This window comes from Chryseobacterium scophthalmum, assembly GCF_900143185.1.
GTDB classification, from domain to species: domain Bacteria; phylum Bacteroidota; class Bacteroidia; order Flavobacteriales; family Weeksellaceae; genus Chryseobacterium; species Chryseobacterium scophthalmum.
On the sequence record NZ_FSRQ01000005.1, the window covers coordinates 173015 to 230685 of the forward strand.

Annotated in this window: 60 protein-coding genes and 1 tRNA gene (1 of these 61 cut by a window edge); 32 read left to right on the forward strand and 29 right to left on the reverse strand. The window is 32.9% G+C overall.

Going from position 1 to position 57671, the window contains the following annotated elements:
- Positions 1 to 76: 76 nt before the first annotated feature.
- The 3 genes from yajC to nusB are packed head-to-tail and all read right to left on the reverse strand — an operon-like array spanning position 77 to position 1889.
- Positions 77 to 433: a preprotein translocase subunit YajC gene (gene yajC, locus BUR17_RS18955; RefSeq protein WP_074232056.1), complete on the reverse strand. Its 357-nt coding sequence runs from the start codon at positions 431 to 433 to the stop codon at positions 77 to 79.
- 4 nt (positions 434 to 437) lie between these two features.
- The gene (locus BUR17_RS18960) at positions 438 to 965 is read right to left on the reverse strand and encodes a DUF1573 domain-containing protein (protein WP_074232057.1); all 528 of its coding nucleotides are present in this window, start codon (positions 963 to 965) and stop codon (positions 438 to 440) included.
- Positions 966 to 983: 18 nt separating this feature from the next.
- The gene (nusB, locus tag BUR17_RS18965) at positions 984 to 1889 is read right to left on the reverse strand and encodes a transcription antitermination factor NusB (RefSeq protein ID WP_074232058.1); all 906 of its coding nucleotides are present in this window, start codon (positions 1887 to 1889) and stop codon (positions 984 to 986) included.
- Between the two features lie 90 nt (positions 1890 to 1979).
- Between nusB and BUR17_RS18970 the strand changes: the two genes are divergently transcribed.
- Both BUR17_RS18970 and BUR17_RS18975 read left to right on the forward strand, forming a co-directional pair.
- Complete coding sequence (locus BUR17_RS18970) at positions 1980 to 3641, forward strand: ABC transporter ATP-binding protein (RefSeq protein ID WP_074232059.1); 1662 nt, start codon at positions 1980 to 1982, stop codon at positions 3639 to 3641.
- A 100-nt stretch (positions 3642 to 3741) separates the two neighbouring features.
- Positions 3742 to 4077 carry a DUF3276 family protein gene (locus tag BUR17_RS18975; RefSeq protein WP_029295477.1) on the forward strand — a complete coding sequence of 112 codons (336 nt, stop codon included), beginning with the start codon at positions 3742 to 3744 and terminating at the stop codon, positions 4075 to 4077.
- A 139-nt stretch (positions 4078 to 4216) separates the two neighbouring features.
- Here BUR17_RS18975 and BUR17_RS18980 read toward each other — a convergent pair.
- From BUR17_RS18980 to BUR17_RS19030, 11 genes are all read right to left on the reverse strand, one after another.
- Positions 4217 to 4292 (reverse strand) — tRNA-His (locus BUR17_RS18980).
- Positions 4293 to 4328: 36 nt separating this feature from the next.
- Positions 4329 to 5048 (reverse strand): bacillithiol biosynthesis deacetylase BshB1, encoded by a 720-nt coding sequence (bshB1, locus tag BUR17_RS18985; protein ID WP_074232060.1) that lies wholly within the window; start codon positions 5046 to 5048, stop codon positions 4329 to 4331.
- 132 nt (positions 5049 to 5180) lie between these two features.
- The gene (locus BUR17_RS18990) at positions 5181 to 6830 is read right to left on the reverse strand and encodes a tetratricopeptide repeat protein (RefSeq protein WP_074232061.1); all 1650 of its coding nucleotides are present in this window, start codon (positions 6828 to 6830) and stop codon (positions 5181 to 5183) included.
- A 102-nt stretch (positions 6831 to 6932) separates the two neighbouring features.
- Entirely contained in the window at positions 6933 to 7805 is an 873-nt protein-coding gene (locus BUR17_RS18995) for a PstS family phosphate ABC transporter substrate-binding protein (RefSeq protein WP_074232062.1), read from the reverse strand.
- Complete coding sequence (locus tag BUR17_RS21105) at positions 7795 to 7983, reverse strand: C4-dicarboxylate ABC transporter (RefSeq protein WP_228418855.1); 189 nt, start codon at positions 7981 to 7983, stop codon at positions 7795 to 7797. Before BUR17_RS21105 ends, BUR17_RS18995 begins: the two co-directional genes overlap by 11 nt.
- 72 nt (positions 7984 to 8055) lie before the next feature.
- Entirely contained in the window at positions 8056 to 8892 is an 837-nt protein-coding gene (locus tag BUR17_RS19005) for an energy transducer TonB (RefSeq protein WP_074232063.1), read from the reverse strand.
- 41 nt (positions 8893 to 8933) lie between these two features.
- Positions 8934 to 9473 carry an ExbD/TolR family protein gene (locus tag BUR17_RS19010; protein ID WP_074232064.1) on the reverse strand — a complete coding sequence of 180 codons (540 nt, stop codon included), beginning with the start codon at positions 9471 to 9473 and terminating at the stop codon, positions 8934 to 8936.
- A 13-nt stretch (positions 9474 to 9486) separates the two neighbouring features.
- Positions 9487 to 10095, reverse strand: coding sequence for an ExbD/TolR family protein (locus tag BUR17_RS19015; protein WP_074232065.1), 609 nt, complete (start codon positions 10093 to 10095; stop codon positions 9487 to 9489).
- A 59-nt stretch (positions 10096 to 10154) separates the two neighbouring features.
- Positions 10155 to 11018 (reverse strand): MotA/TolQ/ExbB proton channel family protein, encoded by an 864-nt coding sequence (locus tag BUR17_RS19020; RefSeq protein ID WP_074232066.1) that lies wholly within the window; start codon positions 11016 to 11018, stop codon positions 10155 to 10157.
- 238 nt (positions 11019 to 11256) lie between these two features.
- Positions 11257 to 14070, reverse strand: coding sequence for a leucine--tRNA ligase (gene leuS, locus BUR17_RS19025; protein WP_074232067.1), 2814 nt, complete (start codon positions 14068 to 14070; stop codon positions 11257 to 11259).
- Between the two features lie 193 nt (positions 14071 to 14263).
- Positions 14264 to 14734 carry a lipocalin-like domain-containing protein gene (locus BUR17_RS19030; protein ID WP_074232068.1) on the reverse strand — a complete coding sequence of 157 codons (471 nt, stop codon included), beginning with the start codon at positions 14732 to 14734 and terminating at the stop codon, positions 14264 to 14266.
- Between the two features lie 143 nt (positions 14735 to 14877).
- Between BUR17_RS19030 and BUR17_RS19035 the strand changes: the two genes are divergently transcribed.
- On the forward strand, positions 14878 to 15630 hold the full coding sequence (locus BUR17_RS19035) for a glycosyltransferase family 2 protein (protein ID WP_074232069.1): 753 nt from the start codon (positions 14878 to 14880) through the stop codon (positions 15628 to 15630).
- On the forward strand, positions 15630 to 16256 hold the full coding sequence (locus BUR17_RS19040; RefSeq protein ID WP_074232070.1) for a deoxyuridine 5'-triphosphate nucleotidohydrolase: 627 nt from the start codon (positions 15630 to 15632) through the stop codon (positions 16254 to 16256). Before BUR17_RS19035 ends, BUR17_RS19040 begins: the two co-directional genes overlap by 1 nt.
- Here the strand turns inward: BUR17_RS19040 and BUR17_RS19045 are convergent.
- The 5 genes from BUR17_RS19045 to BUR17_RS19065 form a co-directional block, all read right to left on the reverse strand.
- Positions 16248 to 17486: a 3-deoxy-D-manno-octulosonic acid transferase gene (locus BUR17_RS19045; RefSeq protein WP_074232071.1), complete on the reverse strand. Its 1239-nt coding sequence runs from the start codon at positions 17484 to 17486 to the stop codon at positions 16248 to 16250. The genes BUR17_RS19040 and BUR17_RS19045 overlap by 9 nt on opposite strands.
- 3 nt (positions 17487 to 17489) lie before the next feature.
- Positions 17490 to 17957, reverse strand: coding sequence for a DUF1648 domain-containing protein (locus tag BUR17_RS19050; RefSeq protein WP_074232072.1), 468 nt, complete (start codon positions 17955 to 17957; stop codon positions 17490 to 17492).
- A 6-nt stretch (positions 17958 to 17963) separates the two neighbouring features.
- Positions 17964 to 18680 (reverse strand): C40 family peptidase, encoded by a 717-nt coding sequence (locus BUR17_RS19055; RefSeq protein ID WP_074232073.1) that lies wholly within the window; start codon positions 18678 to 18680, stop codon positions 17964 to 17966.
- A gap of 94 nt (positions 18681 to 18774) precedes the next feature.
- Positions 18775 to 19422, reverse strand: coding sequence for an O-methyltransferase (locus BUR17_RS19060; protein WP_074232074.1), 648 nt, complete (start codon positions 19420 to 19422; stop codon positions 18775 to 18777).
- 370 nt (positions 19423 to 19792) lie between these two features.
- Positions 19793 to 20626: an OmpA family protein gene (locus BUR17_RS19065; RefSeq protein ID WP_074232075.1), complete on the reverse strand. Its 834-nt coding sequence runs from the start codon at positions 20624 to 20626 to the stop codon at positions 19793 to 19795.
- 86 nt (positions 20627 to 20712) lie between these two features.
- On the opposite strand from BUR17_RS19065, the gene tilS reads away from it, so the two are divergent.
- The 9 genes from tilS to BUR17_RS19115 all read left to right on the forward strand — a co-directional run bounded on the left by tilS (position 20713) and on the right by BUR17_RS19115 (position 29693).
- Positions 20713 to 22041 (forward strand): tRNA lysidine(34) synthetase TilS, encoded by a 1329-nt coding sequence (gene tilS / locus BUR17_RS19070; RefSeq protein WP_074232076.1) that lies wholly within the window; start codon positions 20713 to 20715, stop codon positions 22039 to 22041.
- Positions 22014 to 22565 (forward strand): RNA polymerase sigma factor, encoded by a 552-nt coding sequence (locus tag BUR17_RS19075; RefSeq protein WP_074232077.1) that lies wholly within the window; start codon positions 22014 to 22016, stop codon positions 22563 to 22565. The genes tilS and BUR17_RS19075 overlap by 28 nt, the downstream gene beginning before the upstream one ends.
- 84 nt (positions 22566 to 22649) lie before the next feature.
- Positions 22650 to 23618 (forward strand): redoxin domain-containing protein, encoded by a 969-nt coding sequence (locus tag BUR17_RS20605; protein WP_084550794.1) that lies wholly within the window; start codon positions 22650 to 22652, stop codon positions 23616 to 23618.
- 34 nt (positions 23619 to 23652) lie between these two features.
- Positions 23653 to 24567 (forward strand): hypothetical protein, encoded by a 915-nt coding sequence (locus BUR17_RS19090; protein WP_074232078.1) that lies wholly within the window; start codon positions 23653 to 23655, stop codon positions 24565 to 24567.
- A 61-nt stretch (positions 24568 to 24628) separates the two neighbouring features.
- Positions 24629 to 26707 (forward strand): protein-disulfide reductase DsbD family protein, encoded by a 2079-nt coding sequence (locus BUR17_RS19095; RefSeq protein ID WP_074232079.1) that lies wholly within the window; start codon positions 24629 to 24631, stop codon positions 26705 to 26707.
- Positions 26708 to 26927: 220 nt separating this feature from the next.
- Positions 26928 to 27446 (forward strand): ExbD/TolR family protein, encoded by a 519-nt coding sequence (locus BUR17_RS19100; RefSeq protein WP_074232080.1) that lies wholly within the window; start codon positions 26928 to 26930, stop codon positions 27444 to 27446.
- A 64-nt stretch (positions 27447 to 27510) separates the two neighbouring features.
- Positions 27511 to 28038, forward strand: a complete 528-nt coding sequence (locus BUR17_RS19105) for a hypothetical protein (protein ID WP_159437616.1) — start codon at positions 27511 to 27513, stop codon at positions 28036 to 28038.
- A 12-nt stretch (positions 28039 to 28050) separates the two neighbouring features.
- Positions 28051 to 28833 (forward strand): alpha/beta fold hydrolase, encoded by a 783-nt coding sequence (locus tag BUR17_RS19110; RefSeq protein WP_074232082.1) that lies wholly within the window; start codon positions 28051 to 28053, stop codon positions 28831 to 28833.
- Between the two features lie 68 nt (positions 28834 to 28901).
- Positions 28902 to 29693: a patatin-like phospholipase family protein gene (locus BUR17_RS19115; RefSeq protein ID WP_074232083.1), complete on the forward strand. Its 792-nt coding sequence runs from the start codon at positions 28902 to 28904 to the stop codon at positions 29691 to 29693.
- A gap of 139 nt (positions 29694 to 29832) precedes the next feature.
- On the opposite strand, the gene BUR17_RS19120 is transcribed toward BUR17_RS19115, so the two are convergent.
- Positions 29833 to 30837: a DHH family phosphoesterase gene (locus BUR17_RS19120; protein WP_074232084.1), complete on the reverse strand. Its 1005-nt coding sequence runs from the start codon at positions 30835 to 30837 to the stop codon at positions 29833 to 29835.
- A gap of 209 nt (positions 30838 to 31046) precedes the next feature.
- Here BUR17_RS19120 and rpmH point away from each other — a divergent pair, with 209 nt between their 5' ends.
- Both rpmH and BUR17_RS19130 read left to right on the forward strand, forming a co-directional pair.
- Complete coding sequence (gene rpmH, locus BUR17_RS19125; protein WP_034679005.1) at positions 31047 to 31205, forward strand: 50S ribosomal protein L34; 159 nt, start codon at positions 31047 to 31049, stop codon at positions 31203 to 31205.
- Positions 31206 to 31362: 157 nt separating this feature from the next.
- Positions 31363 to 32073: a cell division ATP-binding protein FtsE gene (locus tag BUR17_RS19130; protein WP_074232085.1), complete on the forward strand. Its 711-nt coding sequence runs from the start codon at positions 31363 to 31365 to the stop codon at positions 32071 to 32073.
- A gap of 50 nt (positions 32074 to 32123) precedes the next feature.
- Here BUR17_RS19130 and BUR17_RS19135 read toward each other — a convergent pair whose 3' ends face one another.
- From BUR17_RS19135 to BUR17_RS19145, 3 genes are read right to left on the reverse strand one after another with little or no spacing between them, the layout of a single operon-like run.
- The gene (locus BUR17_RS19135) at positions 32124 to 32828 is read right to left on the reverse strand and encodes a tRNA1(Val) (adenine(37)-N6)-methyltransferase (protein ID WP_074232086.1); all 705 of its coding nucleotides are present in this window, start codon (positions 32826 to 32828) and stop codon (positions 32124 to 32126) included.
- Positions 32828 to 34282, reverse strand: coding sequence for a sensor histidine kinase (locus BUR17_RS19140; RefSeq protein ID WP_074232087.1), 1455 nt, complete (start codon positions 34280 to 34282; stop codon positions 32828 to 32830). The genes BUR17_RS19135 and BUR17_RS19140 overlap by 1 nt, the downstream gene beginning before the upstream one ends.
- Positions 34272 to 34868 carry a riboflavin synthase gene (locus BUR17_RS19145; protein WP_074232167.1) on the reverse strand — a complete coding sequence of 199 codons (597 nt, stop codon included), beginning with the start codon at positions 34866 to 34868 and terminating at the stop codon, positions 34272 to 34274. The genes BUR17_RS19140 and BUR17_RS19145 overlap by 11 nt, the downstream gene beginning before the upstream one ends.
- 49 nt (positions 34869 to 34917) lie before the next feature.
- Here BUR17_RS19145 and pdxA point away from each other — a divergent pair, with 49 nt between their 5' ends.
- The 9 genes from pdxA (at position 34918) to BUR17_RS19190 (ending at position 42861) form a co-directional block, all read left to right on the forward strand.
- Positions 34918 to 36009, forward strand: coding sequence for a 4-hydroxythreonine-4-phosphate dehydrogenase PdxA (gene pdxA / locus BUR17_RS19150; RefSeq protein ID WP_074232088.1), 1092 nt, complete (start codon positions 34918 to 34920; stop codon positions 36007 to 36009).
- 83 nt (positions 36010 to 36092) lie between these two features.
- Complete coding sequence (locus BUR17_RS19155) at positions 36093 to 36611, forward strand: YceD family protein (RefSeq protein ID WP_074232089.1); 519 nt, start codon at positions 36093 to 36095, stop codon at positions 36609 to 36611.
- Between the two features lie 59 nt (positions 36612 to 36670).
- Positions 36671 to 36874 carry a 50S ribosomal protein L32 gene (gene rpmF / locus BUR17_RS19160; protein WP_066674711.1) on the forward strand — a complete coding sequence of 68 codons (204 nt, stop codon included), beginning with the start codon at positions 36671 to 36673 and terminating at the stop codon, positions 36872 to 36874.
- A 127-nt stretch (positions 36875 to 37001) separates the two neighbouring features.
- Entirely contained in the window at positions 37002 to 37484 is a 483-nt protein-coding gene (accB, locus tag BUR17_RS19165) for an acetyl-CoA carboxylase biotin carboxyl carrier protein (RefSeq protein WP_074232090.1), read from the forward strand.
- Positions 37485 to 37581: 97 nt separating this feature from the next.
- Complete coding sequence (accC, locus tag BUR17_RS19170; protein ID WP_074232091.1) at positions 37582 to 38937, forward strand: acetyl-CoA carboxylase biotin carboxylase subunit; 1356 nt, start codon at positions 37582 to 37584, stop codon at positions 38935 to 38937.
- A gap of 232 nt (positions 38938 to 39169) precedes the next feature.
- Complete coding sequence (gene rocD / locus BUR17_RS19175; RefSeq protein WP_074232092.1) at positions 39170 to 40420, forward strand: ornithine--oxo-acid transaminase; 1251 nt, start codon at positions 39170 to 39172, stop codon at positions 40418 to 40420.
- A 125-nt stretch (positions 40421 to 40545) separates the two neighbouring features.
- Positions 40546 to 41304 carry a glycosyltransferase family 2 protein gene (locus BUR17_RS19180; RefSeq protein ID WP_074232093.1) on the forward strand — a complete coding sequence of 253 codons (759 nt, stop codon included), beginning with the start codon at positions 40546 to 40548 and terminating at the stop codon, positions 41302 to 41304.
- Between the two features lie 69 nt (positions 41305 to 41373).
- Positions 41374 to 42129: a glycosyltransferase family 2 protein gene (locus BUR17_RS19185; RefSeq protein ID WP_074232094.1), complete on the forward strand. Its 756-nt coding sequence runs from the start codon at positions 41374 to 41376 to the stop codon at positions 42127 to 42129.
- A gap of 3 nt (positions 42130 to 42132) precedes the next feature.
- Positions 42133 to 42861, forward strand: a complete 729-nt coding sequence (locus BUR17_RS19190) for a polysaccharide deacetylase family protein (RefSeq protein ID WP_074232095.1) — start codon at positions 42133 to 42135, stop codon at positions 42859 to 42861.
- Here BUR17_RS19190 and BUR17_RS19195 read toward each other — a convergent pair.
- The gene (locus tag BUR17_RS19195; protein WP_074232096.1) at positions 42858 to 43937 is read right to left on the reverse strand and encodes a glycosyltransferase family 4 protein; all 1080 of its coding nucleotides are present in this window, start codon (positions 43935 to 43937) and stop codon (positions 42858 to 42860) included. The genes BUR17_RS19190 and BUR17_RS19195 overlap by 4 nt on opposite strands.
- Positions 43938 to 43999: 62 nt before the next feature.
- Between BUR17_RS19195 and BUR17_RS19200 the strand changes: the two genes are divergently transcribed.
- The 4 genes from BUR17_RS19200 to BUR17_RS19215 are packed head-to-tail and all read left to right on the forward strand — an operon-like array spanning position 44000 to position 47721.
- A complete protein-coding gene (locus BUR17_RS19200; RefSeq protein WP_074232097.1) occupies positions 44000 to 44974 on the forward strand; it encodes a glycosyltransferase family protein in 975 nt (324 codons plus the stop codon).
- Positions 44975 to 45913: a glycosyltransferase family 2 protein gene (locus BUR17_RS19205; protein ID WP_074232098.1), complete on the forward strand. Its 939-nt coding sequence runs from the start codon at positions 44975 to 44977 to the stop codon at positions 45911 to 45913. It abuts the gene before it with no gap.
- Complete coding sequence (locus tag BUR17_RS19210) at positions 45910 to 46881, forward strand: hypothetical protein (protein ID WP_074232099.1); 972 nt, start codon at positions 45910 to 45912, stop codon at positions 46879 to 46881. Before BUR17_RS19205 ends, BUR17_RS19210 begins: the two co-directional genes overlap by 4 nt.
- Before the next feature lie 3 nt (positions 46882 to 46884).
- The gene (locus tag BUR17_RS19215) at positions 46885 to 47721 is read left to right on the forward strand and encodes a glycosyltransferase family 2 protein (protein WP_074232100.1); all 837 of its coding nucleotides are present in this window, start codon (positions 46885 to 46887) and stop codon (positions 47719 to 47721) included.
- On the opposite strand, the gene BUR17_RS19220 is transcribed toward BUR17_RS19215, so the two are convergent.
- Positions 47718 to 49754 (reverse strand): glycosyltransferase, encoded by a 2037-nt coding sequence (locus tag BUR17_RS19220; RefSeq protein WP_074232101.1) that lies wholly within the window; start codon positions 49752 to 49754, stop codon positions 47718 to 47720. The two genes, BUR17_RS19215 and BUR17_RS19220, sit on opposite strands and share 4 nt — an antisense overlap.
- Positions 49755 to 49851: 97 nt before the next feature.
- Between BUR17_RS19220 and BUR17_RS19225 the strand changes: the two genes are divergently transcribed.
- Positions 49852 to 51003, forward strand: coding sequence for a glycosyltransferase (locus BUR17_RS19225; protein WP_074232102.1), 1152 nt, complete (start codon positions 49852 to 49854; stop codon positions 51001 to 51003).
- 21 nt (positions 51004 to 51024) lie between these two features.
- On the opposite strand, the gene BUR17_RS19230 is transcribed toward BUR17_RS19225, so the two are convergent.
- Genes BUR17_RS19230 through BUR17_RS19240 form a run of 3 tightly spaced genes read right to left on the reverse strand, consistent with a single transcriptional unit; the run spans position 51025 to position 53434 of the window.
- Positions 51025 to 52239 (reverse strand): glycosyltransferase family 4 protein, encoded by a 1215-nt coding sequence (locus BUR17_RS19230; RefSeq protein WP_074232103.1) that lies wholly within the window; start codon positions 52237 to 52239, stop codon positions 51025 to 51027.
- 24 nt (positions 52240 to 52263) lie between these two features.
- Positions 52264 to 53085, reverse strand: coding sequence for a DUF6492 family protein (locus BUR17_RS19235; protein WP_074232104.1), 822 nt, complete (start codon positions 53083 to 53085; stop codon positions 52264 to 52266).
- A gap of 4 nt (positions 53086 to 53089) precedes the next feature.
- The gene (locus BUR17_RS19240; protein ID WP_074232105.1) at positions 53090 to 53434 is read right to left on the reverse strand and encodes a phosphomannose isomerase type II C-terminal cupin domain; all 345 of its coding nucleotides are present in this window, start codon (positions 53432 to 53434) and stop codon (positions 53090 to 53092) included.
- A gap of 120 nt (positions 53435 to 53554) precedes the next feature.
- Here BUR17_RS19240 and gltX point away from each other — a divergent pair, with 120 nt between their 5' ends.
- Positions 53555 to 55063: a glutamate--tRNA ligase gene (gltX, locus tag BUR17_RS19245; RefSeq protein WP_074232106.1), complete on the forward strand. Its 1509-nt coding sequence runs from the start codon at positions 53555 to 53557 to the stop codon at positions 55061 to 55063.
- A 47-nt stretch (positions 55064 to 55110) separates the two neighbouring features.
- Positions 55111 to 56067 carry an acetyl-CoA carboxylase carboxyltransferase subunit alpha gene (locus BUR17_RS19250; protein ID WP_074232107.1) on the forward strand — a complete coding sequence of 319 codons (957 nt, stop codon included), beginning with the start codon at positions 55111 to 55113 and terminating at the stop codon, positions 56065 to 56067.
- A gap of 59 nt (positions 56068 to 56126) precedes the next feature.
- Here the strand turns inward: BUR17_RS19250 and BUR17_RS19255 are convergent, their stop codons facing one another.
- On the reverse strand, positions 56127 to 56834 hold the full coding sequence (locus tag BUR17_RS19255) for a DUF6759 domain-containing protein (RefSeq protein ID WP_074232108.1): 708 nt from the start codon (positions 56832 to 56834) through the stop codon (positions 56127 to 56129).
- 143 nt (positions 56835 to 56977) lie between these two features.
- On the opposite strand from BUR17_RS19255, the gene tsf reads away from it, so the two are divergent.
- Positions 56978 to 57671, forward strand: the 5' portion of a protein-coding gene (gene tsf, locus BUR17_RS19260; RefSeq protein WP_074232109.1) for a translation elongation factor Ts. Its footprint extends 131 nt past the window's final position; only the first 694 of its 825 coding nucleotides appear in the window; it begins with the start codon at positions 56978 to 56980; its stop codon lies beyond the right edge, outside the window.

Consider the following 57671-nt stretch of genomic DNA (forward strand, 5'->3'; position numbering starts at 1 on the left):
AAATGATTATATAAAAAAGAATCGGCGCGGTGACCAAAGGTCACCGCGCCGAAACACAATATTATTTAAAACTAAATTATTTCTTTTCAGTTTCTGTAACTTCTTTTTTGTCAGCTGTAGCTTTGTCTCCAAATCTAGTTGCTGTAAACTCTCTAGAGATCGCTGCTTTTTCAAATTTCAGTTTCCCGGAAAGCGTTTCAATAACAACTCCGTCTTCCTGAATCTGAGCAATTCTTCCGTGAAGACCAGAAGTAAGTACTACTCTGCTTCCCACTTTCAGATCTTCCTGAAATTTTTTCTCCTGCTTCTGTTTTTTCATCTGAGGTCTGATCATCAGAAAATAAAATCCAACAACCATTACTCCCATCATCATCAACATTGTAGTTGAATTTCCCTGAGCAGGTGCTTGTAAAAATAATGTTAACATATTCATTTAATTATGGTTGAATATTAGCATTGAATGTCAATTTTATCGGCGCTTTTTCTACGTTTGCAAAAACATCAGCATATTTTTGTACGCTTCCGTCGAAGTTTGTAGAATCAAAACTCAAAGTAATTTTACCTTTTTTACCCGGCATAATCGGATCTTTTGTAAATTCAGGAGCAGTACATCCGCATCCAGGCTTTACTTCAGAGATAATTAATGGGTTTGTACCTGTATTGGTTACTTCGTAAACGTGGTTTACTTTTGCACCTTTTTTAATCGTTCCAAAATCGAAATTGCTTTCAGATAATGCAATTGTTGTCGTAGGCTGGTTAGATTTTACAGGTGCTGCAGCTTCAGTTCCGGCAACAGCAGGAGTTACAGGTGCAGCTGTAGAATCAGTTGAAGGTGCTGCAGGTGCATTGGTAGAATCTACACCGATTACTTCTGCATTTTGCACTTCTTTATTTTCTTCTTTTTTACAAGAAACCAATCCTAATCCGATTACAGACAAAGCAATAATTGATAATGTCTTTTTCATATTAAATTAATTTTTAATTTATATTCTATTTAAATCTTTACAATATTTATCTAAAATACCGTTGATGAATATGTTTGAACGATCCGTAGCAAATACTTTTGCAATCTCGATATATTCATTAATAATAACTCTTGAAGGGGTAAAAGGAAAATTGTCAAGTTCTGAAATAGCAGTCGTTAAAATAACTTTATCCATCAATGCCACTCTCTCCAAATCCCAGTTTTCAAGACGCTCAGAAAGTTTTTTCTCATTGGTTTCCCAGTTATTCAACGTATCTCTAAGAAGTTTGCTTGCGAAAGTTTTGTCTTCTTCATCTTTAATCATTTTAATTAAAGTGCGGCTTTCTTCATCTTCTTTCAAAAATCCGATTGTTTTTTGAACCATCGAATTTGCAATGTGAATATCATCTGACCAGGTCAATTCTCTATCGCTGATATAATCATGAAAATCATCATTTTCGGCAACATATCTTAAAAATAACTTTCCGATAAATTTCTGATCATCTTCAAAAGAATAACCATCTTCCTTCATAAAATCCTGATAACGTTTTCCGGCAGTCATACGCTGGAAAGTTTTCACCAACATATCATCGTGCAAGTCCCACTTCAAATCTTTATGTTGACCAGAGAAAAATAATCTCTCAGGGTTTTCATCAAGTTTTTTTAAAACCTGATTGTTGATAAATTTTTGATTGGGATTGACATCTGAATCAGTTTTAAAATACTTGTTTTTACCAATTTCCATTTGATTTTCTGCAAGATCCTTCAGACCTACCAAAAAATTCAACTGAAAAATATAGAGATTATAGATTTTCTCTATTCCCGAAAACATGTTTTTTTCTAACACATCAAATTTTATCGGATTTTGGTAGTACGAATACACGGATTCTACTACTTTTTCACGGATTTGTCTTCTTCCTAACATTCAAAGAGCTTTTTATGGGTGCAAAGATATGAAATTTAAAATTTATGAAATTCTCAGTCTGCTTCAATTTTTGTAATTTTGTGAAACTTTATGAAAGCACTCAAAACTCTGAACCCTTACTTTTGGAAGCACAAAATATTATTGTTTTGGGGGTTACTCTTCATCATCGCCAGTAATTTTTTTAACATCTATAAAGTACAGTTTGTCGGAAAATCAGTTGACGAATTGACGAAACACGGAAATCTGGGCTTTAATAAACAGGTTTTAATTTACGTTGCCATTATTGTTGGCTGTTCACTTCTCACAGGATTTTTTACTTTTATGATGCGACAGACCATCATTGTTGCATCAAGAAGGATTGAATATGAGCTGAAAAATAAAATCTACAGACATTATCAGGATTTATCGCTTACAGATTATAAGCAGACAACCATTGGAGACTTAATGAACCGATTAAGTGAAGATATTGTTGCCGTAAGAATGTATTTGGGACCGGGTGTAATGTACGTTGTTAATCTCGTTGTATTACTATTGATTACCAGTTTTTATATGATTAAAACGGATGCATCGATGACGGTTTGGACGTTGTTGCCGCTTCCTATCTTGTCTTACATCATATTTAAAGTAAGCTCGATTATCAATAAAAAATCAAAAGTGATGCAGAAAAGCCAGTCTGCCATTTCCACTTTTGTACAGGATAGTTTTTCAGGAATACGAGTGATAAAATACTTTGCAAAAGAAAAATATATTCAAAAAAATTACGGTATTAAAGTAAGTGATTACCAAGACAAAGCTTTAGATTTAGCAAAAACAGAAGCCTATTTCTTTACCATCATTTTATTTGTAATCGGACTATTGAATGTTGCAGTTATTTTAATTGGCGGGCAAAAATATATTGCAGGCGAACTTACAGTCGGGAAAATTGCAGATTTCTTTATGTACATCAACATTTTGATCTGGCCGTTTTCAATGGTAGGTTGGGTAACTTCAATCAATCAAAGAGCGGAAGCTTCAATGCAAAGAATTAATGAATTTTTGGAAAAACAGTCTGAGATTTACAATAAGAACTTTGAAAATTATCCTATTAAAGGAGATATTGAATTTAGAAATGTATCTTATGTTTATCCAAATACGGGAATTAAGGCACTAGACAATTTAAGTTTTAAAATTGAAGCCGGAAAATCTTTAGCCATCATGGGGAAAACCGGTAGCGGAAAATCGACCATTGCTTTACTTCTATGCAGATTGATTGATCCTACTGAAGGCGAAATTTTGATTGACGGTAAAAATTTAAAAGATCACAATCTGGAAAACTACAGAAATTTCATCGGATACATTCCGCAGGAAAGCTATCTTTTTTCAGATTCTATTGAGCATAATATCGGATTTTCTATCGACAATCCTACTCACGAGAAAGTAGTAGAATATTCTAAAATTGCAGACGTACACAAAAATATTGTTGAGTTTAAAGAACAGTATAAAACAATGGTAGGAGAACGTGGAGTAATGCTTTCGGGAGGTCAGAAACAAAGAATCTGTATTGCAAGAGCGTTAATAAAAGACCCGAATATCATTATTTTTGATGATTCTTTATCCGCTTTAGATACAGAAACCGAACAGAATATCCTTGAAAATATTGACTCTAAAATCAATAACGCAACTTCCATAATCATCACACATAGAGAGTCTAGTGCACAAAGAGCTGACAAAATTCTTAATCTTAGCGAAATTACCAATTCTGCAACTGCATAGTCAAAACATTTGGAATTGTTAAATAAATCATAAAAAAAATTTTGTGATTAAAAGAAATATTTTATATTTGTTCTTAACAAGATTAAAAAAATATCTAATAATGAGTGAATACAAGGAACGCCATGAAAATGAAATTTTCACTAAGGTGTTAAAAGCGGGGAGAAGAACTTATTTCTTTGATGTGCGCGAGACTAAAGCAGGAGATTATTATCTTACGATTACCGAAAGCAAAAAGAATTTCGGAGAGAATGGAGAAGCTACATTCGAGAAGCATAAAATTTATCTTTACAAAGAAGATTTTAAGAGTTTTCAGGAGATGTTTAATGAGTCCACAGATTTCATCATTAACGAAAAAGGTGAGGATGTTATTTCAGAAAAGCATGATAAAGATTTCAAAAGCAGAACTTACACTATAGATTCTGACGACGAAGTTTAAATCAAAACATATCTAAAAAAACACAAGCATCTGAAAAAGGATGCTTTTTTTATGGCTATATTCTCACTTTTTGGGAGGATACAATATTCCATTTTTAAATAAAAAAAACACATTTTCAAAAAGAAAATGTGTTTAATGTGGGTGAATGAGGGGTCTCGAACCCCCGACCTCCGGAACCACAATCCGGCGCTCTAACCAACTGAGCTACAATCACCGTTTTTGGTGGTGCAAATATAGGAAAGAATTTTTAATTACCAAACAATTCCATCAAAATTTTTCAAAGCAATTAACTTCTCAGACGTAAATCCCTCAGCATAAGTAACTCCCGAGAGTCTTCCTAAATCCTGAGCACGGTAAGTTAAGCTTTCATAAAAATCTTTTGATGTAATCGGAGTTTCTGGTTCTTTAGAAGTTGGATCATAAAACTGAGTTTTAAATGCCATACATGCTTCTAGTTTTTTATCAAGATGTTCTGAGATATCAATCACAAATTCCGACTGAATATGTTTCCACTGGATATAATGGAAAATTTGCTTAGGTCTCCACACTTCCTGAATTTCACCGTTTAAAACAGTTTCAATTTTTCTTAATCCGGCCAAAAAGCACGCATCTGACACTAATTTCGCTGCTTTTGCGTGATCTGGATGTCTATCATCAATCGCATTGGCCAAAACGATTTCTGGCCTATATTTACGGATCATTTTTACAATCTCCATTTGATATTCTTCAGAATTGACAAGGAAACCATCTTTTAATCCTAAATTTTCTCTTTCAGCTACTCCCAAAATTTTGGCAGCTTCAGTTGCTTCCTCTTTTCTTGTCTGGTCGGTTCCTCTTGTTCCAAGTTCTCCTTTTGTTAAATCAACAATAACGCAGGTTTTTCCTTCCGAAATTAATTTAGCTATTGTTCCGCCACATCCCAATTCCACATCATCCGGATGAGCTCCAAAAGCAAGTATATCTGTTTTCATATTTTTGATAATAATTTAAATGATGCTATCGCTTTCAAAGTTCGACTTCATCAATTCAAAGATAAGGTTTAAACAAAAACTTCCCAAACATTACGAATGGGAAGTTTTTATATGAATAATTTAAATTTTAAATTACTTATTGATTTCTGCATTTAGTTTTACAGCATCCTGATAAGAAGGGTCTAATTGTAAAGATTTTGCAACATAATCTTTTGCTTTTGCTAGATCTTTATCTTTCTCAAGATATGCTACTGCAAAATATGCGTAAGCAAGAGTTTGCTTGTTAGCTTCCACTTCTGTAGGTTTTACGGTAGCAATAAATTTCTCATAAGAAACTTTTGCAGTCTCATTATTTCCTTTCTGTTGGTATGCATATCCTTGACTGTAATAAGCAGGTGCCCAATCAGGCAATAAACTACTCATTTTTTGCCAAGCTAAGATTGCTCCATCCCAGTTTTTTACATCCTGATAAGCATTTGCTAATTTATACAATGCATCGGAGCTTTCAGGATTGGCAGCTACTTCTTTTCTTGCAACTTCTACTTCCGGAGAAGTTGGTCCTGCATTAATACTTGACTGCGTTGCACCTCCACCATTGATTTTAATCATTTCCAAATCCCATTTCAATGTTTGGTCTTTAGCAGCTTTCGCAATAGCAATTTTTTGTTGAGATTCAGCTTGCAAGGCAGCTTTTTTAGCTGCATCTGTTTCAGTTTTAGCCAAACCAGCAGCGATTAACCCCATCAATCCTTGATCTGCAGGTTGAACTCTTGATTTTTCAGCTTTAGATACGAAAGAATCCATATTTTGTTTTGCCTCAGCATATTGACCGTCTGCATAATTCACATATGATCTCAATTTGAACTTAATAGGATCGTCAATCTTATCAAAGATTTTATCTAAAATTGCTTTTGAATTTGCATAATCTTCATTAGTGAAATACAATTTTGCAATCTCCAATTGAGTATAAGGATCTTCATCTGCATATTTTGTATAATTAATCAAATCCTGAGTTGCCTTTGCATTCTCCTGATATTTGATATCATAAGCAGCCAATGCTTTGTATGCCGGTGCATAGGTAGGATCAGTCGAAATTGCTTTATCAATACTTGTTTTAGCTTGTTGCCACTGTTGAGCCGCCATCCATAAAGTTCCAATTCTTGTATATACTGAAGCTTTATTTTTTGCTAATGGTAATGCGTTGTCATAGGCAGTCATCGCATCTCCAGGAACTCTTTTCAGTCTGTATGCGTCCCCTAAAGTATAGTAATAATACGCAGGAACTTCTTTTCTAGAAGCTCTTTCAATAGCTTTATTCAAAAATTGAACTGCTAAATCCGGAGAGTTATTCTTTTCAAATAAGGTCAATGCTTCAGCTGCTCTAAACAATACCGCAGCATCTTTTTCTCTAGAATCTGAAACAATCTTTTGGATCTCTGCAATAGCAGATTTATCACCTTTACCAAGCTTAACTGTAGCTAAACCAATTTGATTTAAATAGCTTTTTTTATCTGCAGCTAAACCTTTATTAAAGTTCTCTGTAGCCTGAGCGAAATCTGGTTCACCCTGTCTTAAAAAAGTATTTCCTAGGTAGAAATAATTTTCTGCTGTAGGTTCTTTTGCAATCATAGACGTGAAATTGGTTTTCGCAGCAGCAAACTTATCGCTATCCATGCTGTTAATACCATCCTGCAATGTCTGTGCAAAGGCAAAATTGGTAAAAAATACCACTGATGCTCCTAAAGCAATCTTCTTTACATTCATAATCATTATATCTTTCATTATTATTTTTAAATCTGTATTCTTAAAAACCGAATTACAAATACACAATTTTCAGACCAATATAATAAAATCGGTTTGAAACGAGGTATTTTTTAATATTTTTTAACGCATCTGTACTTGTCTCGGATAAATATTATAAGGTTGTAATCCTTCTTTTTGAACGATTTTCTGCCCCAAATGAGTACAAGAATATCTTATAAACCCATTTGCAATATTAAACCCACCCTCGTTGGTAAGAAAATATAATACTCTTGTGAAGGGATATTTCATCTCGCGAAGACCGCTAAAATCTGGAGAATAAGATTGACCTGCACTTACAACAGGAAGAATTTTTATCATTCCTCTTAATTTCTCAGTTTCTTTATCATAAGGTCTGCTGATTGTGTTTAAGCCGATTACCCCTATTTTATTAGGGTATTTATTTAATTCTTCGATAACATTTACACTCCCAGGAATAATTGAAAATTTCAAATCTTTAGGAAGTTTCTTCAATTTTTGAGCTACAAAGTTTAGATTACTTGAATTTGTTCCGTCAAATACAAAATTCTTATCATCCGACTGCAAGCCTGAAGTGATTTCTTCCATTGTAATACTTGATTTTTCAGAATTTTTCGGAACAAAAAATACTACAGCATCTGCAGCAAAGTTTGCAGGCTCGATTTTCATATCAACTTTATCTTCGTAGGCTTTAATCTCTTCAGGAGATAATGTCTTAGACATCACCGCAATTCTTGCTTTATTATTCAGCAAATCAAGAAACCCCAGATCTTCTTTTTGTGTAACCACTTTTATTTTAGTATCAGGATAGCTAATCATATAGCCTTCTGCTAAAGCTTCTGTAACACTTTTAAAAGATTCATCCGTTAAAATTATCATTTCACCTTTGTTATATGAAACGGTGCTTTCTTCTTTTTTTGAACAGCTTATCAACAAACCTGTGAAGAAAATCATTGAAAAAACAGCACTAAACTTCATCTTCGTCTGTATTTCTGAATTTTGATATTACTCTCCAAATTCTGAAGATTCCGTAAAGTATTAATACCGCTCCTAGGGAGTATGCATATATAGGCTCGAGAAATTTGTAAATCATCATTACGATACCTAAGACTACGTAACAAATTCCTGCGACCAAGGATAACCAATTGAACATCATACAACAAAAATATTAAAAAAAATAAAAAGAGAAGCATAAGCTTCTCTTTTTTAATTATTATGAAACAAATTCTTATTCAAAATTTAATTTCATAGGCATTCTAAATCTATATCTAACAGACTGACCATTAATCTTAGCCGGTGCCCATTTTGTTTTAATAGATTTTACAGTTCTTACAGCTTCAGAATTAAAGTCAGGATTTTTACCATTCACTTTAATGTCTGTAATACTACCATCTCTTTCTACAACGAAAGTAATCTCACCACTCACTGTTCCTTCTGCTTCTACAGAAGATGAATCGAAGTTACCAATTACTTTATTTCTAAACGCATTGATACCTCCTGGATATTCTGCAGTTTGCTCCACCTCACTATATACTTGCGTATCACTTACCTGAGGCTTAACTTCAGCTGTTGAGGCTTTAGTTCCTGTAGATGGCGGTGGCGGTGGTGGTGTATAAGCAGGAGCTTTTACCCCTTCTTGAGCTACCAAACCTGTAGTAGTTTCTAATTGCTTAGAAATTGGTGGTGGTGGTGTCTCAATTTTAGGAGCTTTCACCGGTTCCGGAACTACGTTTTGGATAATTTCAATTTTCTCTTCTTCCACTGGCGGTGGTGGTGGCGGTGGTTCTTCTTCTTTTGGCTGCTCGATGATAGGATCTTCTTCGATAATTTCAACCAAATCAGATTTCACCTCTACAGCTTCCTTTTCATTCATACTCTTAATAGTCATATAAATAAAAGGAGATAAAGCAGTCACCAAGAATAATCCTGTACCGATGATAAAAGACTTTGTCAGTAATCTAGGATACTGATGTCTTAGATCGTAAGCACCATATTCTTTATTTCTATTTTCAAATACAATCTCGTCTAAAGTAAGATTTTGACTGTAAATATTTTCATCTGCCATTGTATTGCAAATTTAAGTGTTATATACTTTGTAGTAACAAATTAGTTACCAACTTTCTTATCATAAACAGCTTTTTCATAAGGCTTAAGATCGGTAACCCCATATCTTTCGCTTTTTGTAATTGCCATTTCATCAAGAATATCTACAAAGTTCTTATATACTGCATCGTCAGTAGGCTTAATAATCACTGTAAACAGATCTTTCTTCTTAGCCTTTGCTTTTGCTTGCTTAATTATCTCTCTAATTCCTTCTCTATCTAAGTTGGTTTCCATCATAGTCTGGTCATTAAGACCTGCTTGGTCTTGCTGATGCCAAAATACTCTGTTATCTTTTCCTAAAAGTAAGGTAATTGAATTTGAAAGATCAATTTCTGTTGGAGGTTGCGGCTGATTTTCTTTTGGTTTAGCCGGCAATCCTAAATCCATTACATTTGGTTTACTAAACGTTGATGTAAACATAAAGAACATCAATAGTAAGAAATTAAGGTCAACCATTGGTGTCATATCGACAGCAGGGTTGTTCTTCTTGGATCGAACTTTACCACCTTTGGCGCTCTTATCCTGTACTTGTACTTGTGCCATTTCTTCTTCTTAATTATTCGTTAGGTTTACCTTCTTGAGACGTAATCAACCAAAATTTAAGAAAATTAATATCTCTTAAACCCTCAAATAAACTTTTCACTTTAGGATATTCTGTTGTAACATCACCCTTAATTGCTAATTTGTAATCAGGATTAACGCTTAAACTTTGTTCTACCCAGTCAGTTAACTGCTTATTTGTACTATCCATAGGAATCCCTGTAGGACTCTTATAACTTTTCTGCTCATCTTCTGGCAAATCCAAATAGCTTCTCAATTGGTTCATAGGAACACCAATCGCTTGTACTTTTTGGAATGAAGCTTTTTGTTTATTATCAAAAGTAACATTGTACTTTTTGCCCATTTTTTCTAAAAGCTCTAATCTCTCTGTTGCATTTTCTACAGGCTGGAAATAAAATTTTCCATCCGGAGTAGCATTAATAGTCATTAAACTTGCATCAGGAAGTAACTTCTCTGAGATTGAAGATGGCGGTTTGATCTGCTCCACATCAGGCTTTTTGAACTGAGTGGTCATAATAAAGAACGTAAGTAGTAGGAACGTAACGTCGCACATTGCGGTCATATCCGTAACTACACCATGTCTTTTTGGTTTTATTCTCGCCATTATTTATTATCTAATTATTAAAACTTCTTTTTTTGTGTAAAAACACAGTTCACTATTTCTTAGTGAAATTCTGCAAAAGACTGCTGAATGCTCATAGCGATCTCGTCGATCTTATAAGTCAATCCGTCAATTTTAGAAGTAAAGAAGTTGTAAAGGATAATCGCTACTGCAGAAGTACCAATACCTAATGCCGTGTTGATCAACGCTTCAGAGATACCGATTGATAATGCAGCCGCATCCGGAGTACCACCTCCAGCTCCTAAAGCGAAGAATGCTCTAATCATCCCGATTACTGTTCCCAATAGTGCTACTAATGTTGCAACAGTACCTAAAGTAGAAAGAATCATCATGTTTTTCTCTAACATTGGCATCTCAAGAGTTGTAGCCTCTTCGATTGCTTTGTTAAGAGCAACCATTTTCTGCTCTTTATTAAGAGTAGTATCGTGAGCTAAAGCTTTGTAAGTAGTAAGACCTTCTTTCACAACGTTCCCTACAGAACCTTGTTGTCTGTCACACTCTTCTAAAGCCTCGTCAACTTTATTGCTATTTAATAAACTTCTTACTTTTACTACGAAGTTATCTACGTTACCTGCACCTGAAGCTTTGTTCAAAACAAAATATCTTTCAAATGAGAAAACAATTACAGTAATCATGAATGTTACCAATAATGGTACAATAATACCTCCCATGTAGATCATACCTAAAAATCCTTCAGGATGCATCTCTTTACCTTCAACATCAGAAAACGCTACTGATGCACCTGCCAATCTTGGATCAGCTTTAAAGTTACCCGGGCTACCCAATACGAATAACCAAATACAAATTCCTATAACCAATAGAATAGGAATAATTACAGCTGGATTAAGACCTCCTGCTTTTCTAGCAACTACTTGCTCATCATTTTTTGAAACATTCATTTCCATATTTAACTAAATTATATTGTTTTAAAATTTTAAAGTTGTAAAATAAAGGCAAAATTAATTAAAATCCAATAGTATCAAATAACATTTTGCCTTTTTTTCATAATGATAATTTGATAAGATTCCGATATCGTAATTATATTTAAATATTTTATTAATATTTTCTAATTTTACAAAATACGTTAGAAAATCAAAAATTTAAAACCTCTAAATTTTTGATTTTAGCAATGTTAAATTTCTTTTAAATTACGATATTAACGATTTTTTTTGGCACTACGATGATTTTTTTAGGGGTTTTACCTTCCAAAAGCATTCCCATTTTGTCATTTTGAAGCACTAAATCTTCAACCTCTTTAGCAGATAATGTTGCAGGAAGAGCAATTTTAAATTTCATCTTACCATTTACACTTACAGGATACTCAATTTCGTCTTCTATCAAATAATTTTCATCCAAAATCGGGAACCTTTCAAACTCAATAGATTCTTTATTTCCTAACAAACTCCACAGTTCTTCACAAATATGTGGCGCATACGGAGAGATGATAACGGCTAAAGGCTCTAAAATATTGCGTTTGTTACATTTTAATTTCTGCAATTCATTGACAGCAATCATAAATGAAGAAACAGAAGTATTGAAAGAGAAGTTCTCGATATCGTAAACCACCTTCTTTATTAAGGTATGCAAAACTTTATATTCCGCTTTTGTAGGTTCTTCGTCTGATACTTCAAAAACCTCACCATTAAAATATAAGTTCCAGAATTTTTTCAGAAAACCATAAACTCCGCTTAAACCTTGAGTGTTCCACGGCTTCGATTGTTCCAATGGACCTAAGAACATTTCATACAGTCTTAAACCGTCTGCTCCGTATTCATTACAGATATCGTCTGGGTTTACAACATTATATTTTGACTTAGACATTTTTTCTACTTCACGACCTGTGATGTATTTTCCGTCTTCTAAAATAAATTCTGCATCTGCATAATCTGGTCTCCAGGCTTTGAATGCTTCAGTATCCAATTCATCAGTTGTTCCTTTTAATAAAGATACATCAACATGGATTTCCTGAGTTTTATAATCTTTTGCTAAATTTTTAGATACATATTGATTAGTACCATCAATTCTATAAACAAAAGCACTCATCCCCAAAATCATCCCTTGGTTGATTAATTTCTGGAAAGGCTCATCATGATTAATATATCCTCTGTCTTTTAAGAACATATTCCAGAAACGAGAATACAATAAGTGACCGGTTGCGTGTTCGCTACCTCCAATATATAAATCTACCTGTCCCCAATAATCTGAAAGTTCTTTATTGGTGAAAACTTCATCATTTTTAGGATCCATATATCTCAAGAAATACCAAGAGCTTCCTGCCCAACCCGGCATTGTAGATAATTCTAATGGGAAAACAGTTTGATCATCAATTAAATTGGTATCAACAATTTTCAGATTCACTTCATCCCAAGCGAAAGTTTTAGAATTTCCTAATGGCGGATCACCATCTTCTGTTGGTAAATATTTTTCAACTTCAGGAAGTTCCAAAGGTAATGCAGAAGTTGGCAACGTGTAAGGCATTCCATCCTTATAATATATAGGAACCGGTTCTCCCCAATAACGCTGTCTTGAAAAAATTGCGTCACGTTGTCTGTAATTCGTAGTTCCGTGGCCAATTCCTTTCTTTTCAATCGCATCAATCATTAATGCTTTTGCCTCGTCATAATTTAATCCGTTTAAGAAATCAGAATTTACGCAAACGCTGGTTTTAGAATCAAAAGACTTTTCCTGAACGTCTTCTTCTGTTTCTACAACTTTTTTAATTTCAAGATTAAATTTCTTTGCAAATCTATGATCACGTTCATCGTGCGCAGGAACAGCCATTACAGCTCCCGTTCCGTAACCCATCAATACGTAATCTGAAATATAGATTGGCATTTTTTCTCCGCTGAACGGATTGATTGCATAACTTCCCGTGAAAGCACCCGAAACGTTTTTCACGTCAGACATTCTGTCTCTCTCGGTTTTCTTAGAAGTTTCTTCTATATAAGTATCTACCTCAGCTTTTTGTTCGGCTGTAGTAATATTTTCCACTAAAGGATTTTCCGGAGCTAAAACCATAAAAGTCGCGCCGAAAATTGTATCAGGTCTTGTTGTGAAAACCTCAACAATTTCGTCGTGACCATCAATGCTAAATTGAACCTGTGCTCCCTGAGATTTTCCAATCCAGTATTCTTGAGCATCTTTCAAAGGTTGCGGCCAGTCTAAAGTTTTTAGACCTTGTAATAATCTTTCAGAGTAAGCAGAAATTCTCATGCTCCACTGCATCATTTTCTTTTGGAAAACAGGAAAGCCTCCTCTTTCAGATTTACCGTCTTTTATTTCGTCATTTGCCAAAACTGTTCCTAAAGCAGGACACCAGTTCACCGTCGTTTCTGCTCTGTAAGCTAAACGATAGTTTAATAAAATATCTTCTTTATCAATTTCAGAAGCATTTTTCCATTCTTCCGAAGTGAAGTTTAATTCGTCATTTTGATTGGCATTTAAACCTTCCGTTCCTTTTTCTTCAAAATGCTTAATCAAAGTATCGATAGATTCTGCCTTGTCTGTATCTTTATTATACCAAGAATGGAACAATTCAATAAAAATCCATTGCGTCCATTTATAATAAGAAGCATCAGAAGTTCTCACTTCCCTACTCCAGTCGAAAGAGAAACCAATTTTTCTTAATTGCTCTTCGTATCTTGTAATGTTTTGCTCAGTTGTAATCGCAGGATGCGTTCCCGTTTGTATTGCGTACTGTTCAGCAGGAAGCCCAAAACTATCGTAACCAACCGGGTGGAGAACATTAAAACCCTGATGTCTTTTATATCTCGCATAAATATCCGACGCAATATATCCAAGCGGATGACCTACATGAAGCCCCGCTCCCGATGGATACGGAAACATATCGAGAACATAAAATTTCGGTTTGTCTGTATTATTGGAAGTCTTGTACGTTTGATTGTCTTCCCAGTATTTCTGCCACTTTTTTTCTATCTGCTGATGATCGTAAAACACTTTTTATTATAGATGTTAGATGTTAGACTTTAGATATTAGAATTAATTTCACTATCAATTCTCAATCTAGTTTCACAAAAATAATGATTATAAAATAAATGTAAATTTAATTTTGAATTAATTACAATGTAATCCTTACAAACAAAAAAATCTCACCTAAAAGATGAGATTATATAGTAATATGAAATACTGATTATTGCGGAATTCTTTTGAAAGTATACGTTGTAGACTTGTAGATTGTTGGATCTGTAGTATCTTCAATTTTCAGATTTAAAGTTTCAGCGTTAAGCAAAGTCACTTTACCTTTATCTGAAACCACAGTTCCCTGATATTTGATTTCGAAGTTTTTCTCAGAAGAGTTATACACATAAGTAAAGTTACTCTCAGAAATTGTGCTACAAGTTGGCGTTGTTGTACCCGCCATATCTCTATTGGTTCTTTTACCAGAAGAATTTTCATTAAAAACCCATCTAGATTCTTTCTGACAGTCTGTATAAGCTATTTGGTCAGAAAACCCAACTCCATCAGCTGGAACCTGTGTTCTCACTTCTTGGGTAGGAGACCATGTTCCAACAAGAGGAAATATCTGTTCCGGCGCGTCATCGTCGTTACATCCTGTAAAAGCTAATAATGATAATCCTGCAAATAATGCTAATTTCTTCATAGATCAAATTTTTCAAGCGTTAAAATTATGATTTTTTTTAAAAATTCAATCATTTTTTTTGAATTTTGAACTATAATTTACATTTCCTTAAAAATTCCCCGAAGAAAATCTGTTCACAAAGCCTTATATTTGCAAAAAAACACGTGCCCGAAGTTTCCATCATTACTCCTTGTTACAATTCTTCTCTTTTTTTAGAAGAAACCATCAGCTCGGTAATGAATCAAACTTTTACCGATTGGGAATGGCTTATTACAGACGATCAGTCTACAGATAATTCCGTTGAAATCATTCAGAAACATCCAGATTCCAGAATAAAATTAATTATTGCTAAAAAAAATGGCGGTGCAGGTCATGCAAGAAACCTTTCTCTAGCGCAAGCTTCCGGAAGATTTATAACTTTTCTTGATGCAGATGATTTTTGGGAGCCCAATTTTCTTGAAGAAATGGTCAATTTTATGAAGCGTGAAAATGCAGAAATTGCCTATTCTAATTATGCAAGATGTGATGAGAATTTAATTCCGAAGATTGAAGATTTTAAAGCCGACAAAGAAGTTACTTTTAATAACTTGCTTAAAACCTGCAGACTTTCTCTTCTATCATCTATGTACGATTCACATAGAATCGGAAAAGAATTTTTCCCGGAAGGAAGCAAAAGAGAAGATCACGTAATGTGGCTGAATTTATTAAAGAAAATTCCCGCAGGAAAACCGCTTCCAAAAACAATGGCTAAATACAGGATGCGTGAAAACAGCATCTCAAGAAAGAAACAGAATATCATCAAAGACCAGTATCTTGTTTATAAATATTTTATGAAGTTTTCTACTTTAAAATCTCTTTATTACACTGCAAACTGGGCGTTAAACGGATTTATGAAATATTCGAAAATATTTAATTAATGGAGTATTCTAAAGAATTTAAAGCAGCATTAAGTCAACTCTCATCTGTAGAAAAAGACCGACTCATTTTCAGACTACTGAGAAAGGATGAAATCTTATCTAAAAAATTATATTTCGAATTAATCGATGAAGAAACCGTTGATCAGAAACGCGATGCAATGGAAGAACTGATTAATGAAAAAGTAGAATATGCTTCTAAATACATCAGCAATCAAAAATATTTCATTGTACTTATCCGAAAAATAAGTGCGCAAATTACCGAACACGTAAAAGTAACAACCGATAAATTTGGTGACATTAGCTTAAACCTTTTATTGATCAATGAAATACTTGAAAGCAATGAAAAACTGAGCCGGCAGAGATTCAATGATGTCTATAAACTTTATCTTTATATCATTAACAAAATTGTAAAAGCATTAGCTTTAACTAAAAAACTAGATGAAGATTACTGGATGGAAATTGATGAATATCTTTCAGTTGCGCACGAGAAAATCACCGCTAATATTTATCTTGAAAAACTGTTTATCAATAATGGAATAGACTTTAATTGGTTCACCACCGATAAAATTCCGGATCATTTTGATTTGATCATCAAAGATATTAAGAATCAGGGATTTTTAAAGTGATAAAATCTTTTGAAGAATAAGCTCTGAAGAATCTGGTTGTTTAGTCACAAATTTCTCAGCATTTTCAGACATCTCTAAACGCATTTTTTCATTATTAAATAAATCTAAAACAAATTGAGCCACTGAGTTTTCGTTCTCAAAAGATTTACCGCCTTTAGCCAAAATTAATTGATCTGCTTCAGGATTTTTCTTGTAATGATTTCCGAAAATCACAGGAACACCGAAAGTTGCTGCCTCCAAAATATTGTGAAGTCCAGCTTCGTGAAAACCTCCACCAACAATTGCAACATCTGCATAAGAATATAATTTGGAAAGCAATCCAATGCTATCGATGATGAGCGTTTGAGAGTTTGAGGGTTGGAGAGTTTGGGTGTTTTGCAATTCGCTGTACAAAATTGCAGAGGGAAAAATTTCTTTTAAATTATCGACTCTTTTTAAATCGTGTGGAGCAATAATTATTTTTAAATTCTCATTTTTTTCAGAAATCATTTTTGCAATTTTTTCTTCCGCTTGCCATGAACTTCCAAAAACAATTGTCTTTTTACCGCTGATAAATTCTTCAACGAAATCAACCTGATTATTACGAAGTCTCAATTGCTTTACCCTGTCAAATCGGGTATCTCCGGTTACCGAAGAATTTAGTAGACCGATATATTTAGCCAAAACATATGAATGTTGTGTCTGATGAAAAAACCAAGTTATATTTTGCTTCAGCTGTTTTACAAACCATTTCCCATACGTTGTGAAGAAAGACTGTCTTTCGTAAAACAACGCCGAGATCACAAATGTTTTTATATTTTCATGTTTAAGTTCTGCCAAAAGATTATACCAATAATCATATTTTACCGTAAAAAACAATTCACAATCAAACTGAGAAATAAATTCTTTTATCGTACTTTTTCTATCGAAAGGAAGATAACAAATCGCATCTGCAATATGTTTTTTCTTAACTACATTTTCGTAACCCGATGGTGAAAAGAAAGTAATCAGAATTTTATGATCCGGAAAGTTTTTTTTGAGTTTTTCTAAAACAGGAAGTCCCTGTTCGTATTCTCCAAGACTTGCAGCATGCATCCACAAAACTTTATCAGAAGGCAAAAATGCAGACTTCACAATATCCAAAGAACGCTTTCTTCCTTCAACGCCTTTTTTAGTTTTATCATTAAACAACGACAAAACTTTCATTCCGAAAATGAGAAGATTTACAAATATGGAATATAAAATAGCCATAGATTATTGATAAATATAAGCCGAGATTATTGCGGCCATTACGCTGATAAAAATAAAAGGAATAAATAATAAAATGTGAACTCTTGCTTTCGAGTCCGAATTTAAACTGTACCGAATTGTATAATCCTGAATATTTAAAAACATCAATACAACAAGAAACAAAAGCCATTTCAACAGAAAAATCATGATGAAAAACTGCATTTTCTGATTTGCCTCTGTAATCTCAAAAGGAAAATTTCCGGTTTCGGGATATTTTGTTATAAAAAAGAAAACCACATAAAATATGGCCGATAAAACAGGGAGAAAAAAAGCAAATCTTTTCCCTCCAAAATGATCAGGTTTACCTTCAAGATCAAAATGAGTCGGAATTTTCTCAGGAAGTTTTTTAAATATTCTTAGAGTATAAACCCATAAAAACAGAATCAATACTAAATTCAAAATATCAAAAGCAGTAAGAATCACAGTTTCCATAAAAGTTTAAAGAATGCTTTTAATCACTCTCAGTTTGTGAGTATGCTTATTCATTTCTTTATTAAAAATCCCACTAGAATCGAGCGTATCTATTCTTACTTTTCCTGAAGCATGGATGATTTTTTGATTGTCGAGCATAATCCCTACATGAATAATTTTGCCTTCAGAATTTTCGAAAAATGCTAAATCTCCCGGCTGACTTTCTTCTACAAAACTCAAAGTCTCTCCTATTTCTGCTTGTTGATAAGTATCTCTAGGCATTTTCACATTATGAATTTTATAAACCAACTGTACAAAACCGGAACAGTCAACCGCAAAAAAACTTTTCCCACCCCACAAATAAGGAATGTTTAGAAATTCTTTTGCCGTCAAAGCAATACTTTCACGTACATCATGACTTCTTCTGGATGCAACAGCCGGAAACTCTACTTCAGACCCCATTGACAACAATGTTTTTCCCTCAAGAGTCATTACCGAAGAAAAATCTTCTGTAATTAAGGTTACTTTTCTGTTAGCAAGATATTCTTCGGTGACAGGTTTGATTTGTTTGGTATCCATCCAGCCTTCATAGCCGTCGTAGTGCATTTTTATTTTCGTCCAGTTTTTATTTACTTCCAAAATATCTGCACTTTCACCATACAAAATTTCGGTAACGATTTCTGCTCTATCCGAATTTTCGGAACGAACAGGCGCAACAGTCACGATACAAATTCCTTTATCCATCAATTTTTCGATTTAAAGATTGAATGATTCAAATATTAAAAAATCAGATGATGTAAAATCTTTAAATTATTTTTAATTTTTAAATCTTTAAATTCTACTTTCTTCTTAGAAAGTTTACTCCGTCACGCAAAGGTAGAATAAGATTTTCAAAATCATCATCTTTTGCCACCAAATCATTAAGTTCTTTAATGATCTGGGTAGATTTCTGCTTCGGGTTTTCTTCTAAAACTTTCCCGTACCAAAGTACATTATCAAATAGAACTACAGAGCCTGATTTTGTCTTCGGTTTTATTAATCTGAAATATTCAGCATAATTTTCTTTATCGGCATCAATGAAAATCAGATCGAAAACCTCATCAGTATTCCCTAGAAATTCTTTTGCATCCTGAATTTTAAAATCAATCTGATTTGAAAATTTACTTTCAGAAAAATACTTTCTTGGGAGATAAGCCAGATCTTCATTTACATCAAGCGTTGTTATTTTTCCTTCCGGAGACAACCCTTCTGTAAGGCAAAGCGTGGCATATCCTGTAAAAGTTCCTATTTCTAAAACGTTTTTAGGATTCAGCATTTTAGAAATAATCGTTAGAAGCCTTCCCTGCTGATAACCGGAAATCATATGCGGCTGAGTGGTTTTCTGAAAAGTTTCTCTTCTTAATTTTTTAAGAATTTCGGGCTCAGACGAAGCATGATTTTCCAGATACCGATCCATTTCCGGATTTTTTTCTTCAAAAAAACTCATTATTTTTTTATTTGTTCAAATTTAATTAAAATAATCCTGGGTCTTAAATCAAAATATAATCTCCAAAAAAATATCCGTAAAAATACGGATTGTTTTCCTGATGATAGGCTGATAACTTTGTGGTACTGCAAAATAAGAGAAAGAGGTAAGAATACTCGAATGAAGATGATGAAAACAAATTTGTTACCCGTGAATGGCGAAAAAAATTACACGATTACCCAATCGTCATCCACAAAAATTAGTTCCCGTAAAAGAAGACGCAGTTTTTTCTTAGATCAGATTATAAAGCTTCTTAAAAAAGAAGATGTAGTTTGAAAACAAAAAATTCCGATAATTACTTATCGGAATTCTTTATTTAAGTTTTGTCTTATTATTTCTTAGGAGTGATATCCATTAATTTCATAAACTCATCCAGCTTAGGCATGATGATAATTTCTGTTCTTCTGTTTTCAGATCTTCCAGAAACACTCATGTTGGTAGCTTTAGGGTTGTATTCAGAACGACCACCTGCTGTAATTCTTGCAGGATCTACCCCAAACTGAGTCTGCAATATTTTAGCAATTGCTGTACCTCTCAATGCAGAAAGATCCCAGTTGTCTCTCGGTAAGTTTGCAGAGCTTAATGGTGCATTATCTGTGTTACCTTCAATCAATACAGAATACTTATCATAATCGTTGATTACTTTTGCTACTTTACCCAAAACTTCCTGAGCTGCAGGTAAAACGTTGTAATCTCCTGTTTTGTATAATAATTTATCTGACAATGAAATCATTACAACACCTTTAAGAACTTTCACCTGAACATCCTGATCAGTTACATTATCCAAAGATCTTTTCAACTTGTTTGATAATGCTAAATTTAAACTGTCGTTTTTAGCATTTGCAGAAATCAACTGTTTGATATAAGAATTTGATGCATTGATCTCACCAACCAATTTATCAATATTTGCCGAGCTCTTTCCTGTGTTTGAAAGACAAGCATCCAAAGATGATTTCAAAGCATCGTGCTGACTTTTTAATAAGTTATTTTCCGCTGTCAATGTAGAATTCTGACCTTTCAGATCCTGAATTTCACGTTGTCTCTCACCAATATTTTCAATACACTGTTTGTAGTTGCCACTTAGAGCATCATACTGCTTCTTACTAACGCAAGATGTCATTCCCAACACCACTACTGAAGCTACTAAAATTTTAAAAATCTTCATAAATAAACTTTTTAAACGATTTCAAAGGTAACAAAATTCATTTTAATAATTAGGATTATCTTTGTTCAAAAGAAATTCTGAGCATTATGCTTACACAATTCGCATTTGAAAAACAGCTTCAAAATCTTACCCAATCATCCGGTAACTCAACCTATCTTTTAGCGGTAAGCGGAGGTGCAGATTCTATGGTTTTAGCGTATCTTTTTAATGAGTTACAAGGTTCGGGATACAAGTTTCAGGTTGCGCATATTAATTATAAACTTCGGGGTGAAGATTCTGATTCTGATCAGAAAGTAGTCGAAGATTTTTGCTACAAGAATAATATTAAATTTCATTTATATGAAGTTTCGGAAAAAGATGAGCAGCCGGAAAATTCTATTCAGCTTTGGGCGCGCGAACTTCGTTACCGATTCTTCAGAGAAATTCAGGAGAAAGAAAATCTGGATTTTTTGGTAACCGCTCATCATCTGAATGATCAGTTGGAAACCTTTATCATCAACCTTTCAAAAGCTTCCGGAATTAATGGTTTAAGCGGAATTCCGGCCAATGAAAATAATATTCTGAGACCATTATTAAATTTTTCAAAAGAAGAAATTTATCAATTTGCCGAAGAAAACAATATTAATTTCCGCGAAGATCTTTCCAATAAAAAAAGTGATTATCTGAGAAATAAGATCAGGAATGAATTGGTTCCTAAACTTTCTGAAACCAACGATCAGTTTTTAGAAAACTTCAAAAAAAGTATTTCTTTTCTTAATCAAACCAAAGATTTTGTTACTCATCAGATTCAAATCATAGAAAAAAATCTTTCTGTATTTAACAAAGAGCACAAAATCTTATCAAAAGAAAAGCTGGCTCAGGAAAGTGATTTCGTACAATTTGAGATTCTAAAAAAATATGGCTTTAACCGACCGGAAGAAATTCAGAAAATTTTCTCTTCTGAAAACGGAAGTTCTTTTTTTTCAGAAGATTATCATTTAACAGTCGATAGAGAAGGTTTAATTTTAAAGGTAAAAAACTTTTCAAAAGAAATAAATCCTGAAATAATCTTAGTTGAAAATTTTGATTCTCACCAAGATCAGACATCTATCAATATTAAAAATTATATTGAAGATGGTAAATCTTTTAGTTGGGTTTTTGATACTGACAAACTTCAGTTCCCTTTATATCTGAGGAAACAAAAAGATGGCGATGAGTTTTATCCTTCAGGTTTTTCAGGAAAAAAGAAGGTATCTAAGTTTTTCAGAGATGAAAAATTATCTGCTTTAACTAGAGAAAAAATATGGATTTTGTGCGATGCCAAAGATTACATTTTAGGAATCGTTCCGCTAAGACAGGATCGCAGATCTGAGGCAGAAGTTAATACACAAAAAACAACCACAGTACAATGGATAGAAGAACAGCCAATTCTTTAGCCATAGAAGATTTCCAAAAAAACAGCAATGTAGCTTTCGGTATTTTGTACCAAAATTATTTTGTTTACGTAAAAAAATACATTCTTAATAATAAAGGAAATTCTGAGGATGCCGAAGATATTTTTCAGGATTCGCTACTTATTCTTTACGAGAAACTGCATCGTGATAATTTTGAAGCCTACACTTGTTTGGGAAATTATATTGTAGGAATTTCTAAAAATCTATGGCTGAAAAGATTAAAAAACAGGCATTTTTATATAGAATTTCCGGATACTTATTTCATAGAAAATCAGCAGGAAATTAACCTTGCGATTGAAAACGAAAAATATTATTGGGAAAAACTGACGGGATATATTAAAGCCATTTCTTCACATTGTCAGAATTTAATTCAGGATATTTTTATAAAAAATAAAAGCATTGAAGAGATTCAGGATAAATATAAATATTCCAGCAAGCATAATGCGCAAAACCAAAAATACAAATGCGTAGAACAGATCCGGAAAATAAAAGATAAAACTTTTTAACCTGAAAATCAATAAATTACAAAAAAATCATCTGAAGAACGGGTGATTTTTTCTTTTTTAGGGAACTTAATAAAAACAATCGTTATGTTCAAAACAATTATATTCAGCACATTCCTGTTTTTAGGGATTTTTGTAAGTGCGCAAAAAGAAAAAGGCATCAATTTTCAGGATGTAAATCTTGAAGCCGCAAAAAAAATCGCCCAAAAAGAAAACAAACTTATTTTCATCGATTTATTTACAACCTGGTGCGGACCATGTAAACTGATGAAAAAGAATACCTTTACTGATGAGAAAATCGGAGAACTTTTCAACAAAAACTTTGTAAATCTTGCGATTGATGCTGAAAAAGATAAAGACGGACTTCAGCTTGTAAAAAAATATAAAATTGTAAACTATCCTTCGTTTTTATTTTTAGATAAGAATGGAGAGTTGATTCAATATGATTTCGGATATTATAATGCACAACAGTTTTCGGGAGTTGGAATGGCTGTTTTAGATAAAGCTTTTTCAAAAAATACGGTTAAAACAATCGATCAGGTAAAAGGAAAAATGGTGGGCGATAAAATTGCTGATTTTTCGGCTAAAGATCATTTAGGAAAAACATTTACTTTATCAAAAGAAAAGGAGAAGATCGTTTTGGTTTTCATTCGCGGGCAATGGTGTCCTTACTGTAACAAATATGTTGAAAGTCTGCAAAATATTTCACCTGAGTTGAAAGCAAAAAATGCAAAACTGGTTATTATTTCGCCAGAAAAGCCTGAGTTTATTGAAAAAACCATCGCTAAAACAAAAACAGATTACACCGTTTTGTACGATGAAGATTATAAAATTGCCGAAATGTTTGATGTACTTTACACTCCGGAACAAAAAACGCTTGATTTTTACAATTCAAGATTAAAAGGTGATTTTACAGACAGCAGATCAGATAATTCTGGAAGACTTCCGGTTTCTGCAACGTTCATTATTAATGAAAATAAAGAAATTTCGTGGAGACATTTTAATCCTGATTATAAAGAAAGAGCTTCGTTGGAAGACATCTTAAAACAGTTATAAATTTAGTTTCTAAAATAATTAAAACTCACACAATATGAAAAATCAATATTTCTACAGTTTTTGCTTCTTTTTGTTTGCAATGGCTACAAGTTCATTAAAAGCTCAAGGTTGCAGCGATGCAGGGTTTTGTACTGTAAACAGTTTAAAACCGCATCAGAATGATTCTATTTCTGTGCAAAAAAATCAGTTAAAGATTGGTTTTTCTGTCGGGAAAGCAGATAACGAGATTACTGCTTATAGTCAATACGCAGAATATAACAGACAGATCAATTCTAAATTGGCCATTAATGCTAAAGTGACGTCTCTTTCACAGGTTGGAAACAACATAAACACTTTCGGATTATCAGACATTTATTTGAGTACGAATTATCGTTTGAATAAAAATCTAAGCGTTACTTTAGGTACAAAAATCCCGTTAATAGATGGAAATAAAACCAAAAACGGAGGAACTTTACCAATGGATTACCAAGCCAGTTTAGGTACTTTTGATCTTATTGTTGGAGCAGGATATCAGATTAAAAAACTACAGTTAATTGCTGCTTTACAACAGCCATTAACTCAAAACAACAATCAGTTTGTTGCAGAGAATTACCCTGTAAATTCTCCGTTGAGAAATTTTCATACGACTAAAGATTTCAAACGAAGCGGTGATGTTTTACTCAGAATATCTTATCCTTTCAAAATTACAGACAAGCTTCAGATTACTCCTGGATTGTTGAATATTTACCATCTTTCTAATGATCAATTCACCGATATGTTTGGAACAGAACGAGAAATTGACGGTTCTCAAGGTTTAACGGTTAATGGAAATCTGTTTTTTGATTATAATTTGAATGAAGTTCATGCGCTTCAGCTCAGTTTAGGAGCTCCTTTTGCCGTGCGAGACTTAAGACCGGATGGTTTAACACGAAGTTTTATCGCTAATCTGGAATACAGTTTCAAGTTTTAAATCAAATCTTAGTAAAAAGCTTTATTTTTGTAAACTTTCTAATAAAAAAAACAATTACATCATGTGGTTTAAATCACTTAATAAAACATTTCTTCTTTTTTTTCTTGTACTTTTTGTAGGAATTTCAGCACAGATCAAAAATCCTGTAAAATTCAAATTCACCGTTAACGAATTGGGCAACAATCAGTATGAAGCTGTTTTGAATGCTACACTGGAAAGCGGATGGCATATTTACTCCAGAGATATTCCTGAAGACACAGGAATCCCTACAGAATATGTGGTTTCGGGAAAAAACATTGAACTGATTGGTAAATTTCAGGAAGTCGGAAAAAAGCATGAAGAATTTTCTGAAGCTTTCGGCGGAACGATTATTTACTATTCAAATTCTGCAGGTTTTAAGCAAAAATTTAAACTAAAAGACCCAACAAAAGCTGGAGATGTAGTTGCAGAAATTACTTATCAGACGTGTGACGACAGAGTTTGTCTTGCTCCGAATACTTTAGAATTCAATAAAAAAATTACTCCAACAGGAGCTACAGAAGAAACTCTAACCGACGATAAAACTGAGGTAGCTAAAGATTCTGCTAAAGTTGTTGAAACGCTTACCGGAAATCCTGTAAAAGGAGATTCTACAATCGTTGAGACCGCAAAATTAGATCCTAAACAATTAAAAGTAGCTTCGATTGATATTTCAAAACCATTAACAGATTGCGGAACTGGTTCATCTAAAATTGATGAAAATTATTGGACATATCTTTTATTAGGTTTCATTGGTGGTTTGATCGCTTTATTAACACCATGCGTTTTCCCAATGATTCCATTAACGGTTTCTTTCTTTACAAAGGGGAATAAAAACCCGGCAAAAGGAAAAAGAGACGCTTTGGTTTATGGGTTTTTCATCCTTTTAATCTTTGTTTTATTAAGCCTTCCTTTCCATTTAATTGATGGAATTGCAGGAAATATTTTCAACGAAATTTCTACCAACGTTTGGCTGAATATCGTTTTCTTTATCATCTTTATTTTCTTTGCAGGAAGTTTCTTCGGATACTACGATATTACTCTACCAAGCTCTATTGCCAACAAATCTTCAAAAGCAGAAGAAGCTGGCGGAATGATTGGTATTTTCTTCATGGCTTTAACTTTAGTAATTGTTTCTTTCTCTTGTACAGGTCCTATTTTGGGAAGTTTACTGGGAAGTGCTATTACAGGTTCTGCAAACGTTCCGATGTTATTAACATTTGCTTTGGCTGGTTTCGGATTGGCTTGGGCGATCGTTTTCGGATTATTGGCTTTATTCCCGCAAGCTTTACAAAGTCTTCCAAAATCGGGGGGCTGGATGAATACTGTGAAAGTTGTTTTAGGTTTTGTGGAATTGGCTTTGGCTTTAAAATTCTTATCAAAAGCAGATTTAGTTTCTAAAACATTCTTAATTAAAAGAGAACTATTCATCGCAATCTGGATTGTAATTGCCATCGGATTGGTTATTTATTTATTCGGGTTGATAAGATTTCCTCATGATGATAAGAAGCCGAAAATTTCTGTTACAAGAAAAATCATCGGAGTTTTAGGAATTGGTTTTGTTGTTTATTTAGTTCAGGGATTAATTCCTGCAGAACGTCCAAAATTATCATTATTAAGCGGAATTTTGCCTCCTTTGAATGTTAGTTATTTCCATGATGAAAAAGACGGAATTTTGGGAATGCATCCTGAACATGATTTCTTTAACGCTATAGAATTGGCCAAAAAAGAAAACAAACCAATTCTAATCGACTTTACAGGGTACGGTTGTGAAAACTGTAGAAAAATGGAAGAATTCGTTTGGAGCGAACCGGATATTTTACCAATTCTTCAAAACGACGTTGTTCTTGCCTCTCTTTATGTAGACGACAAAGAAGAGCTTCCTGAAGATCAAAAAACTAAAATCGATTTGGGAGACGGACAGGTGAAAAAAGTAAAAACAATTGGCGACAGATGGAGCTTGTTCCAGACCGCTAATTTTAATAATAATTCGCAGCCTCATTACGTTCTTTTAACTCCGGATGGAAAAGTAATCAATTCTCCAGTTTCAGGTTATATGGAAAAAGAGAAATTCAAAAAATTCCTTGAATGTGGTGTCAATTACTTCAAGAATAATAAATAAGATAATAAATAAGATAATCAATTATAAATCTAAGCCTTATCAATTCATTTTGATAAGGCTTTTTTAATGGTTACATCAATAAATTATTAAAACGAATATTAATTTTGATAATTTAACACTAAAATAAAAATTTAGGTATAAACTTTGCATCGAATCAATTTAAAGTGAAACAAAATTTCATTGATTCTAAAAATTCGTTCAACATTTAAAAAACTGAATTATGGCTGAAGTTATCACAAAAGAAAAATCAGGAGGCAAACAAAACAAGAAACCTATCAAAATCGATATGACTCCGATGGTCGATTTAAATTTTTTATTATTGATGTTTTTCATGTTTACATCAAGTTTTACAAAACCTAATGTAATGGATTTAGGGTTGCCGGCAAAAGATCCTAATCCAAACCCGCCCCATGTTATTGATGACAAAAATCAAATTACTTTTATCATTGGAGAAAACAACAGGATTTTTTATCATCAAAGTAATGAAAAAGATCTTACAGAAGCAGGTTTAAAAGAAACAGATTATAACGGTTTGAATGTTTCAAAAATAATTTCTAATGCTTATGAACAAGCTCCGAAAAAAGAAAATTTCACAATTATTGTAAAACCTACCGATGATGCGAATTACAAAAATTTCGTAGATATGATGGATAATATTTCAATCTCGAAAAAAGAACGATACGGAATAAGCGACATCAAACCCTGGGAAAAGAAAGTTTACGAAAACGTAATAAAATAAAACCTTAGAGCATTTTTATAATGCTCTTTTTTTATATAAATTTGAGCGTAAATTTCAAACCATGATGAAAAACATTTTAATTTTAGCCGGAATCGGAATCTTAAGCTTTTCATGTTCAAAAAAAGAAACTACAGAAGTCAACAGTAAAGTTGACAGCACAAAAATCGTAGATTCCATCAATGCTGCAAGAACAAAACTGAACGACAGCATTAAAGCCAAAAATAGCGAAAACCGTTTTAAAGATTTCAGCGGAAGTCACAAATTCTTTTATCAGAATGACAGTTCACCTAAATACTCAGGATCTGTAAATTTTACAAAAATTGAAGGCGAAAGAGATAATTATGATGTTTCAGGAAGTATTAAATCAGGAAATAATTCAATTAATATTAAAGGTTTTATACAGGTAGTTTCTGCAAAACACATGAATTTCACCGGAGAAATCACTCAAAAAATTCCGGAAAATGACAACGGAAAACCTTACACAAGAAAAGGAACTAAAACTTTCTCATCTAAAGATGGCGGAAAAACGTACAGACTTCAGGATATGGTAAATGGTTCGGGATTTGTAGATTATATCGACATTCAATACTAAAATTTTAAGGTTATGCTCAATTTTGAAAAAAAAGGACAAGGGAAAGAGACGTTGGTTCTGCTTCATGGTTTTATGGAAAACATTTCAATCTGGATCGACCTTGAAAAACATCTTTCCAAAGATTTTACTTTACTGAAAATAGATCTTCCGGGACATGGAAAATCGGATACCTTAGCCGAAGTTCACACCATGGAAATGATGGCAGAAGAAGTAAAAAAAGTTTTAGATCATCAAAATTTTAAAAATATCCATTTGCTCGGTCACTCGATGGGCGGTTACGTTTCTTTAGCATTTGCCGAGCAATATTCTGATTATTTAAAAAGTCTGACTTTATTTTTCTCTAACTATTTTCCGGATGATGCTGAGAAAAAAGAACAGCGTAAGAAAAGCTACAGAATAATAAAAGATGCTTTTGCGCATTATGCAAGAGCCGGAATCCCTAATTTATTTAATCCTAATGAAAGAGATGTTCTGGAAGGCAAAATAGAAACCGCTCTGGAAGTTGCACTATCTACGAATAATCTCGGAGCTTTAGCCTGCGTAAAAGGAATGGTGGAAAGAACAGACAAAAAACATGTTTTAGAAAACCTGGAATGCCGCATTTTAGTTCTTGCCGGAAAACATGACAATGCAGTAAAAACTGAAAATACAATCAATAATCTTCCCGATCGTACCAATATCAAATCCTATGTTCTTGATTGCGGACACAACGGTCATTGGGAAAAACCTTCTATTTGTGCCGAAATAATCAACACAGAACTTCTTCATCATTTACCAAAAAATTTGGTTCTTTAGAAAACATTTATCAATATTAGATACCATTTATATATAAAATCATATCTTAGTAAGGTTTAAATTTTTCAATGAATTTATTTTCTTTCAAAAAAAAGAAACCCATTATAGGACTTACACTTTCCGGAGGCGGAATGCGGGGAATCGCCCATATTGCTGTTTTAAAAGCGCTGGAAGAATACAATCTTAAACCCGATATTATTTCAGGAACGAGTGCAGGATCTATTGTTGGTGCATTTTATTCTTTCGGGAAAACACCTGATGAAATGATGGAGATTGTAAAGCAAACCACCTTTTTCTCACGTTCTTATCTGAAGCTTTCCAGAAACGGGATTTTCAGCTCAAAATTTATTCTTAAACTTTTTAATGATCATTTTCCAGAAGATGATTTTAAAATTTTAAAAATTCCCGTATATGTTACCGCAACGGAAATGACTCACGGCATTGTAGATTTTTTCTCTGAAGGAGAACTTTTCGGGCCTCTTCTAGCCTCTTCAAGCGTGCCTTTTGTTTTACCTCCTGTAAAAATTGGTGAAAAAATTTATGTCGACGGCGGAGTTTTAGACAACCTTCCGATAGAACCAATTGTTGACAAATGCGATTTCCTGATTGGCTCTCACGTAAATTCTATCAGTTATGACGGATTGGAAAACATGAGTTTAATGAAAGAATTTGACCGTATTTTACATTTAGCAATTGCGAAGTCTGTTTATTCTAAAGCAAGTCATTGCGACATATTTTTAGACCCTCCAAAAATGACAAAATTCAGTTTATTCAACAAAAAATTTCTGGACGTAATGTTTCAGGAAGTTTATGAATACACCTGTAATGATCTTGAAGAAAGAGGTTACAAAAAGTTATAAGTTTTGAATTATTAGTTATGAGTTTCTGCAACTAACTAACTAACTAACTAACTAACTAACTAACTAACTAACTAACTAACTAACTAACTAACTAACTAACTAACTAACTAACTAACTAACTAACTAACTAACTAACTAACTACAAATTCTCCTCCGCAATTCTACTTTTAAAAGTTTCAATCGTATCTGGTAAAGATTCCATCGATTTTCCTCCTGCTGCATTGATGTGACCTCCACCGCTGAAATATTTTCTAGAAAACTGATTCACATCTACATCATCTTTACTTCTGAAAGAAATTTTAATGAAATCTTCGTAAAGATCTTCCATGAAAAACGCAGCCATTTTTACTCCGACAATACTCAGTCCGTAATTTACAAAACCTTCTGTATCTCCTTTCTGGAAACCATATTCCTGAAGTTCTTTTCTTGTTAAATACAAAACCGCAACTTTCCCGTCATTTACCACCTCTATTCTACCTAAAATCAAGGCTAATAAATGCAAACGTGAAACGGTATTCGTATCCCAAGTATTAGAAGTAATCACAGACGGATCTGCACCTTTTTCAATCAGATTAGCAACAATCCTGTGCGTTGTAGCACTTGTAGAACGGAAACGGAAACCACCTGTATCAGTCATAATTCCGGTGTAAAGGCATTCTGCAATATCTTGATTAACCAATTTTTCATCGTCCATCGCTTCAATGAAATGATAAACCATCTGACAAGTCGCTGGAATAACAGTATCGGAATATACAAAATCAAAATCTTCAGGTTGCTGATGGTGATCGATAAGAATTTTTTTCGCTTTCGCTCTCATCAACCAATCACCCAAAATCCCTATTCTCGCAGGAGAATTGAAATCTAAACAGAAAATAACATCTGCTTCATTAATAATATCAAAAGCAACTTTTCTTTTGTATTCACCAATAATATTTTTCTTCGCTTCAGGCATCCATTTCAGGAATTTTGGAAAATCGTTGGGAACAACAACCTCAGCTTCCAAACCTTTTGCTTTTAAGTAATGTTTTAAGCCTAAACTAGAGCCAATAGCATCTCCATCCGGATTGTAATGGGTAAGAATAACAATTTTATTTTCCGGTACAAGAAGCTTGTTGATTTCTAAAAGTTCTGAAGGTGTAAACATTTTCTTTAAATTTGAGTTTCCAAAGATAAAGGTTTTAAACGGAATGAATAGTAAATATAGAATAGTACAGAGCTAGTTTTAAAAAAAATCTCTTTATAAATCAATTAAAAATATTTCAAAAAAAGAAAGGTAATATTTGTATCTATTAAAAAAATTAATATCTTTGCAACCTGAAAATTAATAGATAATTACGACTTAAACATATAGTAATGAGTAAAAGAACATTCCAACCATCAGAAAGAAAGAAAAGAAACAAACACGGTTTCAGAGAAAGAATGTCTACGCCAAACGGAAGAAGAGTTTTGGCAGCGAGAAGAGCTAAAGGCAGAAAAAGCCTTACAGTAAGTTCTGCAAGAGCTAAGAGATAATATTCTTTAGTCAAAATATACAGATCATGCTTGAAAAGTACTTTTTCAGGCATTTTTTGTTGTTAAAATATATTAATTTTTAGGTTTATAGAATATCTTTTTTTATTTTTAAAATCTGAAAAAAGTGCTTTCTGAAAAGCCTATAAAATTTGAATTTATGCCACATACAAATATCACCGGAGACAGTATTGTAAGTTTGCAACACGCAAAGATTGCTCAAAAAAGTTTCACGGTACTTTCTGACGTTAACCTTAATATAAAGAAAGGAAGATTCTGTTATCTTATCGGAAAAACAGGTTCCGGAAAAAGTTCTCTTTTGAAGACTCTTTACGGACATATTCCTTTGGTTGCGGGAAAAGCTGAAGTGGTAGGTTTTGATCTGGCTAAATTAAAAGCTTCCGATATTCCTAATCTTAGAAGAAAATTAGGAATTGTTTTTCAGGATTTCCAATTGCTTTCTGACAGAACGGTTGAAAAAAATCTAAAGTTCGTTTTAGAAGCTACAGGATGGAGCGACAAAACAAAAATCGACGACCGCATCAACGAAGTTCTTTCAAGTGTAAACATGAAAGGGAAAAAGCATAAAATGCCACACGAACTTTCAGGTGGAGAACAACAGCGTATCGCCATTGCAAGAGCACTTTTAAACCACCCGGATTTAATTTTAGCAGATGAGCCAACAGGAAATTTAGATCCTGAAACCTCTAACGAAATTATGACGCTTCTGAAAAAAGTTGCTGAAGACAATCATGCAGCCGTAGTAATGGCGACACACGATTATCACATGATTCAGAATTTCCCTGGAGAAGCAATCAGATGTGAAGATGGAAAAGTTTCTGTATTGGATACGTCTGAATTGTTTGAATAAATTAAAAGATTCAGAAATTGAAAGATTCAGAAAATACTAACTTCTAAAATCTAATTTCTAACTTCTTTAAAGACATGAAACTCCTTGGTGAGTTCAAGATATTGGTCCGAGTATTGTCTCGGACTTTTTTCTATAATAAATTCAGATTCTTCCACTCCTTTTTCAGTTAAAGAAAACTCGAGAATTAATCTTTTTACTTTTGAATTTTCAATTCCTTTGATATTAACTTGTCGAATCAGAAATAATTGATTTTCATGAGCAATTCTAACAAAATCATTTCCAGCTTCAGACGGAATAATCACAGATAAAATACCATTTTCAGAAAGCAATTCTGAGGACTTTGAAATCAGTTGCAAGAAATTTAATTCAACTGTTTGACGCGCCAATTTATCTTTTTTCGAATCAGATTCTTCAAAATAAGGCGGATTTGAAACAATTAAATCAAATTTTACTTCAGACTGAAACGCTTTAAAATCTTGGAGAATATTTTTTAATCTTAAATGAAATGGTGAATTTTCAAAATTGCTTTTAGTCAGATTTACCGCTTCTTCATTAATATCAATTCCTAAAAAATCTGCCTGAGAATTTCTTTGCGCCAACATTAACGAAATCAAGCCTGTTCCCGTCCCTACCTCCAATACTTTAGAAACATTATCCACATTTGCTAAAGAACCCAGCAAAACACCGTCTGTTCCTACGCGGAAGACGTTTTTTGACTGCTGAATTTCAAACTGTTTAAATTTAAAAGATTTCACTATAAATTGGTCGGTAAAGTGATGGTAAATGTAGACCCTTTTCCAACTACAGATTTTACGGAAATTTCACCTTTGTAATCTTCAACCATCTTTCTGACCATCGATAAACCAAGTCCCATCCCACTGTTTTTAGAGGTAAAATTGGGTTCAAATATTTTTTCGAACATATCTTCAGGAATTCCGATACCGTTATCCTCAACAGAAATAATGACTCTTCTCTGATGCTGCTCGATATCAACATTCACCAAAAGATTTCGATCATCACTTTGCGCCTGTTTTGCATTGGTAACCAAATTGGTAATAATTCTGGAAAGGAAAACACGATCCATCGTAATCATAATATTGCTCTTATTCGTATGAACGAATATCTGATCATCGTTGAAAACCCTTAAAATATCTTCTATTTCACTATTCAAATTAATAACTTCATTATTCTTTTCGGGAAGTTTGGCAAATTCAGAAAAAGCAGAAGCCACGGTTGCAATAACATCGATCTGATCGACCATTGTTTTGCTCATCTGCTTTACTCTTTCGGTAACATTCGGATCTTGCGGATCAAATTTCCTTTCAAAATTCTGAATGGTCAATTTCATTGGAGTCAGTGGATTTTTCACTTCGTGCGCCACCTGTTTTGCCATTTCACGCCACGCTTCTTCTGAAGCTTTAAAACGAAGTCTTTCTTTCTGATCCTGAATCTGAAGAATCATCCTGTTATATGCTCTCGCCAAAGCATTCAGTTCATCATTTTTATAATATTTGATAGGACGCATTTCATTCTCAAAAAGAGTGATACGGGTAATCATATCTGAGAATTTCGTGATATTTTTCGCTAAATTATTTGAAGTAACCCAACTGAGCCAAATGCTGAAAACAATAATAATTAAATCTATTAAAAGAATGTAAATCACGTACTTATGCAATACTTCCATGTAAGCAGACTCATTATGGTACAACGGAATATAGATAATCCCGATTGGCTCCCACATATTATTTTTCAGAACGAGATACGATGAAGTATATACCGCATCTTTATCAGCATCATACCCTCGAATATCGTATCGGGTTTCTTTTGACAAGATTTTGTTGACAATATCTACCGGAACTTTTTTGCGGTCAACAAGATTCAAATCTTTATTTGACAGCAAATAATTACCTTTCAGATCGTAAACAATAATATCGTGCTGATTAATATCTGCAATTTCAAATATCTTATTTCCTAAAACCTTTTTAAGATCCTGAGTTTGCACAGAAGTACGGCTCAAAGCATAATCAAAATACGCCATTACCGCATTGGTTTTTTCCTGCATATCAATTTTGCTTTGTTGCAGGGCATTATTCCGCAAGACAAAATAAGGAACCAACGAAGATGCAGCAACACTTAAAAGACATATTAATAAGAATCCGAAAAATACACGGTTTCTTAAGCTATATCCTTTATATTTATTAAATGCCATTCTGCCTGCTAATTAGTTTTGAGATGTACTTACCAATAATATCAAACTCCAGGTTTACTTTATCGCCTACCTGAAGTGTATTCATATTGGTAAATTCCCAAGTATATGGGATGATAGCTACAGAAAACTGAAAGTCTTCACTTTTAGCTACCGTCAAACTAATTCCGTTAACCGTGATTGAGCCTTGAGGAACTGTAACAAAATTACCTTCTGAATTATATTTTACAGTAACAAAATAGCTGCCATCTTTGTTTTCGATGCTCACAATTTCTCCGGTTTTGTCTACATGACCTTGTACGATATGTCCATCAAGCCTTCCGTCCATCTTCATACAGCGCTCCAAATTAACAACGCTTCCTACTTTCCATTTCCCTAAATTTGTTTTTTCTAAAGTTTCATTAATTGCAGTAACCACATATTGATCATCTTTTATCTCAACAACCGTCAAACAACAGCCGTTATGAGCAAGACTTTGATCGATCTTTAGTTCGTTCGTAAAAGGACAACTTAGTGTAAAGTCTATATTCGTTCCGTTTTCCTGTATTTTCTCAATAACCCCTACTGCTTCAATAATTCCTGTGAACATATTATTTTTTGCTAAATTTGTAAAATTATAATCTTCAAAGATAATCAAAATGAGCCCAAAAAACCATAAAGTACGAGTAGGAATTTCAATTGGAGATTTCAACGGCATCGGCCCCGAAATCATCATGAAGTCTCTGACGGACAAAACTATTACAGATTTTTTCACTCCAATTATTTTTGGATCGGGCAAACTTTTCACTTATCAGAAAAATCTTTTTAAGCTTAATTTAAATTTCAATTACATCACCGAAGCTTCACAAGCCCAAAATGGGAAGCTGAATATGGTGAACCTTGTGAAAGAAAATTCTAATGTAGAGCTTGGAAAACCTACAGAAGAATCTACCAAAATGGCAATAGATTCGTTGGAAGCAGCAACTGAAGCTTTAATGAAAGGCGAAATTGATGTTTTGGTAACCGCACCTATCAACAAAGACGAGATGGTAAAAATGGGTTTCAAACATGCGGGTCACACCGGTTATTTTGAAGAAAAATTCAATAAAAAAGGCTTAATGTTTTTGGTATCCGAAGATTTGAAAGTAGCTGTTTCTACTCATCATATTCCTATCTCTCAGGTTGCTGAAAATATTTCTAAAGAAAAAATAAAAAAACAGATCCGCGCTTTAAACCAAACTTTAATTGAAGATTTTGCGATCAGAAGACCAAAAATTGCGGTTTTAGGATTAAATCCACATTCAGGTGATGGCGGAGTAATAGGAAATGAAGAAATAGAAATCATTTCTCCGGCAATCAAAGAACTTTCAGACAACGGAATCTTAACGTTCGGACCTTTTCCTGCAGACAGTTTTTTTCAGCCTGCAAAATATAAAAATTACGATGCTGTTTTAGCAATGTATCACGATCAGGGATTAGCACCTTTTAAAACTTTAGCGTATGAAGAAGGAGTAAATTATACTGCTGCACTTCCTTTTATCAGAACGTCACCCGATCACGGTGTAGCCTATGATATTGCAGGAAAAAACGTTGCCGATGCACAAAGTTTTATGGAAGCTATTTTCACGGCAATTAAAATTTTCAATAACCGAAATGATTATAAAGATTTGATGAGCAATCGCCTACAGCCAAGAAGGATGCCATCGGATAACGGAATTGACGAAGATCTACCAATAGAAAGCGAAATGTAAAATCTGTAAACGAATTAAAATTAATTTGTTATGAATTTTATTTGTAATATTAAAAAAAATGCATATTTTTGCACACTCATTTTATGGACAAGTTAAGAAACTACGACGTAAGCTTTTCTGGGTTAAAAACCGGTAAGCACGAGTTCAAGTTTGAGATAGATAAAGAGTTCTTTCAATTATTTGACACTGATCAGGAATTTACAAATCCTAAAATTGCAGTTGATGTTTTACTTGATAAACACACTACTTTTTTAGAATTTGAAATAAAAGTAGATGGTACAGTAGAATTGGTTTGTGATATCACAAACGAAGATTTCACTTACCCTATTGAAAACCAAATCGGTATTTTGGTAAAGTTCGGAGAAGAATATGATGACAGCGAAGAAGATGTCATCACCATTCCTGCAAACGATCACGCTTTTAATATTTCGCAATTGATATATGAAAACGTGGCACTTTCAATACCCATGAAAAAATTATCACCCAACGTAAGTGATGAAGATTTGGAAATCCTTGAAAAATTCAGTCCAAAAGAAATAGAGGAAGAAGAAGAAAGCGATCCTAGATGGGACGCACTAAAAAATTTAAAGAATAAAAATTAAATAGTTTAATGATGAGATGATGAATCTCATCACTCATCAATTAAAAAAGTTATTACAAAATGGCACATCCAAAGAGAAGACAATCGTCTACAAGAAGAGATAAGAGAAGAACTCATTATAAAGCTGTAGTTCCTCAATTAGCAAAAGATGCAACATCAGGAGAAATGCATTTATACCACAGAGCTCACTGGCATGAAGGAAAACTTTACTACAGAGGTAAAGTAGTAATGGAAAAAGAAGTAGCTACTACTGAAGAAAACTAAGAGTCGCTTTTCATCGAAAAACACTCGTTTTAATACAGAAACCGCCCAATTTTTATAAAATTTGGCGGTTTTTTGTTGTTTTTTGTGTTTTTTTGGTATCTTTGACAGCAAATCAAATATCAAATTTATGGACATTAAAGACATACAAAATCTTATCAAGTTTGTATCTAAAGCTGAGGTTTCAGAAGTAAAATATAAAACTAAAGATTTCGAAATTACTATTAAAACTCCACTAGGTGGTAATGAAGTAAGCTATGTTGCTCAACCTGCAATGTATCAGCAAGCTCCACAACAAGTGGCTCCAGGTCATGCTCCTGCTCCGGTTTCTGCAGCTCCAGAAAAAACAGAAGCAGCTTCTGACGATAGTAAATATGTAACTATTAAATCTCCAATGATCGGAACTTTCTACAGAAAACCATCTCCAGATAAAGATGTTTTTGTAAATGTAGGTGACGAAGTTTCTAACGGAAAAGTAGTTTGTGTAATCGAAGCAATGAAGTTATTCAACCAAATCGAGTCTGAAGTAAGCGGTAAAATCGTTAAGATTTTAGTTGATGATGCTACTCCTGTTGAATACGACCAACCATTATTCTTAGTAGATCCATCTTAATTAGAAGTTAGATGTTAGACATTAGATGTTAGATTAAATTCTACATTAAAATAACATTATCTAATTTTCAAATTATCTAATTTTCAAATTGAAGAAGATGTTCAAAAAAATATTAATCGCCAATCGTGGCGAAATTGCAATGCGTATTTTACGTACTTGTAAAGAAATGGGAATCAAAACCGTTGCGGTATACTCTACTGCAGACAAAGACAGTCTTCACGTAAGATTTGCTGACGAGGCTGTTTGTATTGGTCCTGCAATGAGTAAAGACTCATATCTTAAAATCCCTAACATTATTGCTGCTGCAGAGATTACCAATGCAGATGCAATTCACCCGGGGTATGGTTTCTTATCTGAAAATGCTAATTTCTCAAGAATCTGTCAGAAAAACGGTATCAAATTTATTGGTGCTTCTCCTGAACAGATCGAAAGAATGGGAGATAAAGCCAATGCTAAAGCTACCATGAAAGCTGCAAACGTACCTTGTGTACCTGGTTCTGAAGGTTTAATTGAATCTTACGAGCATGCAGTAAAAACAGCAGAAGAAACAGGTTATCCTGTAATGATCAAAGCTACTGCAGGTGGTGGTGGAAAAGGAATGAGAGCTGTTTGGAAAGCTGAAGACCTTAAAGAACACTGGGAATCTGCAATTCAGGAAGCTGTTGCAGCCTTCGGAAACGGAGGAATGTACATGGAAAAACTGATTGAAGAGCCAAGACATATCGAGATTCAGGTTGCAGGTGACCAATTTGGTAAAGCTTGTCACCTTTCTGAAAGAGACTGTTCTGTACAAAGAAGAAACCAGAAATTAACTGAAGAAACTCCTTCTCCATTCATGACTGACGAACTTCGTGAGAAAATGGGTGATGCAGCAGTAAAAGCAGCAGAATTTATCGGTTATGAAGGTGTAGGAACAATTGAATTCCTTGTTGACAAACACAGAAATTTCTATTTCATGGAAATGAACACAAGAATTCAGGTTGAGCACCCAATTACTGAGCAGGTTATTGATTATGACTTAATCAGAGAGCAAATTCTTTTGGCAGCAGGAACTCCTATTTCAGGAATCAACCATTATCCGAAATTACATTCTATTGAATGTAGAATCAATGCAGAAGATCCATATGCTGATTTCAGACCTTCACCGGGAAAAATCACAGGATTAAATATTCCTGGAGGACACGGAATCAGAGTTGACACTCACGTTTATTCAGGATACACTATTCCTTCTAACTACGATTCAATGATTGCAAAATTAATTACAACGGCTCAAACCCGTGAAGAAGCAATTGCAAAAATGAAACGCGCTTTGGAAGAATTCTATATTGAAGGAGTGAAAACCACAATTCCTTTCCACAGACAGTTGATGGAAGATGAAAACTATGTTGCAGGAAACTATACCACAAAGTTCATGGAGGATTTTGTAATGGATAGAAAATATGATAATCACTAAGATTATTTTAAAAAATATATTGAAAACCGCTTCACTTGAGGCGGTTTTTTTATTTAAAATTAAATTCATTTCAAAAGATATAAAAACTGGAAGTCATAATTTGTTTGAGCAATATTTTCTAAAGGATTATTTCATACCATCAAAACACACTTAAATATATCTAATATTCAGCATCATTATTCTGTTGAACCATCTGGTTTATTATACTTAAATTTGTAAAAAAGCAAAAAATATGTCAATAGCAGAACAAACAAAAAACTCACAATATTTTATTGAACTCGAAGAAAAACATGGTGCTCACAATTATCATCCGCTTCCGGTGGTTTTAGATAAAGGTGAAGGCGTTTTTGTTTGGGATGTTGAAGGTAAAAAATATTACGATTTCCTTTCGGCTTATTCAGCAGTGAACCAAGGGCATTCTCATCCGAAAATCGTTGATGCTTTGGTAAATCAGGCTAAAAAATTAGCTTTAACTTCCAGAGCTTTTTACAATTCAAACTTGGGAGAATACGAGAAAAAAATCACTATTCTTTTCGGATTTGATAAAGTTTTACCAATGAACTCCGGAGCTGAAGCTGTAGAAACAGCAGTAAAATTAGCCAGAAAATGGAGCTATGAAGTAAAAGGAATTTCAGAAAATGCGGCTAAAATTGTAGTTTGTGAAAACAATTTCCATGGAAGAACGACAACAATCGTTTCTTTCTCAAACGATCCAGATGCCAATAAAAACTACGGTCCTTTCACACCGGGATTTGTAAAAATTCCTTACAACGACCTTGCAGCTTTAGAAGAAGTTCTAAAAAATGACGCTCAAAATATTGCAGCATTTTTGGTTGAACCGATTCAGGGAGAAGCTGGAGTTTACGTTCCGGATGAAAATTTCCTTAAGAACGCTTTAGAATTATGTAAAAAATACAATGTTCTTTTCATTGCAGACGAAGTACAGACAGGAATTGCAAGAACTGGTAAATTGATTGCTTGTCACCACGAAAATGTACAACCTGATATCTTAATTTTAGGAAAAGCACTTTCAGGTGGAATGTATCCTGTTTCTGCAGTTTTGGCGAATGATGAGATTATGAATGTTATCAAGCCTGGTCAACATGGTTCTACTTTTGGAGGAAATCCAATTGCCTGTGCTGTTGCAATTGCAGCTTTAGATGTTGTAGAAGAAGAAAAACTTTCTGAAAGAGCTGAAGAATTAGGAAAACTATTCAGAAGCGAAATCGAAAAACTAATTGAAAAATCAGACTTAATTACCAAAGTAAGAGGAAAAGGTTTATTGAATGCAATCTTAATCAATGATACTCCTGAAAGTTCTACCGCATGGAATCTTTGTTTACAATTAAAAGAAAACGGACTTTTAGCAAAACCAACCCACGGAAACATCATCAGATTAGCACCACCTTTGGTTATTACTGAAGAGCAATTATTAGATTGTGTGAAGATTATTGAGAAAACAATCTTAGATTTCAAAAAATAAAATCAAATATTTCCAAATGAATAACACTCTAAATCAGAGTGTTATTTTTTTATTCAATAAATAGAACAAACGATTGTTTAACTTTTACGTTTATTTTTCATCTAAGCTTTTATAATGTGAATGGTATGGAAGATCCAAAAATAAGTGCTTTATTAATAGTCTTTAATGAAGAGAAAAATATTGAAGAAGCTTTAAACTCGGTAGAATTTGCCGATGAAATTATTGTCTTGGATTCTTTCAGCACAGATAAAACAGTTGACATTATAAAAAGTAAATACCCAAAAGTGAAGCTCTATCAAAATAAATTTGAAGACTTTACCAAACAGCGCAATCTCTGCATTTCTTATGCAAAAAATGACTGGATTCTATTTTTAGATGCTGATGAGCGAATTACTCCGAAATTGAAAAATGAAATTCTAAAAGAAATTAAAAAACCCGTTACTCAAAATGCCTACTTTTTTAAACGAAAATTCTTTTTTATGGGTGAAAAAGTAAATTATTCAGGTACTCAAAACGATAAGAACATCCGTCTTTTTAAAAAGGAAGTGGCTCATTACGACGAAAACAAAAGAGTTCATGAAGGCTTGAGTAATGTCGACAATCCGGGAACTTTACAAAACTACCTTCTTCATTTTTCTTTTGATTCTTATGACGCATATTACAAAAAAGTCATTCACTATTCAAAACTGAAAGCAAAAGATTTGCATGAAAAAAGAATTCCATATCAAATGGTAAAGCAATTATCGAAAAGCGCCTTTAGTTTCTTTAAAATGTATTTTCTAAAGCTCGGAATCTTAGATGGCAAAAAAGGGCTAATCCTCTCCTATTTAAGCGCTTTAAGTTCTTTTAAAACCTATGAGTATTTAAAAGAAGAATATGCATAACAATTATTTTTTATAGGATTTAAAATTCTGAAAATAAACTGTATTTTTGCATCAGTAAGTCATCCATCTATGAAGCTTTCTGTAGCGATAATTACTTTTAACGAGGAAAGAATAATCGAAAAAAATCTAAATTCAGTTCACGATTTAGCCGACGAAATTATTATTGTCGACAGTTTCTCTAAAGACTGTACAGAAGAAATTTGCTCAAAATTCCCGAAAGTAAAATTTATTCAGCAAAAATTTTTAGGTTTTGGAAAACAGAAGAATTTTGCAATTGAGCAATGTCAATCAGAATGGATTTTATTTTTAGATTCTGATGAAATTCCTGATGAAGAGCTAAAAAAATCAATCAAAAAAATAATCTCGGAACCGCAACCTGAGTTTAATGTTTATGATGTTGAATTCAACAATATTTTTTTAGGCGAAACGCTAAAATATGGAGGTTGGGGAAATATAAAAAGAGAAAGATTGTTCAGAAAAGGTCACGGTAAATATTCTGAAGACATTGTACACGAATCATTTATCACAACTGAAAATAAAGGAAAACTGAAAGGAAAGATCAATCATTATACTTATAAAGACATTTATCATCACATTGAAAAGTCTAATAAATACACCTCGATGATGGCCGAAAAGATGTATAAAAATGGTAAAAAATCAAACATTTTTAAAATTCTTTTTAAACCTATGTTTCAGTTCTTCAAATCATATTTTTTACGTTTAGGATTTCTTGACGGTCTAGTTGGTTATTACGCTGCAGCAACAGCAGCTTTTTACACCTTCCTTAAATATAAAAAACTTCACGAAATTCATAAATTCAGATAGAATATGGTGCAGTTTCTTAAAAGAGTTTTAGGGCTTTCAAAGAAAGAAAGTATTAGAATTTTGATGTATCATCAGATTTTACCGCAATCTATCGCATATAAAAATGATTTGATTGTTACCGTTGAAAATCTAGAAGAGCAACTGATTTATATTAAAAATAATTTCAAAACTGTATTTTTCAAAGATTTAGAAGCGTCAAAATCTATTGAGAATAAAATTATTTTAACCTTCGATGATGGGTATTACAATAACTTACAATATCTGATTCCACTCCTCGAAAAACATCAATTGAAAGCAACCATTTTCATTCCTACAGAGTTTATCCAGAACAATCTTAATGGAGAAGAAAGAGTCTACATGAATTTTGATGAAATAAAATCTTTGAATCCTGACTTAGTGGAAATTGCTTTGCACAGCCATTCTCATAAGAATTTTTCGCAAATGACATTATCAGAAGTGGAAGCAGATCTCCTAAAAAACATTGAAAGTTTAGAACAGAACAAAATCAACTTCACAAAAGTTTTGGCTTATCCTTACGGCAAATTTCCAAAAGAAAAAGAATTTTTCAAAATGCTCGACAAAATCGGAATTGAATCTGCAATGAGAATTGGAAATAATGTAGCATCTTATCCTTTTAAAAAGAGATTTGAAGTCAACCGTATCGATATCAAGTATGGTGATTCTTTAAAAGCCTTTAAATGGAAGCTTAAATTTGGGAAAACAAAACTTTAATCTAACAGTCTTTTGTATAATCCTTCATAAGATTCAGCCATGATTTTATAACTGAATTTTGAAGCTCTTTCTTTCAATTTCACAATATAATTTTCCTGAGCTGCATTAAATTTTTCAATTCCTTCATCATAGATTTTCTTCATAGAATCAGACGAAAAATCATTAAAGTAAAAAGCCAAATCCCCTCCAATTTCCGGAAGACTGGTTAAATTACTTAGGAAAACAGGCTTTCCAAAATGCATTGCTTCCACCGGCGGAATTCCAAAACCTTCTGCCAATGACGGATGACAATATGATTCGCAATTTTGAAGCAGAAAATATTTTTCATTATTCTCTACATTTTCAAGAATATGAACCTTCTTTTCTAAACCTAATTTTTTAACTTTTTCAAGGAATTTTTCTTTGTATTCAGATTTTGTAGAAGAAGTGATTAAAACCAATTCTCTTTCATTTCCAGTGATAAGATTGAGCAAAACTTCCTGATTCTTCTTTGGGAAAAGCACCCCAATATTGAGAATAAATTTTCTGCCGATAAACTCATATTTTTTTTCAGAACTAAAGGTTTCGTTTTCAGGAAAAGTTAATCCATTATATATCACGTCAACTTTTACATCGTTTTTTAGGGTAAAAAAATGTTTATTTTTAAGGAAATCATCCTTTACAAATTCTGAAATACAGACGATAGCATCTGCATTTCCTATATTTTTCTGAACAAGTTTCTTAGATTTCTCAATTTTTCTGGCAGAACTTTTATCATGAAGAAAATTTAAATCGTGCAGTGTAACAACTTTTTTCTGATTTGATTTTTTAGAATGAAAATAATCTGATAACTGATGTGTTACATGAATTAATGAAAAAGGCGAAGTATTTATTTTAATTTTTTTCTGCCAAAACTTCCAGTTAATGACCTTAAAATCAGACTGAGTTGCCGGAATATTTTTCTCTGGTCCGTAAAGAGTGTAATTGAAATGGCACAATTTTTCGTCTAATCCTCTGATTAATGAAATGCAAACATTTGCAATTCCTGATCTTGGATATTTAAGTCTCTCAACATCGATAAGAATATTCTTTTTCATGAAAAATATGGGCTTTTTCCCAAAAATAGAAATTTAAACTTTAAAATCTTTACTTTTGTTTTATGAAAATTTGTTTAATCAGTTTTGATTTTTGGCATTATGATGAACATATCGTAAATAAACTGAAAGAAAAAGGTGTAGAAGCGTACCACATCAACATCGGGGCTTTTACGCACAAAAACTTTGGGGCAAGGGTGAAAAATGCGATGAGCAAAGTTTTTATTGGAAAAAATCTGAAGCACGAAAAAAGACAAAATTTCATCATCGATTCTCTGAAAAAAATAGGAAAACAGGATCAAATATTAGTCATCAATCCTGAAGGTATAGAAGAGCATGTGCACGAAGTGATCAGAAAATATGCAGACCGAAATATTGCCTATTTATATGACAGCATGTCGAGAAACCCTGCTCAACATATTTTACATTTTTTTGATACCATTTTCTCTTTTGATGATGAAGATGTAAAAGAACATGGATTTAAAAAAATAACCAATTACAATTATCTAAAACACTGCCCTTCTGAAGAGCAAAATCCAAATCTAGATCTTTTTTACATCACTTCGTATGATGCGCAGCGATTACAGAAACTTAATCTTTTAATCAACCAAATTGACAATTTAAACATTAATTTTAAAACGATTGTGGCCGGAAAGAAAAGCTGGAAAAATAAGATTGCACAGATTGTTGATTCTAAAAATATCAATATCATTAAGTTCAGAACCAAAAATATTCCTCAACAATCATTACCAAAACTATACAAAAACACAAAAGTGATCCTTGATCTTCAGCGAGATAATCAAATGGGGCTAAGTTTCCGTATTTTTGAGGCGATGGCTTTGGAGAAAAAATTTATTACTGATAATCGCACCATTAAAAATTACGATTTTTATAATCCTGAAAATATTTTGATTCTTAATGATGATTTCACTAATATTGAAAAGTCTTTTTTTGAAACCGATTATCAAAAGCTTCCGGACGACATTTATTACAAATACACCCTGGATAATTGGGTGAATACTGTTTTTAATTTGAGCTAAATGACAAAAACTTCTGTTGCACTTTGTACGTATAACGGCGAAAAATTTATCCGTGAGCAAATTGATTCTATTCTTAACCAATCTTTGAAAATAGATGAAATTGTAGTGTGCGACGATGGATCAACAGATCAAACCAAGAATATTTTATCGGAATACGAAAATAAGTTTCCAAATATTTTCAAAATTCATTTCAATGAAAAAAATTTACGAAGTGTAAAAAACTTTGAAAAAGCCATTTCACTTTGTAGCGGCGAAATTATATTTTTAAGCGATCAGGATGATGTTTGGGAAAACAATAAAGTGAAAATTTTCAGTGATTTTTTTGAAAATAACCAAAGTATTGATGTTGTATGCTCAAACGGATTTATTATCGATGAAAACAGTTCGCAACAAAATCTGTATACTGTTTGGGATGCCCCCAATTTTTTAAGCGAAAACAAAAAAGAAATCAACTATTTTAAAATTTTTGCAACCATTGGAAACTTTGCAACAGGAGCTTCAATGGCTATCAGAAAATCATTTATTAATCAGATTTTGCCCTTTCCAACGGTTGAGGGTTTACATCACGACGAGTGGATTGCATTGGTTTCTTCTGAACAGAAAACGTTTGCTTTTCTAAATGATAAACTCCTCTCCTATCGTATTCACAGCGCACAGCAAGTCGGAGGAATTTCTTATTCTAAAGATAAGGCTTCTAAAGAAAAACTGATCAACCGTTTTGATTATGCTAAAAAACCTAAGATCTTCAGAGATTTTAAAATAAAGCTGAGAACGCTTAATGATAAAGAAAGAAAACTTTCTACTTATCTTGAAAATGATTCTAATGAACATGTAAAGAAGTTCTTGAAAGAAGTTCAGCATGAAAAATCAGCTTTATACCAAAAATTAAAATCTGAGCATTTTACTCTTTTCTTATTCTTTAAATATTTTTACCGATGAACAGAATCCTCATCATCATGCATAACTATGCAGGACTTTCAGACCTCATCAAAAAAAATCTTGAGTATCTGAATTATGACAATGTAGATTTTTTACTGTATTCTGATGAAAAATTCAGATATAAAAACTGGCGTGAGCAACTTAATAATATTTACCGAAAAACAGTTTTAGGAGATAAAAAATATAAAGAAATTCTAAGGAAAGCTTTCATAGAAAATACATTGCTCGAAAAGGCAAAAAGATTACCCGAATACGAAACGATTCTAGTGATAACTACCGATTTTTTTTCGGAAGATTTTTTAAACATTATCAGAACAAAAACTAAAAAATTAATTGGTAATCATTGGGACGGTCTCAACAGAACGCCGAATGTTTATTCAAAGCTTAAATTTTTTGATAAGTTTTATGTATTTGATAAAAACGATGTTGATGAAAAGAAAAACATCTTCTTTCTGACTAATTTCTTTTTTAATTTTGAAGAAAATAATACTCAACCAACTATTAAAAATGATGTTTTCTATATTGGAACGTATGTGGAAGAGCGATTTAAAACATTAAAAGAAATTTCAGCAATTTTAAGCCTGAAAAAAATCACACAAAAAATACTGCTTTTCAGTTGGGATAAGAGAGAACCTGAAGGAGAAATCAATTTCACCAATCAGTTTTTGACTTATGATGAGAATATGAGTTGGGTCAAAAGCTCAAAAGCTCTTTTAGACTTAAAACTGAAAGAACATAACGGATTGTCTTTCCGGTTTTTTGAAGCGTTGAAATACGAAAAAAAATTAATTACTGATAATCCGGATGTGAAAAATTACGATTTTTACAGACAAGAAAATATCTTCATCATCGATGAAGATGCTGAAGAGAATCTGAATAGTTTTATTGAAAATCCTTATCAGGAAATTCCTGCAGAAATCAAAAATAAATATAGCTTTGAAAGCTGGTTTAAAACACTTATTTCTTAAGACATGAGCGAGAAAATTTCTATCATTATTCCTTACTACAAAGGTGAAGACTATATTCATGAAACCTTAAAAAGTGTTTATGATCAAACTTATCCGGATTTTGAAGTAATTATTGTGAATGATGGTTCTGAACGTGCCGTTTTAGATTTAATTGAAACAAACGAAGCTTTTAAAAATTTAAAAATCATTCATCAGGAAAACCAAGGACAATCTTCTGCCAGAAACAATGGTGTGAAATCTGCCACAGGAAAATATATTCTCTTTCTGGATTGCGATGATCTTATCGACAAAACATTTTTAGAAAAAACACATCAGATTCTTTCAAAAAATAAAGAAGTAAGAATCTGCTATACAAAAGGTAAATTCTTCGAAAAAACAGATAAAGAATGGGTTTTGCAGCCGTTCAACACCTTTGATTTCTTAATTGAAAACTGCATTCCGATTACTGCGCTTATCTATAAAGAAGATTTTGAAAAAGTGGGTGGTTTTGATACTCAATTAAACTACTACGAAGATTGGGATTTCTGGATTTCTTTAGTCGAAATCGGCATAAAAGTTCATAAAATTGATGAGTTTTTATTTTTCTACAGAATCAGAAATACAACAGATTCGCTGACCAATACAAGCATCGATAACAGCTCGAGACTGTCTGATAATTTCTTTGAGATTTATAAAAAACATTATACTTTTTACAAACAAAACGGATTAGATTTTCATAACATTATGAGCTTAATCCGTGAGAATAAAAAGTATAAAGCCAAATATTACAATGAATGGTACAGAAAATTGATGTATCAGTTTTTTAAGCCTAAAAAATATCAGAAAATTTATAAAAATTAATTCTCGAAACCTAAATACTGAAGCATCTTTTTAATATTCTGCTCCTGAGTTTCTATAGAGAATTTTGAAAGCGGTAAAAGGCTATTCTCATGTAAAGTCTGCCAAAGATTTTCATTATCGTATAATTCAAGAATTTTATCTGCGAAATTTTGAGGATTTTCATCCGAAATCAAAGCTGTTTTTTGATCTTCAAGACTCATTCCTTCCGCTCCTATTCCTGTGGTAATTACAGGTAATTTAAATTCTAAAGCTTGTCCGATTTTTCCTTTTACTCCAGCTCCGTAACGAAGTGGTGCTACAAAAACTCTTGAATTTTCAAACCAAAAATCTACGGTTTCCTGATAACCCAAAATCTGGAAGCGATCAGAATGGTATTTTTCTTTTAAATCTGCAGGGAAATCTGGTCCCAAAATGAAAATCTCAATCTGATTATTTTTTGCCCAAACTAATGGCAGAATCTGATCATGCAAAAATTTTACAGCATCAATATTCGGCAAATGATTGTAACCGCCGATGAAAAGCAAACCTTCTCTTTCAGAAAAACTTAATGGAACATTCTCTACAGGTTTGTGAATATTACTTACCGTGAAAATTTTATCTTTTTTGACACCGTTTTCAGAAACTGTATTTTTTTCTTCATCGCTGATAGAAATCACTGCATCTGAAATATTCATTCCGGCATATTCTTTTTCTTTGAAGAAATTTATTTCCTTTTCTCTTTCTTTTGTAACGACATCGATATAATTATTTTCACGCTCTAATCTCAGATAATGAAGGTCAACCATATCATAAATAATTTTTTGACCGCTTATCTTACCATTGATTAAATTGTACCAATGATTAAAACCTAAAGGTCTGAAAATCCAAATTACATCAACGTACGACAAAGCGTTTACAACCTGATCTTCTACATTTATAATTTTATTTTGAGCATTTACATAATCTCTGCAAATTTCAACACCTGCATTTTGAAAATAAGGAATGTAATCTGAATCTTTAGTTGCGTCAAAATGTTTAACCGCCAAAACAATGTGATGTCCGTTTTTCTGAAGAATTTTTATAATTTCCATAAATCTTCTTGAACCCGAATCCTGATCTGGTTTTGGCATATTTTCTTCCAGAAAAAGAAAATTTGGAATTTTATAATGGGAACCGTAATTGGTTTTCTGGCTTTTCACATTTTTTTTATCTGTAAAATAAGAATTCCAATGGTTGGCAAAATCCACTTTATCATTGTTAGTTGCTGTTTTAAAAGAATTATTAAAACAGGTAACTTCTGAAAGTGGTTGATAATAAGTATTTAAATTTTCTTCTTTCTTTAGCTCCAAACACAGATTAGCTACTGCAAAATATGATGAAGAAAAGTTTTCATTCAGTAAATTTAAATCTCCTTTTTGGTTGATTTTACTGAACAATAAACTTCCAGTGCAAAAATCTACTTTTCTTACAAAATTAAATTGAGGAGCATCAATCGCATCAGATTTACCTAATTCTATGATTTCAGAATTTTCAAAAACTAAATTTCCGGCTTCTATTATAGTATTTTCAGCAGAAATCATTTTAGAACCTACCGCTCCTACATTTTCTTTGGTATTAAAAACTTCTATTAAACCTGACAAATAATTCTCCTGAACTAAAACATGAGAATCTAAAAGATAAATAAATTTTCCTTTTGCCTTTTCAATTGAATGATTTATCGCTGGAGCTAAACCATTACTATCTTCATTATTGCTGAGGGTTATCCCTTTTATTTTTTCTAAATATTCCTGATTTGCTCTATCTTCATTAATAACAATAACTTCTTTAGAAATATTCTGGTTGTATTTTTCAATCGCATAAAGACAATTAAGAACCATTTTCAAATCATTGATCCCGTGAATAATAATTGAAACTTCAGGATTGGTCTGTGCGGAAAAATTAAATGAATGACTTTTAAAAAAATCAAGGTTCTGAAGATCGACAGATATCTTTCTTCTATTTTTGATAAATTGATAATCCTTGATTTTATTTTTAAAAAACCTTTTAATTCCCATTTTAAATTTATTATTTTGTCTAAGTTTTTTGCGAAAACGAATTTAAGCATTTATTTCCTCAACTTTCAAAAGACTCTCATCCTAAACAAAATCATTAATGAATTTTTCTAATAAAAACTTATTATTTTTCTTTCCTGAAAGTCCTTTCTCCAAAAGAGCCGGAAATGTTTTGCGTACTTATACCAATCTTAAACAACTGAAATCATTAGGTTTAAATATTGATCTTGTTGGTGTAGAAGATTATTACAATAGCTTCGGAGATACTGCTGAAGGAATTGATCCTGAAATCATTAATGAAGTTTTTGTTCTAAAAACCAAACCACCCAAGAAAAAACTGACTTTTGAGTATTGGAAATATAAAATTCAGAAAAAATTTGAAAAAGAAAATTCCAATCAATATCTAACTCAATATTTAAAAGATAATTTCACAACTATTCTTGATAAAAAAAAGTACGATTACATCTTTATCAATTATGAATTCTGGACAGACCTCATCCGCGATCAGGATTTAAGAGGTGCGAAAACAATCGTTGACACCCACGACTGGATTACTTTGAATGAGTTTTACAACAATAAAAATTTAGATTTAGGCAAAAGATTTGGTGAAGAGATCAAAAATCTTTCGTTTTATGATAAAGTAGTTACCATTTCGCAGGATGAATATTTTATTTTCAAAAGTTTTTTAGGAGATAAAGTGATTAATATTCCGCCAAGTTTTCCGGAAAATTTCGAAGATACAAATACGGAAAAAAAATACGATCTTATATTTGTAGGCAGCGACAATCCTTTCAATGTATTATCAATTAACTGGTTTGTTGAAAAAGTTTTGCCTCTCCTTCCTAAAGAAATAAAAATTTGTATTATCGGAAGGATCTGTAAGCACGTTCCGGATCATGAAAGTATTGAAAAAGTATTTTTCGCAGACAATCTAAAGACATATTATCACACAAGTAAAATTGCAATCTGCCCAATGCTGAAAGGAACCGGCATAAAAATCAAAGTTGTAGAAGCAATGTCTTACGGAATACCTGTTGTAGGAACCGAAAAAGCAGTTGACGGTTTTTCAGACAAAAAAAATAACGGCTGTATGGTAAGTGATGACGAAAAAGAATTTGCAAATATTATCAAAAATCTTTTAAACAATTTATCAGATTACGAAAAACAAAAACGGGAAGCCATCCATTTTTTCAGGGATAATTTTTCAGAAAAAAAATCGGTTGAGCTTTGGGAAAAAACTTTAAATATCTAAAACGATTACATTAAAGGAAATTTAATCCTGAATAATTTTTTCATAAATTTTAATAAGATCTTCTGCACTTTTTTCCCACGAAAAAAGTCTTGACCTTTCCAAACCTTTTCGAGAATATTCTTGTCTTAAAGATTCATTTTGATATAAACTAAGCATAACTTCCTGTAATCCATTATTATCTTGAGGATCAAGAGTAATTCCCGCATCTCCCACAACTTCCGGTAATGAGGAAGTATTTGACGTAACCGTAGGAACACCACATTGCATAGCTTCTAAAGGAGGCAAACCAAAGCCTTCGTATAAAGACATATAATAAAAAGAATGAGCATGACTGTACAAACTTGCCAAGTCTTCATCAGGAACTCTTCCCGTGATGATAATTTTATGTTTTAATTCTTCAGCATTATTGTATTGCTCGAAAATCTTGTCGTAATCCCAACCTTTTGCTCCTACAAGAACTAAACTTAAATCATCAATTTTATTTTCTTTAATAAACTGAAGAAAATTTCGAATTACAAAATCTACATTTTTGCGGGGTTCTAATGTACCTACGCTCAGAAAATATTTCTCTGGTAAATTATATTTCTCTTTAATGACATTGAATTTTTCTACATCATTACAAACGTAGAAAAGTGATTTTGAAGCCGCTAATAAATTAACAAAAACTTGATCCGAATTTAAATGAGGAGCAAATTTCAGCAAGTCTTTTTTAGTATTTTCAGAAACACAAACGACATAATCGTCTTTTCCAATACTTGCAATAATTTCCTTTATAAAACCAGAAGTAAAATGGAGCTCGGGAAACAAAATAGGAATCAAATCATGAATTGTAACAACGTTTTTTAAATTGGGAAACTTTCTGATTTCTTTATTAATAGGATAATAAAAAGAATGAAAAATCTGAGCTTCTTTAAAGGTTTCAAAATAAGTATTGGCAAAATTGGAAACTCCAAACTTTTTGTATAGCTTTCGAAATAACTTTTCTTTTCTAAGAGGTAAAAATTTTCTTTTATCTCTATGATTCGCCGCTTTTATTTTTATGGAGTTCTCATTAAAAAAATTGTCTAATTCTCTCGTACTCGTTTCATAATTAAACAGACTCAGATGAGCATAGAAAGTCTCTACTGAATTATTTTCGCTGAGAGCCTTGAACATCTCATAAGTAACACGAAAAATTCCGGTACGGTTATCTTTATAGAAATCTGCAATAACATCGGCGTCTAAGATTACTTTCATCGGGATCAAAATTTGATTTTTTAATTATAAACTAATTTTTTTCTGATACCATTTCAAGTCACGATTCCAGTTCGATTGCAAAACAACACCCAAATAATTCTCTTTAATTGACTCTCTTGTATGACCTTCTTTTATAAAATCCTGAAACTGCTTCTTATAATGAAAAACTTTAAAAAGGGGTTCTTTAGGGAAAAGAGGGATAACATTGCTCTTCAAAAGCCATTCACCGTACCATGTAAATTCACTTGGAAACTCGTGAATAAGATCCGGATAATTGATATTGTTTGCGTCTAAGTAATTTTCTTGAAAATCTTTCCAAACTTTGTTTGACCAGATTGTTGGTGAAGGACCATAATCGTAGCAAATCCCTTTACGTCCGAATTTAGCCATTATTTTTCTGCTTATATCTTCAAAATATTGTTTCGGATCATCTTTAAAATGCTTACGATTATTGCTCAACCAAGAAAACATCTCTTTCTGTTGATGAATGATCGTATAAGGAACATCATCCTGAATAAAATCAGATATGTAAAAATCTTTGATAAAATAAGAATCTGAATCTAAACACACATAGTTTTCTGTGATGTTTAGTCTATGTAACTGAGATTTTACAATTTGTTGATATTGCCAAGGATCTTTATTTTCCATGGCAATAATATCACTGTCTTTTATAATATCAAAAAGATCGGTTTGTAGATTTTGTTTAAAAAAACTAATATCTTCGTCATTTACAGAAATCAGAAGTTTTATTTTATCTTTATTATGTTGATTAATTGACTCAATCAACTTACTGCAAGACTCAAAATCAGCTCTGTAAGTTTTTACGAATAATATTAATTTTTCCATTTAATTATTGTCTGTCATATTCATCACTCAGCCTTACAATATCATCCTCACCAAAGTAAGTTCCTGTTTGTACTTCGATGAAGACAACTGGTTTTTCTGAAAGATTCATGATTCTGTGTTTGGCTCCTAAAGGAATGAAAATACTTTCGCCGTAAGACAATTTTATTTCTTTATCATCCAAAATTATGGTAGCATCACCTTCAATGATCGTCCATTGCTCTTGTCTTTTGTGGTGGTATTGGTATGATAGTTTTTGTCCCGGATTTACCTCAATTCTTTTCAGTTTATAATTAGGTTCGTCTGCCAAAACATAATATTTACCCCAAGGTCTTTCGCCAATTTCTAACATATTTTTTGAATTCAAAATTTATACAAATGTAAATATTAAGATTAAAAATCCCAACATAGAAAACATTAAACATCATTAAAACATTTAATTTTAAGTAAATTTGCAAAAATTTTATTTAAAATGGAGAAAGTAAGAGTCCGTTTTGCACCAAGTCCTACAGGACCTTTGCATTTGGGAGGCGTAAGAACCGCATTGTATGATTATCTTTTTGCTAAAAATCAGGGCGGCGAATTTGTTTTGAGAATAGAAGACACCGATACTGCAAGATACGTAGAAGGAGCCGAAGAATACATTGAGGAAGCCTTGGAATGGTGCGGAATCATCCCCGATGAAAGCCCTAAAAAAGGCGGAAAATTTGCTCCATACAGACAATCTGAAAGAAGAGATATTTACGATAAATACACAGAGCAGATCCTAAAAACAGATTATGCTTACATCGCTTTCGACACAGCGGAAGAATTAGATGCAATCCGTGCTGAATACGAAGCTAAAGGCGATGTTTTCTCTTATGACAATAAAACCAGAAACCGCTTAAGAAACAGTCTTGCTCTTTCTGAAGAGGAAGTTCAAAAGTTGTTGGAGGCAAAAACACCTTACGTTGTAAGATTTAAAATGCCTGTTGACAGAACTTTAGGTTTGGTAGACATCATCAGAGGAAACTCTGCGGTAAATACAGATACTTTAGACGATAAAGTTTTGGTAAAAAACGACGGAATGCCAACTTACCACTTCGCCAACATTATCGACGACCATGAGATGGAAATTTCTCACGTTATTCGTGGTGAAGAATGGTTGCCTTCTTTAGGTTTACACACTTTATTATATGAAGCAATGGGTTGGGAAGCGCCTCAGTTTGCCCACCTTTCTTTAATTTTAAAACCAGAAGGAAAAGGAAAATTAAGCAAAAGAGACGGTGACAAATTCGGATTCCCGGTATTTCCTTTAAACTTTACAGATCCTGCAACTGGAAACGTATCTAAAGGTTACAGAGAAAGCGGTTATCTTCCTGAAGCTTTCATCAATATGGTCGCGCTTTTAGGATGGTCTCCTGCAGATGACAAAGAAATTTTGTCTTTGGATGAAATGGTAAAAGAATTTGATTTACATAAAGTTCATAAAGCCGGAGCAAGATTCAGTAAAGAAAAATCTGAGTGGTTCAATCATCAGTATATTCAAAAAACTTCTGATGAAGAATTATCAAATATTCTTAAAAATTCAGATCTAAGCTTGAATATGGATGATGAAAAATTATTAAAGATCATTCATCTGATGAAAGAAAGAGCGACCTTCCCGAAAGATATTTATGAAAACGGAAAGTTTTTCTTTGAAGCACCTACTTCTTATGATGAAAAGGCTTCAAAAAAAGCTTGGAATGACGAAACGTCAAATCTTTTGACTGAATTTGCTGTCACGTTGAGCGGAGTCGAAGCGTTTACTGCTGAAAACATCAAACAGAACTTACACGACTTTGCTGAAAACAAAGGTTTGGGAATGGGGAAAGTAATGATGCCTCTTCGTTTAGCTTTGGTAGGAGAATTGAAAGGACCAGACGTTCCGGATATTTTGGAACTCATTGGAAAAGAAGAAAGTATCGCCAGAATAAGCAATGCTGTAAATAATTTTAAATAGGTTTTCATAATTTTTCATACATTTGAAAGATTTAATTTACTTCAAGAATGGAATATTTAAGTTTCGAACTTCCTATAAAAGAGCTGATGGATCAATATCAAACATGTTCTTTGGTAGGAGAAGAAAGTGGTGTTGATGTAAAATTAGCATGCAGTCAGATCGAAGACAAGATCAGAGATACCAAAAAAGAGATCTATGGAAATCTTACCCCTTGGCAAAGAGTACAGTTATCACGTCATCCGGATCGCCCTTATACTTTAGATTACATTAAAGGTATGGTAGATAAAGGAAGCTTCCTTGAGCTTCACGGAGACAGAAACTTTGCAGATGACCCTGCATTGATTGGTGGTTTGGCTACATTGGATGGTCAAAGAATCATGATTTTGGGAACTCAAAAAGGGAGAACAACCAAAGAAAGACAATACAGAAGATTCGGAATGCCAAATCCTGAAGGATACAGAAAAGCTTTAAGACTAATGAAGCTTGCTGAAAAATTCAAAATTCCTGTAGTTACTTTGGTAGATACACCAGGAGCTTATCCTGGTTTGGAAGCTGAAGAAAGAGGACAAGGTGAAGCAATTGCAAGAAACATTTTCGAAATGACAATGCTTAAAACTCCTATTTTCACTTACATTATCGGTGAAGGAGCAAGTGGTGGTGCATTAGGAATTGGCGTTGGTAACAAAGTGTATATGTTAGAAAACACTTGGTACACCGTAATTGCACCGGAAAGTTGTTCTTCAATTCTTTGGAGAAACTGGGATCATAAAGAAGATGCTGCAAACGCATTAAATCTTACCCCGAAAGATGCATTGAGAGAAAAATTCATCGACGGAATTATAGAAGAACCACTTGGTGGAGCTCATTATGACCCGGAAGTTGCTTATTTAAATTTAAAGGCTTCTATTTTACAGAACATAAAAGCTTTCTCTAAATTTACAGGTAAGGAACTAGAAACTCACAGACAAGACAAGTTTATTGCGATGGGGCAATTTAAAGGATAAAAAAAGCGGTTAAGAAAAATCTTAACCGCTTTTTTATTTTACACTTTTTCTATTATTTTTTATTCAGCAACATTCAGCTGAATTTCAATATCTCTTGTTACTTTTTTGAGTGAAGAATATTTGGCATCACAAACCATGGTTGTCAAAACATATTCTCCTTTTTCAACCATCACAAAATTTTGCCCGTTTGGCGGCACATCAAGATTATAATATTTTTTTCCGCTTATTTTTACAATCAATCTGCATTTCGATTTATTTTTAATATTAATATAAGCTTCATTATCGTTAGGATCATTATTGAAGAGATGAGTCAAATAAGAAGCTGTTTTTTTTGCTTCAGCACTTGGCTCGGATTTTTTACTTGAGCTTCCTACTGCAGCATAATTAACCGTTCTTTCTGGTGTAGCGACCGTTTTTGCATTGGTATTTGAAGCTAAAGTTTTACCTTTATTAAGTTCGTTATTACTTACAATTTTTTCAATTTTATTTTTACTTAAAGGTTTTATGGTAGGTTTCGCCTCGATAGAATTATCTGCCATAATAATATCAATAAGTTTTCTTTTTAACTTGTCGTTTTTTTCGTGTCCCGGATTTTGTTTAATAAAACCCGCTATAATTCTTGCTTCTGCAGTAGACTCAGCTTCTTCAAGCGTATAAATAATAACTGTTTCTTTTTCAGCAACAACTTTAGTTTTGGCTTTTTTCTTCTTTTGAGCAAAGCCTACACTGAAAATGGAAAGGAATATGATTAGAAATAGTTTTTTCATGTAAAATCTTTAAAAATTTATTAAATAAATACTATAACGTTAAAAGTCATTTTTTAGTTTATCATTAAAATCATTATCTTTGCCCTGCTCAAAAATAAACTATTAAAGTTAATTATAATTTTAAATAAAAAATAATAAATATTATGTCTTATTCACCAGCTGCTGCAGACGTAGCAAAATTAAGAAACCAAACAGGTGCAGGTATGATGGACTGCAAGAAAGCTCTAGTTGAAGCAGAAGGAGACTTCGAAAAAGCAGTAGATATCCTTAGAAAAAAAGGACAGAAAGTTGCTGCTAACAGAGCTGACAGAGATTCTTCTGAAGGTGCAGTAATCGCAAGAGTAAACGAAGATAATACTTTAGGTGTTATTATTTCTTTAAACTGCGAAACTGACTTCGTTGCTAAAAACGAAGCGTTCATCGAGTTAGCTTACGAATTAGCTGAAATGGCTATTTTCGCTGCTACTAAAGAAGAATTATTGGCTACAGATTTCCACGGATTAACTGTTGCTGATAAATTAATCGAGCAAACTGGAGTTATCGGTGAGAAAATCGAGATTGGTGCATTCGAAAGAATTACAGGACCTTTCTTGGGAGCTTACATCCATGCTGGAAACAAAATCGCTGCAATCACTGCACTTTCTGCTAAAGTAGACGGAGCTGACGAAGCTGCTAAATCTGTTTCTATGCAGGCTGCTGCTATGAACCCAATTGCTCTTGACGAAACTTCTGTTTCTCAGGAAACTATCGACAAAGAATTGGAAATCGAAAGACACAAACTTACCGAAGAAGGTAAACCTGCAAATATTATCGATAATATCTTGAAAGGTAAAATGC

Coding starts and splice junctions, on each gene's coding strand:
- BUR17_RS19120 (WP_074232084.1), bottom strand. CDS start 30,837: ATGTTTACACCTTCAGAACTTTTAGAAATCAACAAGCTTCTTGTACCG.
- BUR17_RS19030 (WP_074232068.1), bottom strand. CDS start 14,734: ATGAAGAAATTAGCATTATTTGCAGGATTATCATTATTAGCTTTTACA.
- BUR17_RS19240 (WP_074232105.1), bottom strand. CDS start 53,434: ATGTTAGAAATTGGCGAAAGACCTTGGGGTAAATATTATGTTTTGGCA.
- BUR17_RS19010 (WP_074232064.1), bottom strand. CDS start 9,473: ATGGCACAAGTACAAGTACAGGATAAGAGCGCCAAAGGTGGTAAAGTT.
- BUR17_RS19015 (WP_074232065.1), bottom strand. CDS start 10,095: ATGGCGAGAATAAAACCAAAAAGACATGGTGTAGTTACGGATATGACC.
- BUR17_RS19230 (WP_074232103.1), bottom strand. CDS start 52,239: ATGAAAGTAATCTTAGACGCCGATGTTATTGCAGATTTCTATAAAGAT.
- accC (WP_074232091.1), top strand. CDS start 37,582: ATGTTCAAAAAAATATTAATCGCCAATCGTGGCGAAATTGCAATGCGT.
- BUR17_RS19110 (WP_074232082.1), top strand. CDS start 28,051: ATGCTCAATTTTGAAAAAAAAGGACAAGGGAAAGAGACGTTGGTTCTG.
- BUR17_RS20605 (WP_084550794.1), top strand. CDS start 22,650: ATGTTCAAAACAATTATATTCAGCACATTCCTGTTTTTAGGGATTTTT.
- BUR17_RS19065 (WP_074232075.1), bottom strand. CDS start 20,626: ATGAAGATTTTTAAAATTTTAGTAGCTTCAGTAGTGGTGTTGGGAATG.
- BUR17_RS19105 (WP_159437616.1), top strand. CDS start 27,511: ATGAAAAACATTTTAATTTTAGCCGGAATCGGAATCTTAAGCTTTTCA.
- BUR17_RS19140 (WP_074232087.1), bottom strand. CDS start 34,282: ATGGCATTTAATAAATATAAAGGATATAGCTTAAGAAACCGTGTATTT.
- BUR17_RS19180 (WP_074232093.1), top strand. CDS start 40,546: ATGGAAGATCCAAAAATAAGTGCTTTATTAATAGTCTTTAATGAAGAG.
- tilS (WP_074232076.1), top strand. CDS start 20,713: ATGCTTACACAATTCGCATTTGAAAAACAGCTTCAAAATCTTACCCAA.
- BUR17_RS18995 (WP_074232062.1), bottom strand. CDS start 7,805: ATGAAGTTTAGTGCTGTTTTTTCAATGATTTTCTTCACAGGTTTGTTG.
- BUR17_RS19075 (WP_074232077.1), top strand. CDS start 22,014: ATGGATAGAAGAACAGCCAATTCTTTAGCCATAGAAGATTTCCAAAAA.
- BUR17_RS19255 (WP_074232108.1), bottom strand. CDS start 56,834: ATGAAAAAACTATTTCTAATCATATTCCTTTCCATTTTCAGTGTAGGC.
- rocD (WP_074232092.1), top strand. CDS start 39,170: ATGTCAATAGCAGAACAAACAAAAAACTCACAATATTTTATTGAACTC.
- rpmH (WP_034679005.1), top strand. CDS start 31,047: ATGAGTAAAAGAACATTCCAACCATCAGAAAGAAAGAAAAGAAACAAA.
- BUR17_RS19095 (WP_074232079.1), top strand. CDS start 24,629: ATGTGGTTTAAATCACTTAATAAAACATTTCTTCTTTTTTTTCTTGTA.
- BUR17_RS19205 (WP_074232098.1), top strand. CDS start 44,975: ATGACAAAAACTTCTGTTGCACTTTGTACGTATAACGGCGAAAAATTT.
- pdxA (WP_074232088.1), top strand. CDS start 34,918: ATGAGCCCAAAAAACCATAAAGTACGAGTAGGAATTTCAATTGGAGAT.
- BUR17_RS19155 (WP_074232089.1), top strand. CDS start 36,093: ATGGACAAGTTAAGAAACTACGACGTAAGCTTTTCTGGGTTAAAAACC.
- BUR17_RS19060 (WP_074232074.1), bottom strand. CDS start 19,422: ATGAGTTTTTTTGAAGAAAAAAATCCGGAAATGGATCGGTATCTGGAA.
- bshB1 (WP_074232060.1), bottom strand. CDS start 5,048: ATGAAAACAGATATACTTGCTTTTGGAGCTCATCCGGATGATGTGGAA.
- yajC (WP_074232056.1), bottom strand. CDS start 433: ATGAATATGTTAACATTATTTTTACAAGCACCTGCTCAGGGAAATTCA.
- BUR17_RS19100 (WP_074232080.1), top strand. CDS start 26,928: ATGGCTGAAGTTATCACAAAAGAAAAATCAGGAGGCAAACAAAACAAG.
- BUR17_RS19130 (WP_074232085.1), top strand. CDS start 31,363: ATGCCACATACAAATATCACCGGAGACAGTATTGTAAGTTTGCAACAC.
- nusB (WP_074232058.1), bottom strand. CDS start 1,889: ATGTTAGGAAGAAGACAAATCCGTGAAAAAGTAGTAGAATCCGTGTAT.
- BUR17_RS19225 (WP_074232102.1), top strand. CDS start 49,852: ATGAATTTTTCTAATAAAAACTTATTATTTTTCTTTCCTGAAAGTCCT.
- BUR17_RS19115 (WP_074232083.1), top strand. CDS start 28,902: ATGAATTTATTTTCTTTCAAAAAAAAGAAACCCATTATAGGACTTACA.
- gltX (WP_074232106.1), top strand. CDS start 53,555: ATGGAGAAAGTAAGAGTCCGTTTTGCACCAAGTCCTACAGGACCTTTG.
- BUR17_RS19005 (WP_074232063.1), bottom strand. CDS start 8,892: ATGGCAGATGAAAATATTTACAGTCAAAATCTTACTTTAGACGAGATT.
- BUR17_RS19235 (WP_074232104.1), bottom strand. CDS start 53,085: ATGGAAAAATTAATATTATTCGTAAAAACTTACAGAGCTGATTTTGAG.
- BUR17_RS19050 (WP_074232072.1), bottom strand. CDS start 17,957: ATGGAAACTGTGATTCTTACTGCTTTTGATATTTTGAATTTAGTATTG.
- BUR17_RS18975 (WP_029295477.1), top strand. CDS start 3,742: ATGAGTGAATACAAGGAACGCCATGAAAATGAAATTTTCACTAAGGTG.
- BUR17_RS19210 (WP_074232099.1), top strand. CDS start 45,910: ATGAACAGAATCCTCATCATCATGCATAACTATGCAGGACTTTCAGAC.
- BUR17_RS19185 (WP_074232094.1), top strand. CDS start 41,374: ATGAAGCTTTCTGTAGCGATAATTACTTTTAACGAGGAAAGAATAATC.
- BUR17_RS18990 (WP_074232061.1), bottom strand. CDS start 6,830: ATGAAAGATATAATGATTATGAATGTAAAGAAGATTGCTTTAGGAGCA.
- BUR17_RS19040 (WP_074232070.1), top strand. CDS start 15,630: ATGGAGTATTCTAAAGAATTTAAAGCAGCATTAAGTCAACTCTCATCT.
- BUR17_RS19220 (WP_074232101.1), bottom strand. CDS start 49,754: ATGGGAATTAAAAGGTTTTTTAAAAATAAAATCAAGGATTATCAATTT.
- BUR17_RS19145 (WP_074232167.1), bottom strand. CDS start 34,868: ATGTTCACAGGAATTATTGAAGCAGTAGGGGTTATTGAGAAAATACAG.
- accB (WP_074232090.1), top strand. CDS start 37,002: ATGGACATTAAAGACATACAAAATCTTATCAAGTTTGTATCTAAAGCT.
- BUR17_RS19090 (WP_074232078.1), top strand. CDS start 23,653: ATGAAAAATCAATATTTCTACAGTTTTTGCTTCTTTTTGTTTGCAATG.
- BUR17_RS19055 (WP_074232073.1), bottom strand. CDS start 18,680: ATGGATAAAGGAATTTGTATCGTGACTGTTGCGCCTGTTCGTTCCGAA.
- BUR17_RS19250 (WP_074232107.1), top strand. CDS start 55,111: ATGGAATATTTAAGTTTCGAACTTCCTATAAAAGAGCTGATGGATCAA.
- BUR17_RS21105 (WP_228418855.1), bottom strand. CDS start 7,983: ATGATGTTCAATTGGTTATCCTTGGTCGCAGGAATTTGTTACGTAGTC.
- BUR17_RS19020 (WP_074232066.1), bottom strand. CDS start 11,018: ATGGAAATGAATGTTTCAAAAAATGATGAGCAAGTAGTTGCTAGAAAA.
- BUR17_RS19190 (WP_074232095.1), top strand. CDS start 42,133: ATGGTGCAGTTTCTTAAAAGAGTTTTAGGGCTTTCAAAGAAAGAAAGT.
- BUR17_RS19195 (WP_074232096.1), bottom strand. CDS start 43,937: ATGAAAAAGAATATTCTTATCGATGTTGAGAGACTTAAATATCCAAGA.
- rpmF (WP_066674711.1), top strand. CDS start 36,671: ATGGCACATCCAAAGAGAAGACAATCGTCTACAAGAAGAGATAAGAGA.
- BUR17_RS19045 (WP_074232071.1), bottom strand. CDS start 17,486: ATGGCTATTTTATATTCCATATTTGTAAATCTTCTCATTTTCGGAATG.
- BUR17_RS18970 (WP_074232059.1), top strand. CDS start 1,980: ATGAAAGCACTCAAAACTCTGAACCCTTACTTTTGGAAGCACAAAATA.
- BUR17_RS18960 (WP_074232057.1), bottom strand. CDS start 965: ATGAAAAAGACATTATCAATTATTGCTTTGTCTGTAATCGGATTAGGA.
- BUR17_RS19215 (WP_074232100.1), top strand. CDS start 46,885: ATGAGCGAGAAAATTTCTATCATTATTCCTTACTACAAAGGTGAAGAC.
- BUR17_RS19200 (WP_074232097.1), top strand. CDS start 44,000: ATGAAAATTTGTTTAATCAGTTTTGATTTTTGGCATTATGATGAACAT.